Raw genomic sequence first — 57,671 nt, 5'->3', positions numbered from 1 at the left:
AAGGACCTCCAGGGCAAGGCCGCGCTGGCGAACGCGCGACTCGCGTACGTGGCCTATCAGCAGGCGTTCGAGGTGGGCTCACGGTTCCACGATCTCGTTGGGTCCGGCGCTCGCCCGCAGCGTCCACTGTGGGCGTCGACCGGGGTCAAGAATCCGGCATACCCGGACACCTTGTACGTCACCGATCTGGTCTCCCCCAACACCGTGAACACGATGCCGGAAAAGACCATGGATGCGGTCGCCGATCATGGTGAGGTCACCGGTGACACTATTTCCGGTAAGGGCCCCGAATCCCAGGAAGTGTTCGACAAGCTTTCCGCTATCGGGATCGATATCTCGGACGTGTTCCTCACCCTTGAGAACGAAGGCGTCGAAAAGTTCGAGGCATCGTGGAACGAACTGCTCGAAGCCACCGGTGAGCAGCTTCGCCAAGCGGGCCAGAAGAGCTGATACGTGGCCACCGCAGACACTGACCCGAAGAGCAATGCGGAGTGGCACAACCCACTTCGTGACCCTCGCGACAAACGCCTTCCGCGTATCGCCGGCCCGTGCAGCCTGGTGATATTCGGCGTCACAGGCGATCTCGCTCGAAAGAAGCTCATGCCTGCGGTGTACGACCTGGCGAACCGGGGGCTACTCCCTCCCGGTTTCGCCTTGGTCGGATTCGCTCGTCGCGAGTGGGGCAACGAAGATTTCGCGAAGATCGTGCACGATGCAGTCCGCGATCACGCACGAACGCCCTTCAGCGAAGAAGTGTGGAACACACTCGCCGAAGGATTCCGGTTCGTACAGGGGTCCTTCGACGACGACGCCGCGTTCGACGAATTGGCCCGCACGCTGGGCGAATTGGACGCAACACGTGGAACCGCCGGTAACCACGCCTTCTACCTTTCGGTACCTCCCAGCGCATTTCCGGTAGTGCTCGAACAACTCTCGCGATCCGGGCTGGCGCAGAGCACCGACGACAATTGGCGTCGCGTCGTCATCGAGAAGCCTTTCGGCCACGACCTGGCGAGCGCCAAGGAACTGAACGCCGTCGTGAACCGAGTGTTTCCCGAGGACACCGTTTTCCGCATCGACCACTATCTCGGCAAGGAAACCGTTCAGAACATTTTGGCGCTCCGGTTCGCGAACCAGTTGTTCGATCCGATCTGGAACGCGCACTATGTCGATCACGTCCAGATCACCATGGCCGAAGATATCGGTCTAGGTGGGCGGGCCGGCTACTACGACGGCATCGGTGCAGCGCGTGACGTGATTCAGAATCACCTGCTGCAACTGTTGGCCATCACTGCCATGGAGGAGCCGGTCAGTTTCAGTCCCACCGAATTGCAGTCGGAGAAGATCAAAGTTCTCTCGGCAACGAAGTTGGCGGAACCACTGGCCCAGACTTCCGCGCGCGGTCAATACAGCGCGGGATGGCAGGGCAGTCAAAAGGTGAAGGGGCTGAAGGAAGAAGAAGGTTTCGACACCGACTCCAACACCGAGACCTACGCCGCCATCACGCTCGAGGTCGACACACGTCGATGGGGTGGAGTCCCGTTCTACCTCAGGACAGGTAAGGCACTCGGTCGCCGGGTCACCGAAATTGCGATGGTGTTCAAACGTGCGCCGCATCTTCCTTTCGACGAAACGATGACAGAAGAACTCGGCCAGAATGCACTCGTTATCAGAGTTCAACCCGACGAGGGTGTGACGATGCGTTTCGGGTCCAAGGTGCCTGGCTCGAGCATGCAGGTTCGAGACGTCAGCATGGACTTCAGCTATGGCCAGGCGTTTACGGAGTCTTCACCGGAGGCCTACGAGCGGCTCATCCTCGATGTGCTGCTCGGTGAGCCGTCACTGTTCCCGGTCAACGCCGAGGTCGAGCTTTCGTGGCAGATTCTGGATCCGATTCTCGACTTCTGGGCTGCGGGTGGAACGGCAGAGCCGTACGAGGCGGGTACGTGGGGTCCGACATCGGGCGACGAAATGATGCACCGCACCGGACGCGAATGGAGAAGGCCGTGATTGTCGATATCCCCGCCACGACGACAAGGGCGGTGGGCAAGAAGCTGATCGAGCTTCGTGAATCCGGTGGCGCTGTCACCATCGGACGGGTGCTCACGCTCATCGTCGCCAGCCGTGACGGCGAGCAAGCCGAGACTGCGATCGAGGCTGCCAACGAAGCGAGCCGAGAGCATCCATGCCGCGTTATCGTCCTCATTCGAGGAGACCGCTCTGCCGAATCCGGGCTGGATGCCCAGATCCGGGTGGGCGGCGATGCGGGAGCATCCGAGGTAGTGGTGCTCAGACTGCACGGTGAACTTGCCGAGCACGAGCACAGTGTGGTCATTCCTTTTCTGCTGCCGGACACCCCGATCGTAGTCTGGTGGCCGAACGAAGCACCCAAGGTCCCCGCGCAAGATCCGTTGGGCAAGTTGGCAATTCGGAGAATTACCGATGCAACGAAGTCTCCGGATCCGACGTCGACGATCAAGTCACGGCTCGACAGTTACTCCCACGGCGACTCGGATCTGTCGTGGAGTCGAGTCACCTACTGGCGTGGGTTGCTCGCCACCGCGCTGGATCAGGCTCCACACGAGAAGGTCGTGGACGTCACTGTTTCCGGCCTCGCGGAAGAGCCTGCGCTCGACATCCTCGCCGGGTGGCTCGCGGTGAAGCTCGAGGTACCGGTGCACCGTAGGACCGGTGAACTGAAAGTCGAACTGAAGCGCGAAAACAGCGCGATCAGCATCGTTCGACCCCAGACCGGAAAGACGGCAACGCTGTCGAGGACAGGTCAACCCGACGCCGAGGTCGCACTCGCGCGGCGTGAGACTCGTGAGTGCCTTGCCGAAGAATTACGCCGACTCGATACCGATGAAATCTATGAACTCGCATTGAAAGGGCTGTCTAAGGTGAGCTATGAGTGAGACGTCGGTTCTGCACTTCCTGGACGCGCAAGCACTGGTCGACGCTGCGCGATCCCGGTTCGTCGAAGTGGTTGTCGCCGCCCAGGCCGATCGTGGTTCTGCCTCGGTCGTACTCACGGGGGGCGGCACCGGAATCGCGTTGCTCGAAGCCCTGCGAGAGGACTCCGGCGCAATCGACTGGTCACAAGTGGACGTCTACTTCGGTGACGAACGCTTCCTTCCGTCGGGCGATCCAGAACGGAACGAAGTACAAGCCAGGGACGCTCTGCTCGACCACGTCCCGATTCACCCGGACCGTGTGTTCCCGATGGCCGCGTCCGACGGACCGCACGGGAGCGATGCGCGACTCGCCGCCGTGACCTATGCGCAGATTCTGGGGTCGCATTCGGAGGGTAACCACACTCCGGCGTTCGACATCCATCTGCTCGGTATGGGCGGTGAGGGCCACGTCAATTCGCTCTTCCCGCATACCGATGCAGTGCGCGAGAAGACTCACTACGTCGTTGCAGTCGAGGACTCCCCTAAGCCACCAGCGGTTCGAATCACGTTGACACTACCGGCAATTCAACGCGCCAAGCATGTGTGGTTGCTGGTGTCCGGTGTCGCGAAGGCCGAAGCGGTATCCGCTGCCGTAGGTGGCGCCGACCCAGTCGACATTCCGTCTGCCGGCGCGCTGGGTTCTACCTCGACCGTATGGTTCCTCGACGCGGATGCAGCGTCGGGACTTGCCACCGACTGAGGACACAGTAGACGGCGCCGATTCTTGTCGAATCAGACAGGCTCGGCGCCGTGTGTGTCCGATTCGAGAGCTTGCTCGGCGTCGACCGGGGTCTGCCTGACCGGCAGCTGGACTCGACGCGCCCCGTGCCCGACCGTGCGGTAAGCCCTTCCGTCGCGCCATGATTCGATGCTTTCTCTGCATTGCGACATGTCTGCCTCCTTGGTCCGCGGTCCCGTCCCCTACCTCTTATGACGCGCCGACAACGGGACCGGTTCCACCGACGTCCCAATTCGTTCGATCGTGCCGAGCCGCTCGTTGCCCGGGACCGATCGAGCCCGGGCGAACGCAAACTCAGCCGCTGTTGCGAAGTGCGGTCGCGAGACCGTTCATCGTCAACAGAATTCCGCGTTTGACGCGTTCATCCGTATCGCCTGCGCGGAACCGGCGCAACATTTCCACCTGCATCTGGTTCAACGGTTCGAGATACGGGAACCTGTTGTGAACCGACCGCTCCAATGCCGGGTTGTCCTCGAGCAGTCGAGTGTGACCGGTGATCCGCAGATACATACGCACCGTCTTCGCGTGCTCGACCTCGATCATTCCGAAGATCCGTCCGCGTAGCTCCCGATCCGGGACGAGCTCTGCGTAACGCGCGGCAATACCCAAGTCCGACTTGGCCATTACCTGGGCAAGATTGGACAACACGGTCTGGAAGAACGGCCATGTCCGATACAGATCGGTGAGAGCGGCAAATTTGTTCTCGTCCCCGCCGACCCACTCTTCTATCGCAGTTCCTGTTCCGTACCAGCCCGGAAGCATGACTCGACACTGACTCCACGACATGACCCACGGGATCGCGCGTAGGTCGCTCACCGAGTTGGTCGGCTTACGGGAGGCGGGACGGCTTCCGATGTTCAACTCACCGACCTCTGCTACTGGCGTCGCCATCCGGAAGTACTCCACAAATCCAGGCTCTTCATGGACCAGTCGGCCGTATGCCGCACGCGCTCGCTCGGCTAGATCGTCGAGGACCGCGTAGGCAGGCTCCGCATCGTCGCCTAGGCCTTCGACATCCAACAACGTCGACTCGAGTGTTCCAGCGACGAGCGACTCCAGATTCCGACGAGCCCTGGAAGGCTCGGCATACTTAGCGGCGATGATCTCGCCCTGCTCGGTCAATCGAAGTGAACCCTGCACGACCCCGGGCGGCTGCGCCAGTATCGCATCGTAGCTCGGGCCACCACCGCGGCCGATAGTGCCTCCTCGACCGTGGAAGAGCCGCAACCTGATCCCGGTCTTGCGCGAAGCTTCGAGCAGGTCGAGTTCAGCTCGATACAGCGCCCAGTTGGCCGCCAGATATCCGCCGTCTTTGTTGGAGTCCGAGTACCCCAGCATGACTTCTTGGTTCATGCCGCGACCAGCGATCAGCGCTCGATACACCGGCACTTCGAGAGTGGCGATCAGCGTTGCCGCGCCCTGTTGCAGATCCTCGATAGTCTCGAACAGCGGTACGACGCCCACGGACGACGTCGGTGCCGACCCGTCGACTCCGGGGTCGAAAATCCCCGCTTCCTTGAGCAACAAGGCTGCCTCGAGCATGTCGCTGACGGACTCGCACATGCTGATGATGTAGTTCTGGATCGTCTCGGGACCCAGATGATCGATGGCTTCCTTGGCAGCTCGAACGATGCCCAGTTCCTTCGTCGCGAGCTCGCTGAGCTCGGCGGTCGGACCGATCAATGGGCGCCGGGTCGTCAGCTCACGAGAGAGTACTGTCACCCGGTCCGCCTCGTCGAGTGACAGGTAGTCCTGATGGACGCCTGCCCACGCGAGAAGCTCGGCGACCACAACTTCGTGTGTCTCGGAATTCTGTCGCATGTCCAACGCTTGCAGGTGAAAGCCGAATGTCTCGACAGACTGCCGCAACTTTCGAAGTCGATCATCGGCAATCAGTGCGTCACCGTCTGCACGCAAGGCTCGATCGACCGTGTCCAAATCGTCGAGAACCTCCTGTGGCCCATAGTACGGCGCCGACCCGCGGTCGAGCGCCGAGACCGGTACCGAGTCGAGTACCGCAGCGGCCGTGGCCGACAGTCGTGCTCGAATACCGGCTATCGCAACACGATACGGCTCATCGGACCGACGATCATCCGGCTCGTCCGAGGCGGAAGCGAGGGTGAGCAGGTCCTCGCTGACGGCCACCAGCCTGGCAGACATCGACAGTTCTTTCTCGAGCGAGACCAATTCGTCCAAGTAGTATGCAAAGGCGACGTACCCGGCTTGGTGTGTGGCGGAATGCACCACCTCAGCGGTCACGTTCGGATTTCCGTCGCGATCTCCACCGATCCAGGAACCTGGACGCAGAATGGGTCGTGCAAGCAGACTGCTGTCCGGCCACCGGAGCCGCAGTGCGGTCCTCACATCGGCGTTCAGCTCCGGAATGACATCGAACAACGAAGATTCGAAATAGCGAAGACCGACCTCGATCTCATCTTGAATACGCAAGCGCGACAAACGAATCAGGGCTGTTTCCCACAAAGTCAGTACTTGACGCCGGATCTGGGTGTCGATGGACGTCAATTCCTGCGCGGAACTAGAGGCCTTGGCCGTCGAGACGACCTGGCGCCGTCGCATCAGGTCGGTGATTTTCGCCTGGACGTCGAATACGGTGCGCCGACGGGTCTCGGTGGGATGCGCCGTGATCACCGGCGAGACCAGCGCGTCCGCCAGCGCTGCAGTCACCTGCGATGTGGTGAGGCCCGCTGCATCGAGCGCGAGCCACGTTGCATCGAGACTACTGGCCTGCGGCGGATCGTTTCTGTCGACGTGGATGGCACGACGTCGCTCGCGGTGTAGGTCCTCCGCAAGATTCGCAAGGAGGGAGAAGTGGCTGAACGCTCGAATCAATGGAATCGCTTGGGCCACATCGGCATCGGCATAAAAGCCGGCAGAATCTTCGCGCTCCACCTCGGATCGGCGAACAGCGAAAGATTCTAATCGCGCGCGTTCGACGAGATCGAACACGTCAGGACCTTCGTGTTCACGAATGATGTCGCCGAGGATTCCACCGAGATAGCGGATGTCCTCGCGGAGGGGCTCGGTCAACTCACGGCCCTGAGTGGTGGGTACGACGAATGCAGGTGACCCGACCGACTCGTAAGAGGATTCGCTCATCCCCCCAGTATCGCCGAGTCGAGCCGCGTGCGCAGCCCAAGACCGGATCGATACTGCGGTCAGCCGAATATCAGGAGTACTTGATTTCCAGACCGATTCCGAGGATTGCGATAAGCCACACCACTCCGGTGAAAATCGTCAAACGATCGAGGTTCTTCTCGACCACAGTCGAGCTGGACAAGCTCGACTGGACGCCACCACCGAACAGACTGGACAGACCGCCGCCCTTGCCGCGATGCAGCAGGATCAACAAAATCAGCGCCAGACTGGTGATAACCAGCAGGATATCCAGAAACAGATCCATGTCCACCTCAAAATCGATTGGATGCCTTTGGCAGCTTACCTGCCCTACGAACAGGTTCGGACACCGTGCCCGAGGAGCACGGTGTCCGAACCGTTCGAATCTGTCACGATCGCGTCAACTGCCCGACGACCCTTCGTACTCTCGTGCCTGAAAACCGAGAATCGAAACGAAAAACTCCGGATCAGGGAAGAGGCCCACCGGCGGCGATAGCCGACAGTGTGGCAAATTCGTCCGCCTTGAGGGATGCGCCTCCGACGAGCGCCCCGTCGACATCGACCTGTCCGACGATCTCGCCGACGTTCTTGGCGTTGACCGAACCTCCGTAGAGAACTCGAACCACTGCGGCAACTTCGTCGGAAGCCAGGGTCTTCAGTTCCTCACGGATCGCGCCGCACACTTCTTGAGCATCGGACGCGCTGGCCACTCGACCTGTACCGATGGCCCAGACCGGCTCGTAGGCGATGACAACCTTCGAGATGTCCTCGGCCGACAATCCACTCAGCGAGCCGCGCAGCTGCTTGATGTTGTACGACACGTGCTCACCGGCCTCCCTGATGTTCAAGCCCTCACCGATGCAAACGATCGGGGTGAGCCCGTTCTTCAGAGCCGCCTTGGTCTTGGCCGACACCGTCGCGTCGTCCTCGCTGTGTAGCGTGCGACGCTCGGAATGGCCGACGACCACGAATGTGACACCCAGCTTCGCCAGCATCGAGCCGCTGATTTCGCCTGTAAACGCACCCGAATCGTGCGCCGACACGTCCTGCGCTCCGAAGGTGAGCAGAAGCTTGTCACCCTCGATGAGGGTTTGCACGCTGCGGATGTCGGTGAACGGCGGGATAACCGTCACGTCGACCTTGTCGAAGTACTTTGCCGGGAGCGAGAACGCGATCTTCTGCACCAGCGAAATCGCTTCGAGGTGGTTCAGATTCATTTTCCAGTTGCCTGCAATGAGCGGCTTGCGTGACACGAGTCAGACCTCCAAGGCTGCGAGTCCGGGAAGGTGCTTGCCCTCGAGGTACTCGAGGGACGCGCCACCCCCGGTCGAGATGTGCGAGAAGCCGTCGTCCGGCAACCCGAGGGCACGTACGGCTGCAGCGGAATCACCACCACCGACGACACTGAACGCACCGTGGGCCGTAGCCGATCCGATCGCTTCGGCCAAGCCCTTGGTCCCGGCCGCAAACTTCTCGAACTCGAACACGCCCATCGGTCCGTTCCAGAACACTGTCTTGGCCGCGCGTAGGACCGCTCCGAAGCGCTCCACCGACTCAGGTCCGATATCGAGCCCCATCCAGCCGTCCGGAATCTCGTAGGACTGAACAATCTTCGATTCGGCAGAAGCAGAGAACGAATCGGCGACGACGACATCCTTGGGGAGATGAATGACATCTCCGAAACGCTCTAGCAGATCCTTGCAGGTGTCGATCATGTCCTCCTGCAGAAGCGAGGTACCCACCGAAACACCCTGAGCAGCGAGGAATGTGAAGCACATGCCGCCGCCGATCACGAGGGTGTCGACCTTCGGTGCAAGGGCCTCGATCACCGCGAGCTTGTCCGTCACCTTCGAACCACCCAGGACCACTGCGTACGGTCGTTTCGGGGTCTCGGTGAGTGTCTTCAAGACCTCTACCTCGGTGGCCACGAGATTCCCCGCGTACGACGGCAGGAGTGCGGCAACGTCGAAAACCGACGCTTGCTTACGATGAACCACCCCGAACCCGTCGGATACGAAAGCGCCCTCGCCATCGGTCAATGCAACGAGTTCCGCAGCCAAGCTCGCGCGCTCGGCGTCGTCCTTGCTGGTCTCCCGCGGGTCGAAGCGGATGTTCTCCAGCAGGAGTACATCGCCGTCCGTCAGACCCTCGGCGCGTGCCTGTGCGTCCTGACCGACGACGTCGCCTGCGAGCTGAACATGGCGCCCGAGCAGCTCACCCAGCTTCGCCGCGACCGGAGCCAGCGAGTACTTTGCCTCCGGTTTGCCGTCGGGACGGCCGAGGTGCGCTGTGATGATCAGCTTCGCATCGGCGTCGAGCAGCGCTTTCAGTGTGGGCAGCGACGCAACGATCCGACCGGGATCGGTGATGACACCGTTCTCGATCGGAACGTTGAAGTCGGCGCGCACGAGCACTGCGCGGCCGGACACGCCGGCCGATAGCAGATCCTGCAGTGTCTTCACGGCCATAGTGATCAGAGAGACTTTCCGACGAGTCCGATGAGGTCCACGAGGCGGTTGGAGTAGCCCCACTCGTTGTCGTACCAGGAGACGATCTTGACCTGGTCGTCGATGACCTTCGTCAGCGGTGCGTCGAAGACGCTCGAGTGCGGGTCGGTGACGATGTCCGAGGAGACGATCGGGTCGGTGTTGTACTTCAGGATGCCCTTGAGCGGTCCCTCTGCTGCGATCCGCATTGCCTCGTTGATCTCCTCGACACTCGCCTTCTTCGCGAGGTGGGCGGTCAGGTCGGTGACGGAGCCGGTTGGGATCGGAACCCGAAGTGCGTAGCCGTCGAGCTTGCCGAGCAGCTGCGGGAGAACCAGGCCGATGGCCTTCGCTGCGCCGGTGCCGGTCGGAACGACGTTCAGAGCGGCCGCGCGTGCGCGACGAAGGTCCGAATGCGGACCGTCCTGCAGGTTCTGGTCCTGGGTGTACGCATGGATGGTCGTCATGAGGCCCTTGACGATGCCGAAGTTGTCGTCGAGAACCTTCGCGATGGGGCCGAGGCAGTTGGTGGTGCACGACGCGTTGGAGATGATGTTCTGGCTGCCGTCGTACTTGTCGTCGTTGACGCCCATGACGATCGTGATGTCCTCGCCCTTGGCGGGAGCGGAGATGATGACCTTCTTCGCGCCTGCGTCGAGGTGTCCCTTTGCCTTGGCAGCGTCGGTGAAGATACCGGTGGACTCCACGACCACGTCGACACCCAGATCGCCCCATGGGAGCGCCGAAGGTCCCTCGCGCAGCGAAAGAACCTTGATCTTCTGGTTTCCGACAACGATCGTGTCGTCACCCTCCAGGCTCACCTCGTGGGGCAGGCGCCCGAGGATGGAGTCGTACTTCAGGAGGTGAGCGAGGCTCGCGTTGTCCGTAAGGTCATTGACGGCGACGATCTCGATATCGGTTGTGCCCAAAGCCTTCTGCGCATCTACCGCCCTGAAGAAGTTACGTCCGATACGGCCGAAACCGTTAACGCCTACCCGGATCGTCACTATTCGCTCCTAAGTTGTTGAATCGATGTCGTTGCACCGATGTTGTCGAACGATGTTGTCGAACGATGTTGTCGAACGATGTCTTCGAACCGGTGCTGTTGAACCGGTTCTTCGTGGTCTGCGCATGCGAACTTCCGCGCGCGCAGATTCCACCCTAGTGTGCGGGCACCGGTCGCGCGCGCGACACCCAGGACCGGACCGTTCAGGCCTCGTCGAGTAATTCCGCCGTGACGGCCGACTCGGTGTCCGGAATGCCGGTGTCCTTGGCTTTACGATCCGCCATCGACAACAGTCGACGGATTCTTCCGGCGACGGCGTCCTTCGTCATCGGTGGATCAGCGAGCTGACCGAGTTCTTCCAGCGACGCCTGGCGATGCTGTACGCGGAGAGCACCGGCGTCTGCCAGATGGTCCGGTACCTCGTCCCCGAGAATGTTCAAGGCTCGCTCCACCCGCGCCGCAGCCGCGACGGCAGCTCGAGCCGATCTCCGGAGGTTGGCGTCGTCGAAGTTCGCGAGGCGGTTTGCGGTGGCACGCACTTCCCTGCGCATCCGACGCTCTTCCCACACCAACCGGGTGTCCTGAGCGCCCATCCGGGTCAAGAGTGCGCCGATCGCTTCACCGTCACGAACGACGACTCGGTCGGTACCGCGAACTTCGCGTGCCTTTGCTGCGACACCGAGGCGCCTTGCAGCGCCGACCAAGGCCAACGCCGCTTCGGGTCCTGGGCAGCTGATCTCGAGCGCCGACGAGCGACCTGGCTCGGTGAGTGATCCATGGGCGAGGAATGCACCCCGCCAGGCAGCTTCTGCATCGCCGATCGTTCCGCCGACGACCTGCGCCGGGAGACCTCGGACAGGACGGCCACGCATGTCGAGCAGTCCAGTTTGTCTGGCCAACGCCTCTCCGTCCTTGGCGACTCGGACGACGTAGCGCGAGGTCTTACGTAGCCCGCCGGCACTCAGGACGTGGACGTCGGACGAATAGCCGTAGAGTTCGAAAATTTCGCGTCGCAGACGCCGAGCGATCGATCCGAGATCGACCTCCGCTTCCACGACGACTCTTCCTGCAACGATGTGAAGCCCACCGGCGAATCGCAGCAGAGCCGATACTTCGGCTCGCCTGCAGCTCACCTGGGTAATCGCGAGCCTGCTCAGCTCGTCCTTCACCTCCGCTGTCATGGCCACGAAGTGTTCCCCTCTCTGCGTGCGGAACCCATCGGTGCCTCGTCCCGCGACGAGACGATGTTACCGAGGGCAGCAGCCAACTTGCCGAAATGATGCGCGTGAGTTCCTGATTCGGCGACGTCCACGTAGACGACGTCGGCCCCGAGCCGTGCAGCAGCTCGGGCCACATGGTCGCGTTCCGCGCCGTCCGGGACGAAGGCGGAATCCACCACGACGTAGTCCACGGAGAAATCAGGTGCGTGTTGGGAGAGTACGTGCAGATGACGCTCCGCAGAGAATCCTGTGGTCTCGCCGAGCTCCGGTGCAAGGTTCAGTACCAGAACCTTCTGCGCGGCTGTCGTCTCGAGCGCCGTGAGTAGATCCGGAACCAAGACATGCGGAATGACGCTCGAGAACCACGAACCCGGCCCGAGTACGACAAGGTCGGCCGCCTCGATTGCCGCTACCGCCTCGGGCGTCGCCGGCGGACCGGGTGGCGTCAGTCGCACCCTTCTCACTTTGCCGGGAGTGGTGGCGACAGCGACCTGACCACGAATGACTCTGCTCACACGAGGATCGTCCTCGAGGCCAGACACGTCGGCTTCTATGTCGAGAGGTACCAGTGCCATCGGCACCACTTGTCCCTCGATGCCGAGCAGAGATCCGATCTCTTCCAGTGCCGATACCGGATCACCGAGAACTTCGGTGAGCCCGGCGAGGATCAGGTTTCCAACCGAGTGTCCCGCCAGCGCGCCGGAACCACCGAACCGGTGCTGGAGGACTTCCGCCCATCGCTGCGTTCGCGGATCCTCGGCAGCCAGAGCAGTGAGCGCCATGCGTAGATCACCCGGCGGCAGTACACCCAGTTCGGCGCGGAGTCGACCGGAAGATCCGCCGTCATCTGCCACGGTGACCACCGCGGTCACATCCGACGCCAGTCTGCGTGCGGCACTGAGCGTCGCGTACAGGCCATGTCCCCCACCGAGAGCCACGATCTTCAGCGAAGATCCGACAGCGCCGCCGTCTTTCGCAGTCATTCGCGGCCTGCATCGCGATGCTGAACCCGCACCGACAGATCATCGTGCCGGCCAAGAAGTATCGCCAAAGCCTCCGACATCGCCACGCTCCGATGTTTGCCGCCCGTGCAACCCACCGCCACCGTCATGTACTGCTTACCCTCTCGCCGATAGCCGTTCACCGTCAGCTGCAACAGGTGATGGAACGTCTGCAGATAGTCCTGCGCGCCGTCCTGACTCAGGACGTACTCGCTCACTGCGGGGTTACGACCGGTGTGCTCTCGCAATTCTGGAATCCAATGTGGATTGGGAAGGAACCGTACGTCGCAGACCACATCAGCGTCCATGGGGAGTCCGTACTTGAACCCGAACGACTGAACGGTCACACCGATCAGATCTGCGTCGACACCGCTGAAGGCCGTCTCGATCTTCCGCCGTAGTTGATGCACGGACAGTGAAGTGGTGTCGATGGTGACGTCGGCGGCAGCTTTCACCTGCGCCAACCGAATCCGCTCCGCCGCGATGCCCTCGGTGAGCGTGCCGTCCTGACCGTCGTTCTGCAGCGGATGACTGCGACGATTCGATTCGAATCGTTGAATCAGGGCGGCATCGGTGGCGTCGAGGAACAGCACACGATTGCGGACGCCCTTGGAATCGAGTTCTCGTACCACCCAGTCGAGGTCTCCCGTGAACAATCGACTTCGAACATCCATCACCAACGCAAGACGATCGATCCGCGGTTCCGACTCGAGACCGAGATCGACCATCTGTGATATCAGCTCGGGTGGAAGATTGTCGGCGACGTACCAACCGAGATCTTCGAGAACTTTTGCAGCCGTCCGAAGCCCTGCGCCGGACAACCCGGTGACGAGCGCCACTTCGATGCCGTCACCTAGACCGACCTGCCCGTCCGGCTGGTCGGTGGCATGCTGGATATCGGGTTCGTTCACGTCATGCCTGCCCTGTCGAAGTTGCTTCCTGCCGACCTCGTTCGCCCCCATCGAACGTGCCGCCACCGGGGACATCATCCCCCACCTCGACGCCGGGCGCGCCGGAAGCCGCTTCGCCGCTGAGTGCAGTGAGCACAGCTTTGGCGGTCATCTCACCGATACCGGGCACCTCGACGATGTCGGCAACGGTCGCTTCTTTGAGTTTCGCGACCGAACCGAAGTGCCCGACGAGTGCATTTCGCCGACTCTCCCCCAGCCCTTTGACCGAGTCGAGAGCCGATGCGGTCATGCGTCTGGATCGTTTGCTGCGGTGGAACGTGATCGCAAAACGGTGCGCCTCGTCTCGTACACGTTGCAGCAGATACAAAGATTCGCTGGTACGCGGCAGGATGACAGGGTCTGCCTCGCCCGGCACCCACACTTCTTCGAGTCGTTTCGCCAAGCCGACGACAGCCACATCGGTGATGCCCAGCTCATCGAGAACCTCGGCCGCTGCTGCTACCTGAGGAGCGCCGCCGTCCACCACGAAAAGATTGGGAGGGTACGCAAACCTCCGTGGCCGTCCGGTCTGCGGGTCCAGCGCCGCTTCCGGCGCGAGATCTCCACCGGAACCGGCTCCGCTCGCATCGGAACTGTGACGCAGGAACCTACGACGCGTCACCTCCGCAATACTTGCCACGTCGTCGGAGTGCCCGTCTCCGGCCGCTTCCTTGATGGAATAGTGCCGGTAGTCGCTCTTGCGTGGAAGCCCGTCCTCGAACACCACCAACGACGCGACTACATCGGTCCCTTGCACGTGGGAGATATCGATGCATTCGATACGAAGCGGCGCCGAATCCAGATCCAGCGCTTCCTGAATGCCTTGCAACGCTGCAGATCTCGAGGTGAAATCTCCCGCTCGCTTGAGCTTATGTTGCGCAAGTGCTTCCTTTGCGTTGCGCTCCACCGTCTCGGCGAGGGCCTTTTTATCCCCACGTTGCGGCACTCGCAGCGTCACATTGGATCCGCGAAGCGAGCTGAGCCACAGCTGCACTTCGGCTGCGTTGGCAGGCAACACGGGTACGAGAACCTCACGCGGAACCGCGTTGGCACTGCCGTCGTCGTTCTGTCTGTCCCGATTGCCCGGCACCTGTGACGACAGCGCAGCCTGCTCACCGTAGAACTGGGTGAGAAATTGCTCGACCAATGCCGGGAGATCGGATTGATCGGCCGCCTGCTGCTCGATCACCTCACCTGCCTTCTCGACGACCCAGCCGCGCTGGCCTCGCACACGTCCGCCTCTAACATGAAATACCTGCACCGCGGCCTCGAGCGCATCGGTGGCGAAGGCGACGAGATCGGCATCGGTGCCGTCACCGAGCACTACCGCCTGCTTCTCGAGCGCGCGACGCAGTGCGCCGACGTCGTCGCGCAATCGGGCAGCGGTTTCGAAGTCCAGATCATCCGACGCCGTCTGCATCTGCTTCTCGATCTGGCGAACCAGTCTGTCGGTCTTACCGGACAGAAAGTCGCAGAAGTCCTCGACAATCGTGCGATGCTCGTCGGCCGAGACACGACCCACGCACGGCGCCGAGCACTTGTCGATGTACCCGAGCAGGCAAGGTCGACCGATCTGCTTGTGCCTCTTGAACACTCCGGCCGAACAGGTACGTGCTGGAAAGACCCGTAACAGCAGATCGAGGGTTTCCCGGATAGCCCAGGCATGTGCGTACGGACCGAAATAACGCACACCCTTGCGTCGTGGGCCCCGGTAGACGAACAGTCGTGGATACTCTTCGTTCATCGTGACCGCGAGCATCGGATAGCTCTTGTCGTCCCGATAGCGAACATTGAACCGAGGATCGAACTCTTTGATCCAGTTGTATTCGAGCTGGAGTGCCTCGACCTCGGTCGTCACGACGGTCCACTCGACCGAGGCCGCGGTGGTCACCATCTGTCTGGTACGGGGGTGAAGAGAGGCGACGTCGGCGAAATACGAGTTCAGGCGGCTGCGAAGGCTTTTTGCTTTTCCGACATAGATGACCCGTCCATGCGGATCACGAAATTTGTACACACCGGGCTCGACCGGAATAGTTCCGGTTGCAGGGCGGTACGTAGCTGGATCGGACACGTATCCCAGGCTAGTCGCAGCTACCGACGAACCAGGCCCAGCGCTGCTCGCTCACTCTTCTCGTAACCTGTCGGCGCCCGTATACTTCGCTTCGAGCGAACGGAATGCCCGCACAGCGTCGACGGCGTGGCCGCGATCATTGGACTGAATTGCCATCACCGGGATGAACTCGTCGTCGGGGATGTCCACTCGAGCCCACATGGCGCCGTCGGGAAACGACAGCCCGCGCACCAAGTCCCATTCGATCAGGCGCTCGGACAGAATGTTGCGAACGGCAACGCCTTCTCTACCGACACGCACCCGCGGTCGAGTAAGCAACAACGCTATCCCGGCGAGCAGGACACCGATTCCGGCGAGGGCAAGCTGATCCGCAGTGCGGAAGTAAACCCCGGTCGGGGACACGCGCAGAAGGATCGCCACGGTGGTGTGCGACACCAGCAGCACGACCGCCGCCGCTATCGCGAACCGAGCGGACTTGATCGAACGAACCTCCAGTTCCCAACGAGCTTCGTCGGTCATCGGAACGCCTCGTCGGTCCACGGCTGACGTAGGTGCTTGAGTGTCAGCGCGGTGTCGACAGCAGCTGCCACCGCTTGCGCACCCTTGTCCTCTTTCGATTCCGGAAGACCGGCCCGATCGAGTGCCTGTGCTTCGTCGTCAGTCGTGAGCACTCCGTTGGTGACGGGCGTGCTTTCGTCGAGCGAAACCCGAGTCAGACCGGCCGTGACTGCATCGCAGACGTATTCGAAGTGCGGAGTACCGCCACGGATGACCACCCCGAGTGCAACCACTGCGTCATGCGATTTGGCCAGAGCCTGGGCAACTACCGGAAGTTCGATCGCACCGGCGACACGCACCACGGTGACGTCGGTGATGCCGACTTCCTCGGCCTTCCGCTTGGCACCTGCCAGCAGCGCCTCGGAAATCGTCTTGTGCCACTGGCCTGCGACGATAGCCAGCTTCAGGTCACCTGCACCGGAGAGCTGCAGTTCGGGTTCGCCCTCACCGCTCATCGGTTGGTCCCTGCTTCATACTCGTCCAAACCGACGAGGTCGTGACCCATTCGGTCTCGTTTGGTGCGAAGGTATGTCAGATTCTCGGCATTCGCGCGGAGCGGCATGGGCACCCGCTCTGTCACGTGGAGTCCGTATCCGTCCAACCCCACTCGCTTCGCCGGATTGTTGGTGAGCAGCCGCATGGACGAGATTCCGAGGTCCACAAGAATTTGGGCACCGATCCCGTAATCCCTGGAATCGGCGGGGAGCCCAAGCTGCAGGTTTGCATCGACGGTGTCCGAACCCGCGTCTTGAAGCTGGTAGGCCTGCAGCTTGTGCAGCAAACCGATCCCGCGGCCCTCATGACCGCGCATGTAGAGCACGACGCCCCTGCCCTCTTCCGCAATCATGTCCATCGCCGCATCCAGCTGGGGTCCGCAATCGCACCGGAGCGATCCGAACACGTCGCCGGTGAGGCACTCCGAGTGGACGCGAACGAGAACGTCGCTTCCATCGCCATCCGGGCCTGCGATGTCGCCACGGACGAGCGCGACGTGTTCGACCTCGTCGTACACGCTCTGATAGCCGACAGCACGGAACGTCCCGTGCTTGGTCGGGATGCGTGCATCGGCGACGCGGACCACATGCTTCTCGTGCTTACGACGCCACGCGATGAGGTCGGCGATAGAGATCAGAGCCAGGTTGTGTTCGTCTGCAAAGACCCGCAGTTCGTCGGTTTGGGCCATCGCGCCCTCGTCCTTCTGGCTGACGATTTCGCAGATGACGCCCGCCGGCCGCAAATCGGCCATGCGTGCGAGGTCGACGGCGGCTTCGGTGTGTCCGGGTCGACGAAGAACGCCGCCTTCCTTCGCACGAAGCGGTACTACATGACCCGGTCGTGTGAAATCGTTCGCACCGGTGTCCGGGTCCGCCAACAACCGCATGGTCGCTGCACGATCAGACGCGGAAATGCCAGTGCCGATGCCCTCGCGCGCATCGACGGTCACAGTGTATGCGGTACCGTGTTTGTCCTGGTTGGTGGCGAACATGGGCGGCAGCCCGAGTCGATCACAGTCGTCACCGGCGAGCGGCACACACAGATATCCGGATGTATACCGCACCATGAACGCGACGAGTTCGGGCGTTGCCTTTTCGGCGGCGAAGATGAGATCGCCTTCGTTCTCGCGATCCTCGTCATCGACTACCACCACTGCTTTGCCCGCGGCGATGTCAGCGACCGCGCGCTCGATACTGTCGAACCTTGTCACGTCCTGCGCTCCATACTCGTAATACCCCATCATGCATCCGAGGGTGCGGGTGCACCTTCGAGCGTACTTTCTAGGCGCCTACGGTCTGCAGGCGCTCCACATACTTGGCGATGACATCCACCTCGAGGTTTACGGGCGCGCCGACCTCGGCACTTCCCAACGTCGTCAAGTCGAGAGTGGTCGGGATCAGCGAGATCTCGAACCAGTGCTCGCCGCCCTCTTCCTTACCGAGCGCCGACACGGTCAACGACACACCGTCGACTGTGATCGAGCCCTTTTCCACGACGTACCGAGCGACCGACGTCGGCATCGATACGCGCACGACGGTCCAGTTCTCCGAGGGCGAGCGATGAACGACGGTTCCGGTCCCGTCGACGTGCCCCTGCACCAGGTGCCCACCGAGGCGACTACCCATCGCCATGGCGCGTTCCAAATTGACCCGGCTGCCTACCTCGAGCCGCTGCAAAGACGATCTGTCGAGTGTCTCCTGCATGACATCAGCGGTGAATGCGCCTTCTGCCAGCACGTCCACGACGGTCAGGCACACCCCGTTCACTGCAATGGAGTCGCCATGACCTGCGTCGGAGGTCACGATCGGCCCCTTGACCGTGAAGCGGGCCGCGTCGACAAGGTCTTCCCTGCCGATGATCTCGCCGAGTTCCTCGACGATTCCGGTGAACACTTGGTACTCACTCCTGTCCGGTCGATCTCTTGTCGTCTCCGCTACTTCAGCGGATGGTGGGTGCGCGTGCAGTTCAGGCGCGTCAGGTCGGAACGGCGCTGAGAAGTATGTCGGCTCCGATCGGCTGGACACTCTCGATAGAAAACCTCAAGGCGTCGGTGATTGTTCCGACACCTGCATTCTCCACCGCCGCCGCGCCGGAACCCAGCACGACCGGAGCGATATAGGCCACGATTCTGTCGACCAGCCCCGCGGCCAGAAACGCACCGGCCAGTGTCGGTCCACCTTCGATCAGAACATCGGTGTGCTCGGCCAGCGCATGCATCACATCGGCCGGCTCGCGACTGCGCACGAACAATGTCGGAGCGTCGGAACTCCGGACCTGCGAAGCCGGGGATATCTCCCGAAGTCCCACGACTACTCGAGTGGGCTGATGTGGAGAGTCGCTGTCGTCGGGCAACCGAGCGGTCAGTCTCGGATCGTCGGCAATTACCGTGCCGGTCCCGACGACGATGGCGTCGAGTTTGGACCGTTGCTCGTGAACGTGTGCACGCGCTGCCGGTCCCGTGATCCACTGACTGGAGCCGTCGGCCGCAGCGCTTCGGCCGTCCAGACTTGCGGCGTACTTCAGGGTCACATGAGGACGGCCGGTCCGCTGCTTGTGCAACCATGCACGCAGTGGCCCCTTCAGGACGCTGTCGGCACCCGTCCCCGACTCGACCAGTACGCCTGCTTCGATCAGCGTGCGGGCGCCACCCTGTGCCAAAGGAGTGGGATCGGCCACGGCGAACACCACCTTGGCGATCCCAGCTTCGACGAGTGCCTGCGAGCACGGACCAGTTCTGCCCGTGTGATTGCACGGTTCCAACGTGACCACCGCAGTGCCTCCGCGCGCCTTCTCGCCTGCCTCCCGCAACGCCATTACCTCGGCATGTGGACCACCTGGCGGGTGGGTCGACCCCACGCCTACGACCACCCCGTCGACATCGAGAATGACCGCACCCACCGGCGGATTCGGGCTCGTTCTCCCTCTGGCTGCGTCGGCCTCGTCGACGGCCAACTGCATCGCCTCGTCAATGGCGGTGGAACCGCCACCAGCCATCCGGGCGACGCTCATCCGTGCAACAGATGCTTCGAGGCCCGGGCTGCTTGCGCACGTAGTCCACGGACCGCTCCTGCCGGATCCGAAGTGCCATAGACTGCCGAACCCGCCACGAAACAATCGATTCCTGCCTCCGCGGCCTGCTCGATCGTGTCGACGTTGATGCCTCCGTCGATTTCGACGATCAGCTTCAGCTCACCCGAATCGACGAGCGATCGGACGATCACGGCCTTGCTCAGCACCTCGGGCATGAACGATTGCCCGCCGAATCCTGGCTCCACGCTCATGACGAGAAGCGTGTCGAAAGCGCGCAGGATCTCGAGGTACGGCTCGATGGGTGTGCCAGGTTTGACGGCCAACCCGGCCTTCCCACCCGCTGCGCGAATACTTTTGGCCACCGCAATCGGATCATCGGTCGCCTCGGCATGGAACGTGACGTTGTAGGCCCCTGCCTCGGCGTACGGCGGTGCCCAGCGAGCTGGATCCTCGATCATCAGATGGCAGTCCAACGGAATGTCGGTTGCCTTCAGCAACGACTGAACTACCGGTAGCCCCAACGTCAGATTGGGTACGAAATGGGCGTCCATGACATCGACGTGCAACCAGTCGGAGCCCTCGACTGCATCGGCTTCTTCACCCAAACGAGCGAAATCGGCGGAAAGGATGGACGGTGCGATCATCGGAGCTGCCACACCACTGATCCTAGTCGGTACCGTCGTACTGCTTTCTCACAGTCGGGGTTGCCTTGTCTCGCCACGCCGCGACGATCATCTCCCGCAGTTCGTCGCGGTCGACCAGGTCGAGATCGACGATGATGTAGCCGTACCCGTCGTAGTGCGGGGTCGTATAGAACGCGGGACTCCCGCCGGAGAGAAGCGCTTGTTTCTCGTCCAGGCGGCACACCAGAAGCAGCCCACCTTCTGCCTCGGCACGCAGCCTGGCGAACAGCTTTCCGGCAACCTTCAATGCAGGCGTCCCATACGACGTCGACAACGCCACTTTCGGCAGCGTCTGCGCGAATTCGACGACGCTCCTCCACGTGGAACTGTCTGCGCCGACGCCTTCCGTATCGATGCTCATGATTCGAAAGTCTCCTCCGCTCATCGCAGTGGCGCTTGGACGAATGAGTACCGACCCGGTCCTTCGAGTCAGAGAGGTTTACGGAGCGCAGCCATGAACATCGCGTCGGTACCGTGCCGGTGTGGCCATAGCTGCACCGAGGGTCCGTCGCCGATCAGCGGAACTTCCGGCAGCAACTCCCTCGTGTCCAGTTGTTCGACGCCATAGCGTCGGACAGCGTCGGCGACGACAGCGGTCGTTTCCGACAGATGCGGCGAACACGTGGAGTAGACGACGACGCCGCCCGGCCGCACGAGCGAGATGGCCGAAGCGAGAAGTTCCTTCTGCAGAGTGACCAGTGCCGCGACATCCTTGGGTGAGCGACGCCACCGCGCTTCCGGACGTCGACGCAGCGCGCCGAGTCCGGTGCAGGGGGCGTCGACGAGAACACGATCGAATCCGGGGTCGAGGCCGGAGTCTCGGCCGTCGACGACGTGGACGGTGACAGGCAATGATGCGGTGGTCTTTCGGACCAGCTCGGCGCGGTGAGGCGTCGGTTCCACTGCGTCGATCTGTGCACCGTCGATTTCGGCGAGCGCACCGAGGAGCGCGGCCTTGCCTCCCGGCCCAGCACACAGGTCGAGCCATCGACCGCCGTCCGGACCTTCGAGCGGCGCCAGCGTCAGCGCCCTGGCAACAAGTTGACTGCCCTCGTCCTGGACTCCTGCGAGACCCTCGCGAACTGCGTCGAGCTTGCCCGGATCCCCGCCGTCGAGGTGCACTGCATACGGCGAATACGGACCTTCTTCGCCACCGGTGACGAGAGCCAGTTCCTCCGCCGAGATCTCACCCGGACGCGCCACGAGATGCACGGACGGACGGGCATCGTCTGCTGCCAGAACGTCCGCGAGTTCACCGGCGTCGGCTCCGAGCGCATCGGCGAACGCTTGGGCGATCCACTTGGGGTGTGCATATTCGAAGGCCAGGTGTCCGACAGGGTCCTGTTCTGCGGATGGACCGAGCTCCTCCACCCATTGCTCCTCGGTCTTCTCCGAGACTCGTCGCAGCACGGCGTTGACGAAGCCGGCCTTGCCGCTGCCGAACTCCGCTCGGGCAAAATCGACGGACGTAGCTACCGCAGCGTGCGGTGCAACTCTGGTGCGGAGTAGTTGATACGCCCCGAGCCGCAGAATATCGAGCAATCCGCCGTCGATATCGGCGATGGACCGGCCCGAGCCACTCTCGATGACGGCGTCGAGCAGCCCACGAGCACGGGACGCTCCGTATGCGAGTTCGGTTGCCAGGGCTGCGTCTCGAGTATCGAGTTTGCGCTCGCGTAGCAGGCCGGGCAGGACCAAGTTGGCGTAGGCGTCGCGCACCCGAACAGCTTTGAGAACGTCGCGAGCCGCCAGACGGGCCGCATCGACCGCACCGGCAGCGGCGGGGCCGTTACCCCGCGGCGGCCGGTTGGTGCCCGTGCCGCGCGATGTCCCCTGCGGACGTCGAGACGCACCTTTGGTGCCGGACGACTCCGTAGATGCCGGCCGACGCTTTCCTGGGCGGCCACCTTGCTCGTGTCGGCCGCCTCCCGCATTGCTGCGACTGGGCTTGTCTTCCGAACTCATTGTGCCACTGCCGTTTCCGTAAGTCGGGCTCCGCGAGCCCAGTCGAGTGCCTTCATCGGCTTCTTGCCCTGCGGCACTATGTCACCGAGGACGACTGCTGTGCTTGCCGTACCTACGTACACACCGTCCTTTCGCACAACGATGTGTCCAGGTTCCATGCTCTCGGTCGATACGGTCACCGGGAGGACCTTCATGCGAATATCGCCTACCTTCGTCCACGCGCCGGGATTGGGTGTGACTGCACGGATCTGGCGGTCGACTGCTGCTGCCGAACGCATCCAGTCGATGCGTGCAGCGTCGACGGTCACCTTCTTGGCGTATGAGACTCCGTCCGCGCTTTGTGTAACTGCGGACGCCTCCCCTGCATCGATGGCATCCAGGGTGGCTTCCAACAGCTCGGCGCCACTGATTGCGAGCCTGGACAGCAGCTCGCCTGCGGTGTCCGACGGCCGAACGACTTCGGTTACGACGCCGAGTATCGGCCCCGTGTCCATCCCTTCCTCGAGCAGAAAGGTCGACGCACCTGTGACGTCGTCACCGGCGGCGATAGCTGCCTGCACGGGGGCGGCGCCGCGCCACGCAGGCAGCAGTGAGAAGTGAAGGTTGATCCAACCGAACCGGGGAATGTTCAACACCGGCCGAGGCAGTAAGGCGCCGTAGGCCACGACGGGGCAAACGTCGGGCTCCAATACCGCCAATGCTTCGAGAAACTCGGGATCTGAGGGCCTTGCAGGCGTCAGCACTGGGATGCCGTGTGAGTCGGCCAGAACACCGATCGGCGAGCGAACCTGTTTGCGTCCACGGCCCGCCGCTGCATCGGGTCGGGTGACTATCGCTATCACCTCATGCTTGTCCGAAGCTATTAGACGTTCCAGCGACGGAACCGCCGGTTCAGGCGTCCCTGCAAACACAACACGCACCAGTGGGCTCCCACGAATAGGCAATACGACTCTTACGACGAACTCCCTATTCTAGGGACCATCTGCTCACGTCCTGACAAACCGCCGCTCCTGCGGGGTCCTGGCACGTGTCGGTCTTGCATCGCTATCGCGCGGTACTGCACGTACTCGGCATCAATCGGCCCGAGCAGAGATGTCGCCGGCGATCACCCGCTAACCTGGTCGGGCACGCGAGCGTCGACCCGACCATCTCGATGTCGCGCTGGTCTCGCGCGCACTGGCTGCGCGTCGAACCGACGGGTCCGTCGAACCACCACGCGGGGCAACTCGAGCCCGGTCGGACCTGGCAGGTTCGAACCAGCCGACAAGATCGACACACGAGTACCACCCAGCCGATACGCACCACCGCCTCGTCCGATAAATTTGCGCGTACGAGAGGAGGGAGTTTGTCCATCGCAAGCCCCTCGGCCGCAGCAGAGTCCGAATACTCGGTGGGTCGACGGACTGCAGCATGCCTCGGTGTCGTTGCCGTCGTAGTCGGCATCGTCTCGACCGGGATACTGCCGAAACAGCTCTCCGTCGTTCTGGACGACCTCGCGCAGCTTATCTGTGGCGTCGCTGCCGCGTCGATCTGTTGGTACACGGCCAGGCATCGCACCGGATCCGAGCGAAGGTGGCGGGTTCTGATGGCTGTAGGTATGGCCTGCTGGTCGGCAGGCATGCTGACCTGGGCTCTGTACCGTTCGGTTCTCCACACCGCGTTGCCGTCCCCTTCGTATGCAGACATCGGCTTCTTTCTGCTTCCGATCTTCTCCGTCTCGGCATTGCTCGCCGTCGTCGGAAAGTCGCCGCGCCGCACCGAGGTCGGCTCCACTCACGCTTGGATCACCTCGGTTCTCGACGGCATGGTGATCGTCGGCTCACTGTTCGTACTGTCGTGGTCCACCGCGCTGGGACATGTCGTGCGATCCGAGGAGACGAGTTCTTTGCGGTTCCTCGTCGCATTGATGTACCCGATCACCGACCTGGTACTTGTCATTATGGTCGGCCTACTCGCCGTCATCGCTGACGTCCCCCGCCGTTATCGCGCACAACTTTCTCTACTCGGCGCCGGACTCGTGTGCGTGGCCACCTCGGACAGTCTGTACGCCTATCTCGTCGCCATCGGCGCCGAGGAGATGCCGTTGGTTGCCGACGCAGGCTTCATCGCGGGACCCGTTCTGGTTGCTCTCGCCGCGTCCGTACCTACCGGTCGACCCGCTGACAATGTCGGTCGGACCGAAGGTTCGACCGGGGCACCGAGTACTCGGTCCACCTCGCCCCGGCTGTCGCCTGTTTGCCCCCCGCCTTTTTCCCCCCGGCCTTTTTCCCCCCGGCCTTCGCTCGTTTCGGTGGCCGGTGATCGCACCCAACTGTTGATCCCCTACGCATTGATAGCGCTGATCGGCACGTTCCTCTGCGTGCAATGGGCAGTTCACGGTTCCGTCGATACCGTGGTGCTCGCACTGTTCTTCGCCGTGGTGGTGCTTTCGCTGGCCCGTCAGGTAATGACATTGCTGCAAAACGACACACTCCTCCGAAGGCTGTCCGAGGCGCAGGCAGAGCTCAGCTACCGAGCACACCACGACGGATTGACCGGCCTGCTCAACCGATCCGCATTCGATGATCACCTGAGCACAGCGATCGACCTCCACAACACGACCGGACGACCGGGTGTGTTGCTGTTGATCGACCTGGACAACTTCAAGGCAATCAACGATCGGCTCGGCCACGGCGCCGGAGACCGCTTGCTCGAGATCCTCTCGAAACGGTTGGCGGACACTGTCGATGGCGGCGAACATGGGGGCGTCGTCGCCCGATTCGGTGGCGACGAATTCACCGTACTGATCCCCGCGGGCATCGACGCCGGTCGCAGGGCCGCAAAAGAGATAGTCGACGCACTTCGTGAGCCTCGAGAAATCGAGGGCCACCTGGTATCGATCGGCGCAAGCGTGGGAGTGGTCGAATTGAACGTTTTCGACGGCGACGTGACGGCAGATGCCCTAGTTCGTAGTGCGGACCGGGCCATGTACGAGGCAAAGAAGAGCGGTAAGGCTGGAGTGTTCACCTACGATTGCGACGGCGCACTGCGGATGGTGTACAACCTGGACGATAAGGCTGCGGCATTCGACTGGTGGCCAAACCACCGCAACCGGGAAATCCAGCGGATTCCGATCGGTTCAGGTAATCAAGGAAGCCTGGGGATCAGTCCGAATATCGTTGCGGGCGAACCCGACCCGGCTCGGTTGATCGGACCACCGACCAAAACATAGGCCCCCGTGGTGGGCAACGAACCCAGGTTGGTGAGATTTTCCAAACTGATTCTGCGTCGGTCGTAAAGTTCGACCGACACCGGATAGGTCTCGTCGTTGCCGAGATCGGGACCGAACGTGTCGGTTCCCAACGCTCCTCGATCAGCAAGTCTGCCCGTAGCGATGAGCCATTGTGCCGCGTTCACAGAGAAACCTGGCTGATGGCTCACGCCCTCTGCATCGGCGTTGGCGTACGTATCCGAACCCCACCGCTCATCCCACCCCGTCCATAACAAGACTGCTGCGCCCGACGGGATACGGCCGTTGACAGTCTCCCATTCCTGCAGGTCCGCGACCGTGACCGCATAATCTGCATTCGCGGCTGACTTCTCACGAACATCTATTTTCACTGCAGGCAGGAACAGATCTTCCGGCGCGAGTTGGTCGGCGGTGAGCCCGCCCTCCTGGAAGTGAGCCGGCGCTCCCCAATGTGAGCCCGTGTGCTCGCCTTCCCTGACATTCTGGATGTAGAAACCATCTTCGGCTACGGTGGCGGCAGTCTCCAGAACGAACTCTGGATCACCCGGGAATATTGGTGTCGTGGCCGGGTCGTTGACGTGGGAAAGCGACACGATCTTCAGCAAGCGATCCAAGGGGATCCCGATCCCAGGAAGATCTGCCGAACCCGTTCCCGGCGCCGCCTGCGCAAGTGTGGGCCCCGCCAAACGCGCGCCCGCAACCACTGCTAAACCTGTTGCCACGCGTCGAATAAGCTGTCGTCTTTTCATCGAATGAACCTTCGCTTATCCCAGGGCCCGAACTGCACCCTTGCTCAGTGTCGTAAGAACTTGACCCAATGCCGTCGGAAACAGACTCTATGCGCTCGAAGTCGCACTCCCCCACCGACTACTCAACCGATTCTGATGGGATCGATCTGGACTCGAATCGAAGACGTACTTTTCCTCGCACTCCTGGCAGCCTGCGCATCTGCGAGTGAACGGGCAAGAGCCCCACCGGCGTTACGAGGCACCCGAAGCAAAAGTCGTTGGACATCGCCCGGCAGGACCTCTTCTCCCCCGCCTGCTGGAGCACGCTGACCATCAGGGAGATCTACCGGCCCGAGTATCTCCACCTCGTCCGAGAGCCCAGCCGCTTCGACGAGCGCGGTAATAGATGCCGTCGTCCCATCGATTGCCGCAACATGGACCGCCGGCGGGAATCGCACCTCTATTCGCTCCTCCAGCTGACTTCGCGCGTGCCCGACCGGATCCCAACGCACGAGTGCCTGCACCGTCGGAATCTCCGATTCGGCCACCACGACCACTCGGCCGTTCTCGGTACCGGGCCGTACCAAGGCTGCGGCCGTCATCCATCGGCGAAGTGTCTCCTCTGCTGCACGCAAATCGGCGCGGCCGAGCAATGCCCACCCGTCGAGCAGCAGGGCAGCACCGAACCCACCGGGCGCCGTCGGTTCGGCTCCCACAGTGGATATGACCAGTCTCGGTCCGGAAGCAACGGAGTCGAGCACCGATGCTCCCCCGGAGGTGTGGACCGGAACTCCAGGAAAGGCGCGGCCCAGCTCTTCTGCTGTTCGATGTGCACCGATGACAACTGCCCGCAGGGTTCGAGACCCGCAGACGGTGCAGCGATGGTTGGTATCGGCGACGCCGCACCAACTGCAGGTAGGACTGCCTGCGCCATCCGCTCCCGGAGCAGACGGCAATGACAACGGTCCGTTGCAGCGACGGCATCTCGCAGGATTTCGACACTTGCCGCAGGCCAGCGACGGAACGTATCCACCGCGTGGAACCTGAACCAGCACAGCAAGATTCGCGGCCAATGCTGTTCGTGCCGCATCGAATGCGATGGCAGGCAAGCGCGCTGCACGTGCCCCCGGATCTCGGGCCAACGCATGATCACTGTCCGCCAGCGCGACAACGTGTGGTTGCCGCGCCCGGACCACTTCCCGGGGCGCGAGAAGATCGTGTGCCCAACCGGAATCCACGAGCGCCTCGGCTTCGGCAGTTCTGGCATGCCCAGCCAAAACGACCGCACATCCGCATTCGTGCGCCCGCAACAACGCCACTTCACGCGCATGTGGATAAGGCGATCGAGGTTCGGCATAACCGTCGTCACCGTCATCCCACATGAGCAGCAAACCCAAGTTTCGTGCGGGGGCGAACACCGCGCTCCTGGTACCGACGACGATCGAAACATCACGTCGTAGTGCCGCCAACCAGCGCCGGTAGCGTTTGGCAGGTCCGAGGCCTGCGGACAATGCGATCACCGCGTCCGAGCCGGCGACCGCCTCGCAGGCGGACGCAACACGATCCAAGTCGCGTTGATCCGGCACCACCACGACGACGCTTCGCCCATTCGCCACTGTGACGCAGGCGAGTTCGGCGATGCGGTGAGCCCAATCCTCACCCGGAAGTGCTTGCCAGACCGCACGCGGACTCCTCGACGCCCTCAGTGCATCGAGAAAGGCCTCGCCGTGAATGTACGACGACCACGCACTCGAATCGATCGTGGGAGCAACAACGACCGGCATGTCGCCAGAAGGCTCCCCTTCGACCTTGGCGTGGCGCGGCGGAACAGCAAGACGCAGGACATCGGCTCTCGTCCCGGCATATCTCGCGGCGACGGCAGTGACCAGCGCGCTGATCTCGGGCGTCAGGACCCTCTCGGAAGAGACGACGCGGTCGAGCCAGCCGAGCTTTCCTGTGTGGTCGCTGGATTCGACACGCTCGACGACGTATCCGTCGACAAGCCTGCCGGCGAACCGTATTCGAACCCGCACCCCTGGTTGAGCACTATCGGCGAATTCGGCCGGTACGAGATAGTCGAATTCCCGGTCGAGGTGAGCGAGCGGCAGCAGCGGCAACACCCGCGCAATGGGATGCACCTCGGCTGCTGTTCTCGCTGCGCCGCTCACCTCACTCCGTTCGTGAACTTCTTTCCCGCGAGGTACCCGAAACCGATATCAGAGACCGGCGGCAGCGCGCAGCTTGTCGGCACGATCGGTGGACTCCCACGGAAGCGAAATGTCCGTTCGGCCGAAGTGTCCGTAAGCGGCGGTCGGAGCATAGATCGGACGAAGCAGATCGAGGTCACGAATGATCGCACCGGGGCGTAGATCGAACACCTCGGCGATCGCAGCCTGAATCCGCACTGGATCGGTCTTTTCGGTTCCGAAGGTCTCGACGAACAGACCGACCGGCGCTGATTTACCGATCGCGTATGCAACTTGAACCTCGATGCGATCGGCCAGGCCCGCCGCCACCGCATTCTTTGCAACCCACCGCATCGCGTAGGCGGCGCTACGGTCGACTTTGGACGGGTCCTTACCGGAGAAAGCACCGCCACCATGACGGGCCATGCCGCCGTAGGTGTCGACGATGATCTTGCGTCCGGTCAGTCCGGCATCGCCCATCGGTCCACCGAGGACGAACTTGCCGGTGGGATTGACGAGCAATCTGATGTTGGAAGTGTCGAGCGTGGGGATGTCCAGATCTGCGAGCACCGCGCCGAGGACCTTGTCGCGAATATCCGGCGTCAACAGATTGTCCAGGTCGATATCGGCCGCGTGCTGGGTGGAGACGACGACCGTATCCAGTCGCACTGCCTGATCACCGTCGTATTCGATGGTGACCTGGGTCTTGCCGTCCGGACGCAGATACGGCAGGGTGCCGTTCTTGCGCACCTCGGTCAATCGACGTGCGAGACGGTGCGCTAATGCGATCGGCAGCGGCATCAGTTCAGGGGTATCGGTATTGGCGTACCCGAACATCAGCCCCTGGTCGCCTGCACCCTGACGGTCGATCTCGTCCTCGGAGAGTCCTTCGACACGCGATTCGTGTGAATTATCCACTCCCTGGGCGATTTCCGGAGACTGAGCACCGATCGCAACGTTCACGCCACACGAATTGCCGTCGAACCCTTTGGCAGAAGAGTCGTAGCCGATCTCGAGGACCTTCTCGCGGACGATTTTTGGGATGTCGGCATAGGCGGTGGTGTTCACTTCACCGGCGACATGGACCTGACCGGTCGTGACCAACGTCTCCACGGCCACGCGTGCACGAGGATCCTCGGTGAGGAGTGCATCGAGGATCGAGTCGCTGATCGCATCACAAATTTTGTCTGGGTGACCCTCTGTCACAGACTCACTGGTGAAGAGCCGACTGCCGGACTTGCTCACGGATTTCCTCTCGACGCGTACTTGCGGCCGGCCAGGAGCGTTACTCCCTGTCGGCCATCACTTTCATTCGATTCGAGCACCTAACTGGTGAAGCACTCTGAACTACATTTCGTTCTGAACTACAACTATGAGTTCGACGCCCCGAGCCAGTTTCCGACACGAAGCGCCCGTCACTTTAGTCGGGCGGACGGGTGCTGTGCACCCTTCGGATCACCGGTGATCCGAAGGCTGGATCGCGAGCATGCCGACAACTGCGTCGACGACGCGGCTCGCAAGAAGAGCTTTCGAACCCTCTCCGAGCGCTGATTCCGAACCATCGGATCCCAACAGCCACCCGTCGTTGTCGTCGACCTCGAACGCTTTTCCCTCACCTACCGCGTTGACGACGAGCAGATCGCAGCCCTTGCGTTCGAGCTTCGCGCGCGCATAGGTGAGTACGTCTCCCTGCTCGTCACCGGTCTCGGCCGCAAAACCTACTATCACGGTGGCTTGGGCAATGTCCCCGTTACGACGCGACTCGACCAATCCTGCCAAGATGTCGTCGTTTCGAACCAGCGGGATCGAATCCGGCTCGTCGGCACCCTTCTTGATCTTGCTCGCGGCGATGGTTGCCGGACGGAAGTCGGCGACAGCTGCCGCCATCACGATCACGTCGGAATCGGGGGCGAACTTGCGCACCGCCTCCTGCATCTGCCGCGCCGTCTTCACATGCACCACGTCCACAGCTGCGGGATCTGGAAGTTCGGTGGTGAAACCAGCGATGAGGGTGACGTCGGCGCCGCGTTGAGCAGCCACCCGAGCCAACGCGTATCCCTGCTTGCCGGAACTACGGTTGCCCAAGAATCGGACCGGGTCCAACGGTTCGCGGGTTCCGCCGGCGGTCACGACGACTCGCCGACCGGACAGATCTTGCGGGAGTGCATCCGATCGCTCGGCCAGCAGCATCGCAAGCGCAAATATCTCGGAGGGTTCCGGAAGGCGACCCGCTCCGGTATCGCTGCCCGTCAGACGACCGGACGCAGGTTCGACGACGGTGACACCGCGACCACGCACGGTGACGACGTTGGCAACCGTCGCCGGGTGCTCCCACATCTCGGTGTGCATTGCCGGAGCGAGGACGACCGGGCATCGCGCGGTGAGAAGTGTGGCGGTCAGGAGATCGTCCGCACGTCCGCCTGCGATCCGGGCCAGCAGGTCTGCCGTGGCGGGCGCGACGACCACGAGGTCGGCTTCCTGCCCCAGCCGAACGTGTGGAACCTCGGGCACGTCGGAGAAGACTCCGGTGTGGACCGGGTTACCGGACAGCGCTTCGAACGTTGCCCGCCCCACGAACTCGAGCGCCGACTCCGTGGGGATCACCCGAACATGATGTCCACCCTCGGTGAAGCTGCGAATGAGGGAACAGCTCTTGTAGGCGGCGATCCCGCCACCTACTCCGATGACTACGCGCAACGGCTGCTTCCTTACCAGCGGTTCTTATTCGCCTTCGGAATGCTCGAGGAGATCGGCATGAATCTCTCGGAGTGCGATCGAGAGCGGCTTCTCCTGCAGACCCGGCTCGACCAAGGGGCCGACGTACTCGAGGATGCCGTCGCCGAGCTGGTTGTAGTAATCGTTGATCTGACGGGCCCGCTTGGCCGCATAGATCACGAGGGCGTACTTCGACGACGTACGCGCCAGAAGTTCGTCGATGGGGGGATTCGTGATGCCGAGCGGCGTGTCGTAGGCCGGAAGAACGCTGGATCCGTCGAAATCGGACACGGCCGCTGAAGTGCTGCTCACTATTGATCTCCTGAAAGTGCATCGGTACTGCTGCGAAAAATGCTGGTGCTGTCTGCTGGTCGGAGCCACACTGCTGGTAATACAAGACTGCTGAAGCTGGCGAAAATCGGCTCTACATCGCCCGGAGTACGCCGGAATCAACCGACCGAAGACCTACCGACCAACAAGGATACCAACTCATCGCACGAATGGTCGACATCGGCATTGACAATGATCGTGTCGAACTCGTTCTGTGCCGCCAATTCGATCCGTGCAGTCTGAAGTCGCCGCTCGGTAGCATCCGATTCCTCGGTAGCCCTGGACGTGAGGCGCTGCACCAGATCTTCCCAGGTAGGTGGTGCCATGAATACCAACAGAGCTTCGGGCTTGGACACTCGGACGGCACGTGCACCCGCGAGATCGAGTTCGAGCAGCACCGGATGTCCTCGCTCCAAGGCTTGCTCTACCGGGGCCGCCGGCGTGCCGGAGCGGTGCAGACCACCGTGCACACTCGCCCACTCGAGCAATTCGTCTGCCTCGACCATGCGATCGAACTCGTCGGCAGTCACGAAGTGATAGTCCTCGCCGTCGACCTCACCGGGGCGTGGCGCCCGGGTGGTCACGGAAACGCTGAACCACAGCTCGGGCAGGGTCCGTCGTACAACTCGAACGACGCTGGACTTACCGACGCCGGAGGGACCGGACAACACGATGAGCCGACCTCTCCCACTCGGTGACGCGTCACTGTCGGTCACGGTCGATACCTCCGCCACTAGTCGAACCTCTCAGGCTTCGAAATCGAATTTCGTCAACAACGCCTTGCGCTGTCGGTCACCGAGCCCACGTAGACGACGAGTCGGTGCAATCTCCAACTCGGTCATCAGTTCCTGGGCCTTGACTTTGCCGACCTTGGGAAGTGCTTCCAAAAGTGCCGACACCTTCATCTTGCCGAGAATCTCGTCGGTTTCGGCATCCTTCAACACTTGCTGTAGGTCGGTGCCGCCACGCTTGAGACGCTCTTTGAGCTCGGCTCTCGTTTTACGGGCGAAGGCCGCCTTCTCCAAAGCGGCTGCTCGCTGCTCTGCGGTCAACTGGGGAAGGGCCACGTTTCCTCCGTCACATCGAAAGGTGAACAGTGCACGGGTATTGCTTGCACTTTCGCTGCGGTATACCAGCGGTAACCTGCAACGACAGCGACGGTACCCACGCTCGACGGAGTTCGCGAACCCACCCCCACCGCCGAGCGCTTTCGGCCGGTGAGCTAGGCCAATGCAGTCTCGATCTCGTCGCGCAGCGTTCGAGCGGCGTCTTGGAGGGCGCCGACCGTTGGCCCGGCGGCGAGCACTCCACGGGACGAACTGGGCAGCAGCAGGTCCTGGCAGTCCCCGAAGATGTGCCGCAAGTCGCCGACCTCGGCGCCCTGGGCACCGAGACCCGGTGCAAGAATCGGTCCACCGAAACCTGCCAGGTCCAGACCGTGATCTCGGGTGGCACCGACCACCAGGCCTACCGTGCCGAGACCGTCACGACCGACAGTTCGTGCTCCGTCGACGATCGCTTGTGCAACCGATCGATCGTTGCTTTCGGCCAACTGCACCGAAGAACCTTCGGGATTCGACGTCCGAGCGAGAACAAAGACGCCTCGCCCGTGAGCCGAAGCCACGTCGAACGTCTCGGCCAAGGAGTCGAATCCCAGATACGGCGACACCGTTACCGCATCCGAGGACAACGGGCTCTCCTCCCCCAGCCACGTCTGCGCATACGCGCGCATGGTGGTGCCGATATCTCCACGCTTCGCGTCGGCGATCACCATCGTGCCGGCATCCCGCAACACCGTGATCGTGCGTTCCAACACAGCAAAGCCTGCGCTGCCGTAGGCCTCGAAGAAAGCGACTTGAGGCTTCACCACGGCGATCTCGCCGACGAAGGCCTCGACGCATATCTCCGCGAATGCCTCCAGCCCGTCGGCCGTCCTGGGCAGACCCCACGCGTCGAGCAGTGCCGGATGCGGGTCGATGCCGACACAGAGGCGCCCCTGCGAGGCGGTCGCGGTGCGGAGCCGATCCAACCATCCGCCGACGGTCATGCCTGACCGCGTCCAGCCATCGCGGCATGCAGATCCTGAAGCGAGCGAACTCCGATGCCGCCTGCGATGGAGGCTTCGATACCTTGCACGGCCGCCGAAGCACCCTGAACCGTCGTGATGCACGGGATGTTCTGTGCCACGGCCGCGCTCCGAATTTCGTACCCGTCGACGCGCGGACCCGAATTGCCGTAGGGCGTGTTGATCACCATCGCGATGTCTCCGGCGAGTATGCGTGCGACGATCGTCGTTTTTCCTTCCGGGACTTCCTCGCCGGACTGCTTGTACACCTGCTCGCAGGTGATCCCGTTCCGCCGCAGGACCTCTGCGGTTCCCTCGGTGGCGAGAATTGTGAAGCCCAGATCGGCAAGGCGTTTGACGGGAAAGATCAGGGAACGCTTGTCCTTGTTGGCGACCGATACGAACACAGCGCCGGAGAGTGGAAGCGATCCGTACGCCGCTGTCTGACTCTTGGCGAACGCAGTGCCGAAATCGGCGTCGATTCCCATCACCTCGCCGGTCGACTTCATCTCCGGACTCAGCAGAGTGTCGACGCCGGTGCCGTCGGCGCGACGGAATCGGTTGAACGGCAACACCGCTTCCTTGACGGCGATAGGTGCATCGAGCGGTGTGGTCCCGCCGTCACCGACCGCAGGAAGCATGCCGCTGACGCGTAGATCGGCAATCGACTCGCCCATCATGACCCGAGCACATGCTTTCGCGAGCTGGACTGCCGTCGCCTTCGAGACGAACGGCACCGTGCGACTGGCACGCGGATTCGCTTCCAGGACATACAGAATGTCGTCTTTGAGGGCGTACTGAACGTTGAGAAGGCCCTTGACGCCGATCCCCTTCGCGAGGAGTTCGGTCGAGCGACGAACGTTCTCGATATCGGCTCGGCCGAGCGTGATCGGTGGAAGCGCACAGGCCGAGTCGCCCGAGTGGATACCAGCTTCTTCTATATGTTCCATTACTCCACCGAGGTATACCTCGGTGCCGTCGCACAGCGCATCGACATCAATTTCGACGGCATCTTCGAGGAAGCGGTCGACGAGCACGGGCCTGTCGTGCGAGATCTCGGTTGCTCGGTCGATGTACCCGGCCAATGACGGCTCGTCGTACACGATTTCCATCCCGCGCCCACCGAGAACGTACGAGGGACGTACGAGCACGGGATATCCGATGCGAGCAGCAATGTCGCGCGCGCCGTCGAAGGTCGTTGCAGTACCGAATTTAGGTGCGGGCAAACCGGCTTCGTTCAGGACCCGGCCGAATTCACCGCGGTCCTCCGCGAGGTCGATTGCTTCCGGGCTGGTGCCGACGATCGGAACGCCCGCTGCCTTCAGCCGCTTCGCCAGGCCGAGTGGAGTCTGGCCACCGAGCTGAACGATGACGCCCGCTACCGTTCCCGACTGTGACTCGGCTCGGTAGACCTCGAGTACGTCCTCGAACGTGAGGGGTTCGAAGTACAGGCGGTCGGCCGTGTCGTAGTCGGTGGAGACGGTTTCGGGGTTGCAGTTGATCATGACCGTCTCGTACCCGGCTTCGGACAGTGTCTGCGCCGCATGGACACACGAGTAGTCGAATTCGATTCCCTGGCCGATGCGGTTGGGTCCCGATCCGAGGATGAGGACCTTGTCGCGTTCGCGTTGCTCGGTGACCTCGGACTCGGCTTCGGGATCGAGTTCGTAGGTGCCGTAGTGATAGGGCGTCTTCGCTTCGAATTCAGCGGCGCAGGTATCGACCGTCTTGTAGACCGGGTGGACTCCGAGTTCGCCTCGTAGAGCCCGGACACCGTCTTCGTCCCCGAGTTCGGGTCGGAGCGCGGCGATCTGACGATCGGAGAGTCCGTGGTACTTCGCCTGACGCAGAAGGGCTTCGTCGAACTCTGCCGCACCGCGGATGTCGTTGCCGAGCTCGTGGATCAGCTGGAATTGATCGAGGAACCACGGATCGATCTTGGTGGACTCGAACAATTGCTCGACCGTTGCGCCGAGAGCGAATGCCTTCTCGATGCCATACATGCGACCGTCCTGTGGAACGGCCAGATCAGCGAGCAGTCCCTCCAGATCCTCCGCCGGATCGCCTTCGGCGTCGCTCGGCCAGGTCACTTCGGGGCCGGTCCAGTAACCCGCGCGCTTGGTTTCGAGCGAGCGCATGACCTTGCCGAACGCCTCGGTGAAGTTGCGTCCGATCGACATCGCCTCACCGACGGACTTCATCGTGGTGGTGAGGGTGCCGTCCGCGCCCGGGAACTTCTCGAATGCGAACCTCGGCGCCTTGACCACGACGTAGTCGAGAGTGGGCTCGAAGCACGCAGGCGTTTCCCTGGTGATGTCGTTGACGATCTCGTCGAGCGTGTACCCGATGGCGAGCTTGGCGGCCATCTTGGCGATCGGATATCCCGTCGCCTTCGATGCCAGCGCCGAAGACCGGGACACCCGCGGATTCATTTCGATGACCACGAGCCGGCCATCGGCAGGGTCCATCGCAAACTGAATGTTGCAGCCACCGGTATCGACGCCCACCTCGCGCAGAATGTCGATGGAGAGGTCGCGCATGGCCTGGTATTCGCGGTCGGTGAGTGTCATCGCCGGGGCAACGGTCACCGAGTCACCGGTGTGCACACCGACCGGATCGACGTTCTCGATGGAGCAGACGATCACGACGTTGTCGCGACTGTCGCGCATGAGTTCGAGTTCGTACTCTTTCCAGCCGAGGATCGACTCCTCGATGAGGACGTTCGCGGTCGGCGAGGCGGAAAGACCTCCACCGGCGATACGCGTCAGATCGGTGTCGTTGTATGCCATTCCGGAACCGAGCCCGCCCATGGTGAACGACGGGCGCACCACGACGGGAAAACCGAGTTCTTCGACGGCCGCTCGCGCCTCGTCCATCGTGTAGCAGACAGCCGACTTCGCGGACTCGCCGCCGACTTTGGCGACGATGTCCTTGAACTTCTGTCGATCTTCGCCGCGCTGGATGGCGTCGAAATCGGCGCCGATCAGCTCGACACCGTACTTGGTCAGAATTCCCTGCTCGTGCAACGCGACGGCCGCGTTGAGGGCGGTCTGACCGCCGAGAGTCGCGAGAACAGCTTCGATCGGGTGACCTTGTTCGGCCTCGCGGGCGAAGATCTTTTCGATGAACTCGGCGGTGATCGGCTCGACGTAGGTCGCGTCGGCGAATTCCGGGTCGGTCATGATCGTCGCCGGGTTGGAGTTGACCAGGCTGACTCGCAGGCCCTCTTCGCGCAGTACGCGACAAGCCTGCGTTCCCGAATAGTCGAACTCGCAGGCCTGACCGATCACGATCGGGCCCGATCCGATGACCAGTACATGGCTCAGGTCTGTGCGGCGTGGCATTACTTCTTCTCCTGAAGGACGCTGGTGAAACGATCGAAGAGGTATGCGGCGTCGTGTGGACCTGCCGCGGCCTCGGGGTGGTACTGGACGGAGAACGCCCGCCCGCTCAACAGTTCGACGCCTTCGACGGTGCCGTCGTTGGCGCACGTGTGACTGACGCGCGCTCGACCGAAGTCGGTGTCGAATTCTTCGCCGGCCTCGCCTTCGAGCGCGAAACCGTGGTTCTGCGCAGTGATGGCGATCCGGCCGGTGGTGTGTTCGACCACCGGGATGTTCATTCCGCGATGGCCGAACTTCATCTTGTAGGTAGAGCGCCCGAGGGCACGACCGAAGATCTGGTTGCCGAAGCAGATGCCGAAGAGTGGCAGATCCTGCTCGAGAACGCTACGGGTGAGGGCAACACTGGAGTCCGCGGTCGCTGGGTCCCCGGGTCCGTTCGAGAGAAAGACGCCGTCGGGATTCAATTCCAGAATCTGCTCGATGCTCGTCGTCGAGGGCACCACGTGCACTCGGACACCGCGCTCGGCAAACATCCGAGGAGTGTTCGTCTTGATACCGAGATCCACTGCGACGACGCTGAATCGGCTCTCGCCAGCAGGCTCGATCGTGTAGCTCGAAGTCGTGGTCACTTCGCCGGCGAGGTCGGCTCCCAGCATCGATGGCTGACCGAGTACCTGCTCGAGCATCTCGTCTGTGCTTCCGAGTGCATCTCCGGAGAACACGCCTGCACGCATGGATCCGCGGGTGCGGAGGTGACGTACCAGCGCGCGGGTGTCGATTCCGGCGATGCCGACGACGTTCTGTTTCTCGAGCTCGTCCTGCAGCGTTCCGGTCGAACGCCAGCTCGACGGACGGCGCGCTGGATCGCGTACGACATACCCTGCCACCCAAATCTTGTTGGGGTCACTTGCGCTGGAGGCTTCACCGTCCTCTTGGTTCCAGCCCGTGTTGCCGATTTGGGGAGCGGTGGCCACCACGATCTGGCGGTGGTAACTGGGATCGGTGAGAGTTTCCTGATAGCCGGTCATTCCGGTGCAGAACACTGCTTCGCCGAAAGTTCGACCTTCGGCCCCGAAAGTTGTGCCGCGAAACGTCCGGCCGTCCTCCAGAACAAGAACTGCGCTGCTCACGCGGGTGTCTCCTTCGAATCATCTGTACCGGCACTCGAGCCGGAATCAGTAGTTGTATCTGTGTCGACCCACGCCGGGTAGACAAATTTGTCGTCGGCGCGAAATCCGGTATCAATCTCGGTGCCCGTGGGCAATTCCCAACGGATCACCAGAAGCCCGTCCTTGCTCATGACCTTGCCTGCGAGCCCACGCTCGGTTCGAATCGCGCGAATGGACTCCTCAGGAATCCAGATGGTGGATTCGCCGGTTCGGACCAACAAGATGCCGTGCTGGTGCCGGGAGAGCTCGGCAGTGGCCCGATGGCCGATGTCTCCGACCGCGATTCGGTCCTGCCAGCTCGGCGCTATGGTGCTGCCGACATACAGGCCAGTCGACGGCTCGAGCACAGTGCTACCGATATCCGACGGCACCTCCGGGAAAGTGCCGATTCGATCTGCCTGTCGTTTCTGCCGCCCGCGCCAGCCCCAGAAGATCAATGCGATCATCAGGACCCAGAACACGACGAACGCGACGACGATGAGAACTCTGTCCATGTGCCTTACGCTCCTGTCGGCGTTCGGATCACACCGTCGCGTGCGGTGATGCGCCCGCGTAGCAGCGTGGTGGTCACTTTTGCCGAGAACGTCATCGATTCGAACGGTGTGTTGTCAGCGGCACTCGCCAAATTCTTTCCCGTGACGGTCCAGCTTGCTTTCGGATCCACGACGGTGAGATTCGCGATCTCACCGACCTCGATAGGCCTGCCCTGATCCGGCAGTCCCACGATCTCCGCCGGCCGCTCGCTCATGACGCGGGCAACTCCTCGCCAGTCGAGTAGTCCCGGCTCGACCATCGTCCGCACGACAATCGACAGTGCGGTCTCCAACCCGAGCATCCCAGGCTTCGCCTGCGCGAACTCGCAGCACTTGTCCTGTTCGGCGTGAGGCGCGTGGTCGGTCGCGACGCAGTCGATCGTGCCGTCGGCCAGACCGCGCCGGAGCGCCTCGACGTCCGATGTCTCACGCAAAGGCGGGTTCACCCTGTTGATCGCGTCGTACGTTTCGAGCCGTGAGTCGTCGAGAAGCAAGTGATGCGGTGTCACCTCGGCGGTGATGGAAATGCCCTGACCGCGGGCCCACGCGAGTAGGGCGACGGTTCCCGCAGTCGATGCGTGGCAAATGTGCACTCTCGCACCGGCGTCTCGCGCGAGAAGAGCGTCGCGGGCGACGATCGACTCTTCCGCTGCTCGCGGCCAACCTGCCAGTCCCAATCGCGCGGCCGTCGGGCCTTCGTGAGCGATGGACCCGACCGTCAGCCGAGGCTCCTCGGCATGTTGTGCAATCAGGACTCCGAGCGAACTCGAATACTCGAGGGCGCGCCGCATGATCAACGGATCGTCGACGCAATGCCCGTCGTCGGAGAACATGCGTACCTTGCCTACGCCCGCGGCCATGATCGCCATCTCGGCGAGTTGCTTTCCTTCGAGTCCGACGGTGACAGCACCTACCGGATGCACGTCCACGAGGCCGACCTCTTGACCGCGTCGCCACACATAATCGGTAACCACTACCGAGTCGGCGACCGGGGACGTGTTCGCCATCGCGAACACTGCGGTGTAGCCGCCGAGGGCGGCAGCAGCCGAACCGGATTCGATGGTCTCGGTGTCTTCGCGGCCGGGTTCGCGCAGGTGCGTATGCAGGTCGACGAAACCGGGCAGCACAATCTGTCCGCGCGCATCGACGACTTCGGCGTCACCGACATCGAGATCTGTCCCGATCGCCACGATCTGACCGTCGTCGATCAGTATGTCTGTTTCCGGGCTCTCGCCGTAGACGAGTACACCGGTGAGTACAACGCTCATTCCGCTCCTCCGTCCGAACCGACGAGCAACCGAAACAGCACAGCCATGCGCACGTGAACTCCATTCGTAACCTGTTGCAGCACAGCAGTTCTCGGAGAATCAGCCACCGAAGACGCGATCTCCATGCCACGAAGCATCGGACCGGGATGCAATACGATCGCGTGCTCTGGCAGCAAATCCATACGCTTCTGCGACAACCCGTACGTGATCGAGTATTCGCGAGCCGAGGGAAAGAACCCCCCGTTCATTCGTTCTGCCTGCACTCGAAGCATCAGCACGGCATCGAGCCCAGGCAGCTCGGCATCGATATTGTGCGATACCCGAACCGGCCAGCTCGACGCTCCGACCGGCATGAGCGTCGGAGGTGCGATCAGCACCACTTCGGCTCCGAGCATCGACAGCAGGAGCGCGTTGGACCTTGCGACTCGACTGTGCAGGATGTCACCGACGATGGCGACTCGTTTGCCTGCGATGGTCCCGAGACGCTGCCTCAGTGTCAACGCGTCGAGAAGCGCCTGGGTGGGATGCTCATGCGTGCCGTCTCCCGCGTTGATCACCGCCGGGCCAGCGCCTTCACCCTGCCCTGCCGTCCACGACGCGATCTGGTGTGCGGCGCCCGATGCCGGGTGTCGCACTATCAACGCGTCGGCTCCTGCGGCACGCAGCGTCATCGCCGTATCGCGAAGTGATTCACCTTTGGAAACCGATGAGCTGCTTGCACTGACGTTGATGACATCGGCGCTCATCCACTTTCCGGCGACCTCGAACGAGACGCGGGTCCTGGTCGAGTTCTCGAAGAACACCGTCATGATGGTGCGGCCGCGAAGGGTTGGAAGCTTTTTGACCTCACGGCCGAGCAACGCCTGCTCGAAACGATCGGCCTCGTCCAACAGCTGTGTTGCAGACTCGACGGTCAGGTCGGCCACGGACAGAAGATGCTTCATCAGGCCGAGCTCCCGTCGGACAAAGTGACGCCATCTCGACCATCGCGTTCGGTGAACAGAACTTTCACGTCCTCCGATCGCGCCGTCGGGACGTTCTTGCCTACGTAGTCGGCGCGCAGCGGCAACTCGCGGTGCCCACGGTCGATCAGGACTGCGAGTTGGACGGCACGCGGACGTCCGAGGTCGCGAAGAGCATCCAACGCTGACCGGACCGTGCGACCGGAGAACAGGACGTCGTCGACGAGGACCACCAGGGCATCGTCGATGCCCCCGGCGGGAACGGACGTGCGTTCGAGTGGCCGGTGCGGCTTGTTTCGGAGATCGTCGCGATACAGGGTGATGTCGAGCGAACCCAGCGGCGGACGGACACCCGAGAACGCCTCGATACGATCGGCGAGCCGATCCGCAAGGATGGTGCCGCGGGTCGGGATGCCGAGCAACACGACCCGCGGGGCATCGGCGGAATCGACTGCTGTCTTTTCGATGATCTGATGAGCAATTCGCGCAATGGTCCTGCCGACGTCGGCAGCGGACAACAATTCTCGCGTGGACTCCGACGGTTCGGGCGGAGGTAACGGGCTTTCGGGCGCAGGCAAACTACGACCTCCTTCTCCGCCTCTCTGGACGGATCGTTAAAGGATGTCTGACAATTGGACAGCCTAGCAATGCACCACCCCCTCGAGCACTGCCGGGGCAGCCTGGCGTGACGGACATTACTCGTCGGAAGCGGGCTTTCGGTTTTCGACCGATGCGGTGTCTTCGCCAGTGTCGTCCGGCTGAGAACTGGGAGTTGCAACGCGCGAAGACACCGCCGCTGCCGCCGCGCGAACCTGCGGCGCGACGAGGACGATTTGGCCGAGTACGCCGTTGACGAACGACGGTGAATCATCGGTGGACAGCTGCTTGGCGAGTTCGACTGCTTCGTCCACCGCAACGACGGGGGGAACGTCGATAGCGTGGAACAACTCCCATACCGCAACGCGAAGAATTGCACGATCCACCGCGGGCAGCCTCTTGAGTGTCCAGTCGTTGAGATGATCGGAGATCACTCCGTCGAGCCGATCCAGGTTCTCGGCCACACCGACCACCAACGTCTCGGTGTACTCGCTCACGGGGGCGATCGAATCGTCCGCGCGAGCAAGCTCTATGCGTTCTTTGGCGAGGTTCACCGGATCGGTGTCTCGTGCCTCCGCCTCGAACAGGAAATCTACAGCGCGCTTGCGGGCCTTGTGGCGCGCACCGAGCTTCTTCACGGGCTCGGTGCGCGCTGCTGCCTTCTTGGACGACACGTTAGGAATTCACACGCCCAAGGTAGTTTCCGTCGCGCGAATCGACCTTCAGCTTGTCACCGGTGTTGATGAACAGCGGCACCGAGATCTCGGCGCCGGTCTCCAAAGTGGCAGGCTTCGTGCCTCCGGTCGAGCGGTCGCCCTGCAGGCCCGGGTCGGTGTGCTTGACCTCGAGTTCGACCGTCACCGGTAGCTCCACATAGAGCGGTGAGCCCTCGTGCATCGCGATCTGAACCCGAAGGTTCTCTAGCAGGAATCGAGCGCCGTCGCCGACCGTTGCCTCCGGGATGGCGAGCTGGTCGAAGGTGTCCGCGTCCATGAAGACATAGTCGGTGCCGTCGTGGTACAGGTACGTCATGTCACGACGATCGACCGTAGCCGTCTCGACCTTGACTCCGGCATTGAACGTCTTGTCGACGACTTTGCCGGACAGGACGTTCTTGAGTTTGGTGCGCACGAACGCGGGGCCCTTACCCGGCTTCACATGCTGGAATTCGGTGATCGTCCACAACTGGTTATCGATGCTGAGGACGAGACCATTCTTGAAATCGCTGGTGGAAGCCACTGGCTTTTATGTCTCCTCGTGTTCGCGTGTTCTTATCTCGCAGTGACCGTGATGTCACACGAGAGTGAGTTGCTTGCTGGTGATGGTGAGAAGCTCAGGACCGCCGGGGCGGACGATGAGTGTGTCTTCGATCCGAACGCCTCCGCGCCCTGAGAAGTACACACCCGGTTCTACAGTCACAGCAGCACCGCACTGCAGTGTACCGGTGCTCGTGCGTGCGATTCCCGGCGCTTCGTGGATCTCCAATCCGACTCCATGGCCGAGTCCGTGCAGAAACAGTTCGCCATACCCGGCTTCCTCGATGACGGACCGCGCCGCAGCGTCCACCGATGCAGTGCTCACACCAGGGACGAGCGCATTCCTGCCTGCTGCCTGAGCACGCAGAACCAGCTCGTACACATCTCGCTGCCAATCCTCTGGGTTTCCGATCACCACCGTTCGGGTCATATCCGAGTGATATCCGCCGACCAGTGCGCCGAAATCGAACTTTACGAAGTCGCCCGATTCCAGGATTGCCGCAGTAGGTCGGTGATGCGGCACTGCGGAATGCGGGCCCGCCGCCACGATCGTCTCGAAGGAAATCCCGTCCGCGCCGTGTTCGACCATCAGCGACTCCAGTTCACGTGCCACGGCAAGCTCGGTACGCCCAGGCCTGATCGAACCTCGCTCGACGAGCACGGCAAAAGCGTCGTCTGCCGCGCGGCAGGCCTCGCGTAGCAAGCCGACTTCGTACTCGTCCTTCACCATTCGAAGTTCCTCGACGAGACCGGGACTGCACACCAGATCGAGCGAGGCATGTGCCTCACTCCATCCGCGATGCTGATCGACGGTCACGACATGGCTCTCGAATCCGATTGAGCCGCCGGCCGGCGCATATTCGCTCGCCAGCAAATGTGATGCAGAAGACCGGTCGATCACGGCACGAAGATCGGGGACTTGCTCGGCGACTTGACTGAGATATCGGCCGTCCGTACAGATCACGGTTCTGCTTTCATTCGGTGACGAATCACCGGTTCCGACGATCAACGCTGCGTTCGATCCGGTGAACCCGGTGAGATACCGAATGTTCAGCAGGTCTGTGACCAGCAGAGAGTCGAGTTCGTTCGCGATCAGGGAGTGTCGGAGAGCCGAGCGGCGGGCAGCAAAATCTGCGGACATTCCTACAACGTACCGCCGTCGCGAGTTCGATCCCTGGGCGACGCAAAGGCGCCGTTTGTGTGGGGCCCGCCACAGTGCGGACCCAAAACGGATACGCTGTCCCCCATGACAGGGTGGGTGGTACGCGGAATCGGAATGGGACTGATCAACGTCGGAGTGCGAATTCTGCTGGGTTTGGCAGTTGCACAGTGGCCGTTGCACGGTTCGCAGCTTCGATGGTTGGGCTTGGCTGTGGTCTTGCTCGCAGTCATCGTATGGGCCGGCATCGACGGTATTCGTGACCGTCGCGCAAACCCGGACCCGGATTACGGCGCCGACCTGACGATGCTGTGGCTAAAGGCGGCAGTCCTCGGCGGTCTGCTCGCCGGACTGCTCGCATGGCTGCTCGGGCTGATAGTGGACTTCAGTCTCGGCCAGAACTCATTGTTCTTCGAAATGACCTCCGGTGCAGCGTTCACCATTCTTCTGATCTTCATCCCGGCGACCATCTCGGTGTTCCTGGGCCGCCTGCTCGTCGGACGCGAGGCGAAGAAGAAGCTCGCCGCATCCGATGCAGTCCACGAACAGGAACGCCACGATCGCCATCTGGTCGGCGCCGGGACTACCGCCTCGAACCAGGGTTCGGCGGCAGACCAAAGTTCGGTAGCGGACCAGAATCGATGGGCCGACGACAATGCGGACACCGAGGTATTCCGGGCTGTGCAGCCCGACGCCGAGGACCCGAAGGGTACTTCACACGGCGAGCATCGTTCCGAACACTGACTCTCGAACGCAAGAAATCCCCCCTGCAACTTCGGCCTCGGGCCCAAGAAGCAGGGGGGATTTTCCATTCGGATCGTGCCTCGATCAGAGCAGAATTCCCGAGCTACCCGGTCCCGGGGACTCCTTGGCGACTACCGAATATGCAGCGACGAGGAGAGCCGGATCAGGCCCTTCGAGCCTCCCCGGTTTCGCCAGTCCGTCGAGCACGACGAATCTGAGCATCCCGGCGCGATTCTTCTTGTCGGTTTGCATCCCCTTGAGAAGATCACCGAATGCGTCACCGTCGTATCCGACGGGGAGACCGACCGACTGGAGAATACTGCGGTGGCGGTCAGCAGTCGCGTCGTCGAGCCGGCCCGCAAGACGTCCCAACTCGGCCGCGAACACCAGACCGACCGACACAGCTGCACCATGACGCCAGCGGTACCGCTCGCGTCGCTCGATGGCATGGGCGAGGGTGTGGCCGTAGTTGAGTATCTCCCGAAGATCGGACTCACGTAGATCAGCGGCAACAACTCGGGCCTTGACTTCGACGGACCGGCGAATGAGCTCGGGTAGCACCGATCCAGTCGGGTCCATCGCTGCTTCGGGATCGGCTTCGATCAAGTCGAGAATGACCGGGTCCTCGATGAAACCGGTCTTGATGACCTCTGCGAGGCCGGAGACGATCTCGTACTTCGGGACTGTCTCCAACGTCGCGAGATCGATCAACACTGCCGAAGGCTCGTGGAACGAACCCACGAGGTTCTTTCCCGCCTCGGTGTTGATGCCGGTCTTGCCACCGACTGCCGCGTCGACCATCGCCAACAGCGTCGTCGGCACGTGGACCACCTTGACGCCACGCATCCACGTCGCGGCAACAAAGCCTGCGAGGTCGGTAGCTGCTCCCCCACCGATACTCACCACGGCATCGCTTCGGGTCAGTCCGATTCTGCCGAGAACCTCCCAGCAGAAACCGGCGACCGCGAGTTCCTTGCCGTCCTCGGCGTCCGGTATCTCGATGCGGTGTGCATCGATTCCCTTCGCCGCCAGCACCTCTCGGACAGCCTCGGCCGTCTCGGCAAGCGGCGGCTGATGGAAGATCGCAACAGTCTTCGTACCGACGAGTTGATCGACCAGGTCGGTCAGCAATCCTCTGCCGATAATCACCGGATACGGCGCTGCAGTCTTGACCATTACGCGTACGGGGTCGGTCATCCGTTCACCTTCATCCACTCGACGACTCGTTGTGCACTGTTGATGGCGTAGTGCCTTCCTGGGCATGATGTTGCTTCAGCTTCGCCACGACCTGTCCGACCACTCGGGCCGGACTTCGCCCGTCCGTGCGAACGCGAATGGTCGCGACCGCTCGATAGAGGGGACGCCGTGTGCGCATCAAAGCCTGATATGTGGCGCGTGCATCCGGACCGGCCAACAGCGGGCGGGATGTGTTGGCCCCGGTACGACGCAACCCCTCCGCGACACTGATTTCGAGGTAGACCACTGTCTGCGACGCCAGGGATGCGCGTGTGCGATCGGAGAGAATCGATCCGCCTCCGAGCGAGACGATGCCCGCGTGGGTGGCAAGCGCGTCGGCAACAACCTGCTCCTCGATCACCCGAAACGCTCGCTCACCGTCCTGCGCGAAGATCTCTGGAATCGTACGACCGGTGCGGCGCTCGATCGCTGCGTCCGTGTCGAGCAGCTCCAACTCGAGCGCCTGCGACACGCGCCTACCGATGGTGGACTTCCCTGCGCCAGGAGGTCCCACCAGCACCGCGTAGGGAGTCATCGTGGTGGTCGGGCGGCGTTGCCCTTCAGGTAATGCGCGACGTTGTTCGTCGTCTCCGCCAACGAATCGCCACCGAACTTCTCGAGCACCGCCTGCGCCACAACGAGAGCCACCATCGTCTCGGCTACGACGCCCGCAGCGGGTACCGCACATACATCGGAGCGTTGATGGATCGCGACGGCTTCTTCGCCGGTCGACATATCAACCGTTGCGAGCGCGCGAGGAACAGTCGAGATCGGCTTCATCGCTGCCCGGACGCGAAGAGGCTCACCGTTGGTCATGCCACCTTCGATACCACCTGCGCGATTGGTCGATCGCAGGATCCCGTCGGGGCCCGGGGTGATCTCGTCGTGCGCGGCACTGCCTCGACGACGGGCCGTTTCGAAGCCGTCACCTACCTCGACGCCCTTGATCGCCTGAATTCCCATGAGCGCTGCAGCAAGTCGTGCATCGAGCTTACGATCTCCACTGACGAACGAGCCGAGGCCGACAGGAAGCCCATGTACGACGACCTCGACAACGCCGCCGAGGGTGTCGCCGTCTCGCTTCGCAGCCTCGATCTCGGTGATCATCGACTCACCCGAAGCGGCATCGAAGGCCCGCACCGGGCTCGCATCGATCGCGTCGAGATCGTCACCGGACGGTGGTGGACCGACATAGGGGTCCGACGCACCGATGGAAATGACGTGGGACACGACATCGACACCGAGTGCCTGTTTCAAGAAGCTGCGCGCAACAGTGCCGATCGCCACCCGCGCGGCAGTCTCACGGGCACTCGCCCGCTCTAGAACCGGCCTGGCGTCGTCGAATCCGTATTTCAACATTCCCGAATAATCGGCATGCCCAGGACGGGGCCTGGTCAACGGAGCGTTCCGCGCCAACGCGTCGAGAACCGACGGGTCCACCGGGTTCGCGGACATGACCTGTTCCCATTTGGGCCATTCGGTGTTGCCGACTTCGATGGCGATCGGGCCGCCGATGGTCCGACCATGACGGACACCACCGGTAATCGTCACCTTGTCGGCCTCGAACTTCATCCGGGCGCCGCGTCCGTAGCCCAGTCGGCGGCGAGCCAACTGATCGGCAATGTCGTCCGAGGTCACCTCGACACCCGCGACCATTCCTTCGAGGATGGACACGAGGGCAGGGCCGTGAGATTCTCCGGCAGTTATCCAGCGCAGCACGGCGTCATCTTTTCATGTCGGTGCAGCCGCGAGTGCCAGCAGGGTCGACAGGCACATGGATGGGCCATGGGGAACGGTGCAGTCTCTGCGGCCGAACACCGCCATCGTCACCCCTACCAGCCCGGTCAGCAGCGGCGGAAGTATCGCAACCAACGCCCACGTGTCGAGACCCGCCATCGCCGCGACACCACCGAGTGGCCACGCCATCTTCACGTCACCAGCACCGAATGCCATGGGCAGACACACATGAACGAGGAGATAGCTGCCGAACAGACCCGCCGCACCGACGAACATGGGCGCGATGTCGCCGGAGAATGCTCCGAACATCAGGACAACGAACGCTCCTGCACCTGTCAACGGATTCGGCAATCGCCTGCACCCGATGTCGATGCACGCCAACACCGAACACCACCAACCCAACAGTCCGAGCGCGATCCCGCAACCGAGCAGCGATCCCGCCGACCACACCACGCCCAGCACCAACGGAAGTCCGAAGGCCTTCCAGGACGGTGCCAGCCCTCTCACAGTTCGCTCGGTGACGAGTCCTACTCCCCATCCGATCGAGCCGAACGCGAGTGCCCATCCCAAAGATGATGTGGTCATGCGGCAAGTGTGGAACTACTCCCGACCCACGCCGCGTCGGATTCCCAGGTGGACAACTGCCCTGTGTATCGGCGACCCACCTGTGGATGAACCCGTCAGTAGGCTTCGATCACTGCCATCATCGCCGCGCGCGGCGCGGATAGACCTGTGAATTGCTCGACCTGCCCGAAAGCTTGATTGAGCAACATCGACAGGCCCGAGACGATGATGCCACCAGCCGATTCCACCGCGGTCGCCAACGGCGTCGGCCATGGATCGTAAATTGCGTCGAGAACGATCGGCGCATGTGCAAGGGCCGCCGACACCGGTGCAGCGCCCTCTGCGGGCACGGTACTGACCACGACGGCCGCCGCGGCGGCCACGTCGGCCAGCGATCCGTCGGACATACCGAGGAACGTGGTCCTCAAGCCTGCCGCTTCGCCGCAGGCGAGGGTCTCGCGGGCTCGATCTGCTGATCGTGCAACAACTGTCGCCGATCGTGCCCCCATTTCGGCAAGCGCAACGAGCGCCGGCCTCGATGTTCCGCCGGCTCCGAAGACCATGACGGCCCGACCGGCAAGATCGACGACACCGGCCTCGCGCAGCGCCCCCATCACCCCATCGACATCTGTGCAGTCGGCTCGCCATCCGGTCTTGGTACGCAGCAGGGTGTTCGCCGAGCCTGCAAGAACCGCACGATCGGTTCTCGTGTCGGCGAACTCCAACGCCGCGACCTTGTTCGGCATCGTCACCGACAGGCCGACCCAGTCCGGACCAAGACAACCCACGAGTCCTGGCAGTTGATCGGCAGAACACTCGATGCGTTCGTAGGTCCAATCGCTCAGACCCAAGGCACGGTAGGCAGCGAGATGTAACTGGGGCGATTTCGAATGGATGACCGGATTACCCAGAACGGCGGCACGCACGGTTTCTACCGTCCGCTGTCGAGGAATCCGTCCTCGACCTTTCCGATATTCGCGAGGTGCTCGTCGTAGTCGCGCGTGAACAACGTCTCACCTACTTGGTTGATAGTCACGAAGTACAACCAATCGCCGTCTGCGGGAGCCTCGACCGCTTCGACGGCCCCGATGCTCGGCGCCGCGATCGGGGTCGCCGGGAGTCCCTCCATGGCGTAGGTGTTCCACGGCGTCACCGTCGCTCGGTCCTCGTCGGTGGTCGCGACCTCTGTTGTGTCGAGGGAGTAGTTCACCGTCGAGTCGAACTCGAGCTTCTGCGGTGCCGCCAACCGATTGATGATGACGCGCGCTACCTTGCTGAAATCCGGCGGAAGCGATTCACGCTCGACGAGAGACGCTGCCACCAATGTCTGATATGGGCCGAGACCCGAGCTGGCGCCTGCGGTCAGGATCCCCGTATTCTCGTAGGTCGCCGCGCTTTCCTCCACGAGCTGTCGGAGAATGTCACCCGGTGCTGCGGTCGGATCGAAGTCCCACGTGCCGGCAGCAATGAGGCCTTCCAGTTGGCGGTCTCGATCGGGCACCACACTCACCTCGGAGCGCGCCCATTCCGGAACACCCAACGCCGTCGGCTCGGCGAGACTACCTGCGGTGTTGAAGTCGGCGTAGGGAATACATGTCGGCGTGCCTGCACCTGTCGTGTCGATGCAGCTTGCTTCCGACAAGAGCGTGTAGATGCCCTTTTTGACAGCATCGGTATTGACGTCGCGTGAGTCGTGCAGTTGACGGCCCTCGGAAATCACGACGTTGCCGACCCGAGCGGATGGATCGACGAGTGCCGTCACTGCATCCTCGGCAGGTATGTGGCTCTCGAGCAGGTAGTAGCCGGGCTGCACCGACGACATTGCCGGATTGACGACGGCGGCTTCCATGAAAGCACCCGAACTCGCCACGACGCCCTTCTCGGTCGCCTCGACACCGATCTGATCTGCAGTGTCACCCGGCTGCACTCGTAACACCACCGATGGCCCCGAACTACCTGCCGTGAAGTCCTCGGGGGCCACCGGGCCACCGGAAATCCGGTCGTACACGAGGAAACCTCCCACTGCGATCACGATCACGAGGATCATCCCCAGCGCCAGCCCGACTTTGCGGCCGCGTCGCTTGCGCTTTCGGGCCGACCGGTCGTGCCGAACCTCTGCTCGTGAACGTCCCACTTCCTGCGGACCGCCACGAGTTACAGCGTGATGAAATTCGCTGCCTTCGTCGACCTGATACCCGATCGGATCGGTCAGCGCTTCGTCGTCGTACTCGTACTTCCCCCGGTCCGTGGACCTTTGGTTGTTCACTCGACCTCCGGCGTTGGATCGGTCTCTGCCGATTTCAGTCGCGCGGACCGCTCATCCAGCCACCCCTGCAGGATTGCGACCGCAGCAGCTTGATCGATGACCGAGCGCTGTGATTTCCCCCGCACACCACTGTCTCGAAGTGCACGCGTCGCAGTTACCGTAGTCAATCGCTCGTCCGACATCCGAATCGGCACGCCGGGCAGTCGCCTCGACAATATTCGCGCAAAACCCTCAGCTGCCTTGACCGCGGATCCACTCTCGCCTCGCAGAGTGCGTGGGAGTCCGATGATCACCTCGACCGCCTCGTACTCAGTGACGATTTCGACGACACGCGCGACGTCGGATGCGTCGGAACCTTTGGGCTTGGACCGCACGACAGTCTCCACCGGGGTCGCAAGTATGCACCGTGGATCGCTGACGGCGACACCGATACGGACACTTCCGACGTCGATTCCGATGCGACGACCGAGGCCAGGGTCGTCCGCGCCTGGACGGTCCGGTAGCCCGGGAGGTCGACGAGAAGAATCCGGCACGATCAGGCGCCGACGAGTTCTGCGATCCGGGCACGCACGGCGGCCAATCCATCGGCTATGCCGCTTGGATTCGATCCGGATCCCTGTGCGGATTCCGCTTTACCACCGCCGCGACCACCGATGGCCGGGCCGAAGCTGGCCACCAGTTCGCCTGCTTTCACACCGGCTTCCTGTGCTCCGGCGTTTGCGGTCACCACGAAGGGAACCTTCCCATCGACGTCGCCGATAAGGACCACGACCGCAGGCTCGGACCCGAGACGGCCGCGGACGTCGGCCGCGAGTCCGCGGAGATCGTTGCCGCCCACACCATCGGGGGCGCGCGCTATGACTGCTCGAATGGCCCCCAGCCGTTCGGCACCTGCAGCGAGGCCACCTGCCGAAGCGAGCACGGAGGCTGCCTTTACTGCCTCTAGTTCCTTCTCCGCCACTCGCAGCTTTTCCACCAGTGTTTCGATCCGGCCCGGCACTTCCTCGGTCGGAACCTTGAGCGAGGACGCGATCCCGGCAAGCAGGGCACGTTCTTTCGCCAGGTAGCGGTATGAATCCAGGCCGACGAATGCTTCGACTCGGCGAACACCGGAACCCACCGAGGACTCGCCGAGCAAGGTGACCGGCCCGATCTGCGAGGTGTGTTGTACGTGCGTTCCTCCGCACAGTTCCATGCTGAACGGTCCACCGATGTCGACGACGCGAACCTCGTCCCCGTAGTTTTCGCCGAACAGCGCCATCGCACCCATGGCCTTGGCGCTGTCGAGATCGGTAATCAAGGTGTTGACAGCGAGGTCGGCACCGATCGCGTCGTTCGTGACAGCTTCGATGTCGTGTCGCTGCGCCTCGGACAGTGCGCCCTGCCAGGAGAAGTCGAATCTGAGGTACCCGGGCTTGTTCAGCGATCCAGCCTGCGTCGCATTGGGGCCGAGCACCTGCCGCAGTGCCGCGTGCACCATGTGGGTTCCAGAGTGACCCTGCGTTGCACCCTTACGCCACGACTGATCCACATCGACCCGCACGATGTCGCCTTCGGTGATCTGACCCGATCGAACCGTGACCTTGTGCGTCCAGACCTTCTTCGCGATCTTTTGGACGTCTTCCACGTCTGCGCTGAAACCCGGGCCACTGATCGTTCCGATATCGGCGATCTGTCCACCCGATTCCGCGTACAACGGGCTGCGATCGAGAATGACCTCGACGGACTCCCCCGCTATCGCCGTTGGGACGCGAACTCCACCCGAGATCAGGGCAAGCACATTCGCCTCCGAGGACAACTCCTCGAAGCCGGTGAACTCCGTTGCCCCGAGGTCGACGAACTCCTTGTAGACGGACAGGTCGGCGTGGGCATGCTTACGTGAACGTGCGTCTTCCTTCGCGCGCTGACGCTGTTCGGCCATCAGCGACCGGAACCCGTCCTCGTCTACGTTCAGACCCGCCTCCGACGCCATTTCGAGCGTCAGATCGATCGGGAATCCGTAGGTGTCGTGCAACGCGAACGCCTCGGCGCCACCGATTGTCTTTTTCCCTGACGACTTCACCGACTCCGCAGCTGTGTCGAACAGCTTGGAACCGGAAGTGAGGGTCTTGAGGAACGCCGACTCCTCGCCGACCGATACGTTGAGGATGCGATCGAATCCGGTGACGAGCTCCGGGTACGACTGAGCCATGGTGTCGCGGACGACGGTGATGAGCTGGCCCATGGTCCGGTCCGGCGCACCGAGCAGACGAGCCGAGCGCACGATCCTGCGCAACAGACGACGCAGCACGTATCCGCGCCCGTCGTTGCCCGGGTTGACGCCGTCGGAGATGAGCAGCGCGGCGGTGCGCGCGTGATCTGCGATGACACGGAACCGGATGTCGTCCTCGTGGTACTTGCCGTACGCCCGGCCGCTCAGTTCCTCGGCTTTGGCTATGACCGGACGAACGAGGTCGGTCTCATAGACGTTGTCGACCCCCTGAAGCAGGAAAGCCACGCGCTCGACGCCCATGCCGGTATCGATGTTCTGCTTCGGCAGCGGCCCCAGGATCTCGAAATCATCCTTGCTGATTCCCTGACCGCGCTCGTTCTGCATGAAGACGAGATTCCAGATCTCGATATAACGATCCTCGTCGACTTCCGGCCCACCATCGACACCGTATTCGGGCCCGCGGTCGTAGTAGATCTCCGAGCATGGCCCACACGGACCGGGAATTCCCATCGACCAGTAATTGTCGGCCATCCCTCGGCGCTGAATCCGCTCGTCGGGAATCCCAGCAAGTTCTTTCCACAGCGAAATGGCCTCGTCGTCATCCAGATACACCGTCACCCAGATCCGCTCCGGATCGAATCCGTATCCGCCGTCGGCCACACTGCCAGTCAGAAGCGTCCAGGCATAGTGGATCGCTTCACGTTTGAAGTAGTCCCCGAACGAGAAGTTTCCAGCCATCTGAAAGAACGTGTTGTGCCGCGTGGTGATGCCGACGTTCTCGATATCGAGTGTGCGGACACACTTCTGAACACTCGTCGCCGTGGCGAACGGAGGTGTCTGCTGGCCCAGGAAGTAAGGAACGAACTGCACCATTCCTGCATTGACGAATAACAGGTTGGGATCGTCGAGCACCAACGAGGCACTGGCCACCTCGATGTGGCCTGCCTTTACGAAGTGGTCGAGGAAACGCCTGCGAATGTCGTGGGTTTGCACCGGTACAGGTTAACGCGCCGCCGGTGTACCCCGTGTCATCACCACCACTTGCACGTCAAAGGCTTGTACGTCAACGGCCACGCACGATCCGGCGTAGCTTGCCCACACGAGTCGCGATCTCACGCTCAACACCGTGATCAGTGGGTACGTAGTAGTCCACACCCACCAATTCGTCCGGTGGGTATTGCTGCCGGAGAACACCGCCTGAATCGCTGTGCGGATACTTGTAACCCACCGCACTGCCGAGCGCTTGCGCCCCTTTGTAGTGTCCGTCCCTCAGATGGGCGGGCACCGGACCTGACTTGCCTGCTGCCACGTCGGCCATCGCCGCACCCAGCGCAGCGATGACGGCGCCGGACTTTGGCGCTGTCGCTAGATGAATTGTGGCCTGCGCCAACGCTAATCGCGCCTCCGGCATACCGATGAGCTGCACCGCGGTCGCAGCAGCCATCGCCGTCTGCAATGCGGTGGGATCCGCCATTCCGACGTCCTCGCTCGCATGTACTACAAGTCTGCGTGCGATGAATCTCGGATCCTCTCCTGCTGTGATCATCCGCGCCAAGTAGTGCAATGCGGCATCGACATCGGATCCCCTGATCGATTTGATGAACGCACTGATGACGTCGTAATGCTGGTCGCCGTCACGGTCGTACCGCACCGCCGCCTTGTCGACACTAGCTTCGACGGTGGCGAGGTCGAGTGTCGGTCCGGTAGCTGCCCCAGCGGCCGCCTCGAGCGCGGTCAATGCTCGACGTGCATCTCCTGCTGCCAAACGAACCAGATGAGCCATGGCATCGGCGTCGATCGAGACGGCTCCGTCCAGTCCCCGCGGATCGTCGGCGGCGCGAGTGAGCAACAGTTCGATGTCTGCAGAACTCAACGGGTGCAGTTGGAGCACGAGGGAGCGGGACAGCAACGGTGAGACTACGGAGAACGACGGATTCTCCGTAGTCGCGGCCACCAGAAGAACGATTCGGTTTTCCACCGCAGCCAGCAAGGCATCCTGCTGCGTCTTGGAAAACCGGTGAACCTCGTCGATGAACAGGACGGTCTGCTCACCCGCAGTCAACCGGCGGCGAGCCAGATCGATGACTACCCGAACCTCTTTGACGCCGGCAGACAACGCCGACAACGCCTCGAACCTGCGACCTGTCGCTCCGGAGATGAGCGAAGCCAACGTGGTCTTGCCGGTGCCGGGTGGACCGTACAACATGACCGAAGATGCCCCTGAACCTTCGACCAGACGTCGCAACGGGGCGCCCGGTGCGAGGAGGTGCCCCTGTCCGACTACCTCGTCCAGATTTTTGGGGCGCATCCGCACAGCCAAAGGAGCGTCCGGTCGGGCGTAGGACCGGCTCGGACGCGGCACTTCGCCTGCGTCGATGGTCGCCGGATCCAGCTCACCGGGGTCAGGTTCATCGGCGTCCAAGGTCTCGAACAGACCGCTTTCTTCACCCTCGTCGAATCCAGCTCCGAAACCGATACTCACCAGTCGAACGCTACCGAACTTCGGGCGAGGTTCAGCGGTCCCACTTCGACCTCAGAGACGCCAGAACTCTCTCGGCGAAATCGGCCACATCGTGGTCACCGGTACGTTGCGCCTGTTCGAAGAGGATCCGCCAACGCGATACGAGTGCCTCGGACCGTGGAACGGAGAGGTGATGCCTTCGCGCGGCGGCGATCCGGGTGTGGTCGTCGGGCAAAAACCAGTAAGTCGACATCCAGACCCAGATGAGCTGAGCATCGAGAATTTTCGACGCGAGGACCCGGTCGTCGGCCAGCTGCGGCCAGATTCCGACCACCTCGGCTCGCCATGCGTCGACCATGGCTTGTGCACGCTCGGTCGAGAGGTCGAAATGGCACAGGCACCCTGGCGAGGACGCCAACGCGTAGGTGATGTCGAGGGTCGCGTCTCGAAAGCCGCCCCATTCGTAATCGAGGAAGCGCACGCCCTCCCCATTGACGATTATGTTGTCCGGGCACAGGTCGGACGGGCTGAAGGCACGAAGCGCGCCGTGCGCGAACAACCGCCCGCTACGCTCCACCCGGTCCAGGACCCGCTGCGGGGTGTCCGTCATGCCGAGTTCTTTGACGAGCATCTTCGGCACGGCAACAAGCGCATCCGGTATCTGCTCCGAAATACCATCGGACGAGTGCGTCAGCCCTACACGTCTGAGCAGCGCCGCGAAGTCGTCCTCTCGGCCGGCGGTGGCGGCATGCATACGTCCGAGTGCTTGCGCCATGGCCATCAACGAGTTGGTGACCGATGCCGAGTCGGAATGTTTGAGAAGCGCAGTGATCGAACTGGCGTCGCCAAGATCACTGAGAACAAGCAGCCTTGCCCCCAGGTCGTAGGCGAGTAGGGCCGGCCCTGGCCGACTGTCGGTCGCGAGTGCCGTAGTGAATTGATACGACGCCGCCTCACGGAGAAAGGCCGAGCTACCGCCGACCGTCTCCGCTTCGCTGTGGAGTTCGGTGTCGGTTGCGGTGTCTCGGACCTGCTTGATCACCAGGGTTCGTGGCAACTGAAAAAGATTCCCCGAAACTCGAACGCGAAGAACAATTGCCTGGCCACTGCCTCCGAGGTCGACGGGATCGACCAGGGTGACGTGTGCACCGGTACGTCGGGTGAGCAACTGCTGCGCAGCTGCTACCACCTCTGAGACAGGATCTGCCAATGTTGCGGTCATCGCATACCAAGGTACCCGGTCTGTATGACAAACTATGGCGGCTCCGATGCGTCGAATCGGCTTGTTTCGGACTGACCTGGGGAATCGCCGATACCAATTTCATCACGACGAGCATCGAACCGGACAGAACGCAAACAAGGGTATCGCCACTGGTGGAACTTCCCGCGGTAGTAGCTCCGTCTTCGTAAAGTGCGATTCGATTCGACACGTGCACAGCACGTCGCCACCTCAGGCTTGACACATCCGAGCCGGTGGGGTTCGCTCACCCTGAAATTGCGTCAGTACGCGACGGCGCGTTCAGGATGGACAACGATAAGAAGGGGATATTTCGTGACCAACCCGCCCAATGATCCGCAGTACGGCGGCGTAGACCCGAATCAGCCGCAGTATCCGCAGAATCCGGGCAACAACTGTCCACCGCCCGGCAACTACCCACCGCCCGGCAACTACCCACCATCGGGTAACTACCCGCCACCCGGCAGTTACCCACCGCCGCCCGCCTCTGGTAATGCTGGGTACGGCCTCGGATCTCAGTTGCCAGGAGGCGGCCGGCCAGGAGGCTTGGGAGCGCGGTTCGCTGCTCGCTTCATCGACGGCATCATCGTGGCCGTAGTGGCGCTCGTCGTCTATGCAATCTCGCCGGACGGGTTCGTCGGGCAGTTCATTCTCGGCCTCGTCACCGCGGTTCTGGGTTTCGCCTACTTCACGCTTCTCGAGTCGAGCCGTGGGCAAACGCTGGGCAAACAACTGCTGGGTCTTCGCACCCTCGGCGCTGCAGGCGGCAACCCCACGCAAGCCGAAGCTGCGAAGCGAAATGCGTTTCTGCTGCTGAACATCGTCCCGGTTCTCGGCGGCTTGCTCGTTTTCGTCGCGTACATCGTCATTGCTGTGACGATCAACTCGAGCCCCATCAAGCAGGGCAAGCACGACGAACTCGCCGGCGGCACTCAGGTGATCACGGTCAACTGAGCCTGGCCCGAGTACAGGGGGTGCAACAAGGCGGATCCATCGGAAGAGTCCCGATGGATCCGCTTTCAGCTTTCACCGACCGACGGATACGGATGCTCAGCCGACTCGGACGGCGCACAATGACCTGAAATCCCTGAAAAGGAGAAATACCGTGAGCGAGAACCCACCGAACGGCCCGCAGTACGGCAGCACTCCAGACCCCGACCGACCAGACCTGGGGAAGTCTTCGCAACCAGGAGAGGGCGGCTACCCGCCACCGGGCAACACCCCACCCGGCAATTACCCACCTCAGGGTGGATACCCACCCCCCGGAAACTACCCCCCGCCCGGTGGATACCCACCCCCTGGTGGATACCCGCCACCGTCCGGCAACTACCCACCTCCAGCGGGCAACTACCCACCCGGGCACTGCGCCCCACCCCCCGG

Annotated in this window: 53 protein-coding genes and 1 pseudogene (1 of these 54 running past the window's edge); 8 read left to right on the top strand and 46 right to left on the bottom strand. The window is 62.4% G+C overall.

What is annotated here, in order from left to right:
- The 4 genes in view from tal to pgl are tightly spaced (at most 3 nt apart) and all read left to right on the top strand, a layout consistent with a single transcriptional unit that may run on beyond the window.
- Positions 1–450: the final stretch of a transaldolase gene (tal, locus tag QMK32_RS17770; RefSeq protein ID WP_283476476.1), read on the top strand. The gene continues 675 nt to the left of window position 1, outside the view; only the last 450 of its 1,125 coding nucleotides appear in the window; the start codon falls outside the window, past its left edge; its stop codon occupies positions 448–450.
- A gap of 3 nt (positions 451–453) precedes the next feature.
- A complete protein-coding gene (gene zwf, locus QMK32_RS17765) occupies positions 454–2,010 on the top strand; it encodes a glucose-6-phosphate dehydrogenase (RefSeq protein ID WP_283476475.1) in 1,557 nt (518 codons plus the stop codon).
- Positions 2,007–2,915, top strand: coding sequence for a glucose-6-phosphate dehydrogenase assembly protein OpcA (gene opcA / locus QMK32_RS17760; protein WP_349307571.1), 909 nt, complete (start codon positions 2,007–2,009; stop codon positions 2,913–2,915). Before zwf ends, opcA begins: the two co-directional genes overlap by 4 nt.
- Positions 2,908–3,654, top strand: coding sequence for a 6-phosphogluconolactonase (gene pgl / locus QMK32_RS17755; protein WP_283476473.1), 747 nt, complete (start codon positions 2,908–2,910; stop codon positions 3,652–3,654). The genes opcA and pgl overlap by 8 nt, the downstream gene beginning before the upstream one ends.
- Positions 3,655–3,686: 32 nt before the next feature.
- Here the strand turns inward: pgl and QMK32_RS17750 are convergent, their stop codons facing one another.
- The 19 genes from QMK32_RS17750 to fmt form a co-directional block, all read right to left on the bottom strand.
- On the bottom strand, positions 3,687–3,845 hold the full coding sequence (locus tag QMK32_RS17750; protein ID WP_283476472.1) for a hypothetical protein: 159 nt from the start codon (positions 3,843–3,845) through the stop codon (positions 3,687–3,689).
- Between the two features lie 142 nt (positions 3,846–3,987).
- A complete protein-coding gene (ppc, locus tag QMK32_RS17745) occupies positions 3,988–6,810 on the bottom strand; it encodes a phosphoenolpyruvate carboxylase (RefSeq protein ID WP_283476471.1) in 2,823 nt (940 codons plus the stop codon).
- Positions 6,811–6,880: 70 nt separating this feature from the next.
- Positions 6,881–7,114: a preprotein translocase subunit SecG gene (gene secG / locus QMK32_RS17740; RefSeq protein ID WP_084348831.1), complete on the bottom strand. Its 234-nt coding sequence runs from the start codon at positions 7,112–7,114 to the stop codon at positions 6,881–6,883.
- A gap of 181 nt (positions 7,115–7,295) precedes the next feature.
- Positions 7,296–8,081 (bottom strand): triose-phosphate isomerase, encoded by a 786-nt coding sequence (tpiA, locus tag QMK32_RS17735; RefSeq protein WP_269305658.1) that lies wholly within the window; start codon positions 8,079–8,081, stop codon positions 7,296–7,298.
- A 3-nt stretch (positions 8,082–8,084) separates the two neighbouring features.
- Complete coding sequence (locus tag QMK32_RS17730) at positions 8,085–9,296, bottom strand: phosphoglycerate kinase (protein ID WP_269305656.1); 1,212 nt, start codon at positions 9,294–9,296, stop codon at positions 8,085–8,087.
- 5 nt (positions 9,297–9,301) lie between these two features.
- Positions 9,302–10,321 (bottom strand): type I glyceraldehyde-3-phosphate dehydrogenase, encoded by a 1,020-nt coding sequence (gene gap, locus QMK32_RS17725; RefSeq protein WP_269305654.1) that lies wholly within the window; start codon positions 10,319–10,321, stop codon positions 9,302–9,304.
- Positions 10,322–10,523: 202 nt separating this feature from the next.
- Positions 10,524–11,507: a DNA-binding protein WhiA gene (gene whiA, locus QMK32_RS17720; RefSeq protein ID WP_084348827.1), complete on the bottom strand. Its 984-nt coding sequence runs from the start codon at positions 11,505–11,507 to the stop codon at positions 10,524–10,526.
- On the bottom strand, positions 11,498–12,523 hold the full coding sequence (locus QMK32_RS17715; protein ID WP_283476469.1) for a gluconeogenesis factor YvcK family protein: 1,026 nt from the start codon (positions 12,521–12,523) through the stop codon (positions 11,498–11,500). The genes whiA and QMK32_RS17715 overlap by 10 nt, the downstream gene beginning before the upstream one ends.
- Positions 12,520–13,503 (bottom strand): RNase adapter RapZ, encoded by a 984-nt coding sequence (gene rapZ / locus QMK32_RS17710; protein ID WP_502943683.1) that lies wholly within the window; start codon positions 13,501–13,503, stop codon positions 12,520–12,522. The genes QMK32_RS17715 and rapZ overlap by 4 nt, the downstream gene beginning before the upstream one ends.
- Complete coding sequence (uvrC, locus tag QMK32_RS17705) at positions 13,454–15,562, bottom strand: excinuclease ABC subunit UvrC (RefSeq protein WP_269305650.1); 2,109 nt, start codon at positions 15,560–15,562, stop codon at positions 13,454–13,456. The genes rapZ and uvrC overlap by 50 nt, the downstream gene beginning before the upstream one ends.
- 51 nt (positions 15,563–15,613) lie before the next feature.
- The gene (locus QMK32_RS17700) at positions 15,614–16,081 is read right to left on the bottom strand and encodes a PH domain-containing protein (RefSeq protein WP_269305648.1); all 468 of its coding nucleotides are present in this window, start codon (positions 16,079–16,081) and stop codon (positions 15,614–15,616) included.
- Positions 16,078–16,575, bottom strand: a complete 498-nt coding sequence (gene ribH, locus QMK32_RS17695; protein WP_269305646.1) for a 6,7-dimethyl-8-ribityllumazine synthase — start codon at positions 16,573–16,575, stop codon at positions 16,078–16,080. Before ribH ends, QMK32_RS17700 begins: the two co-directional genes overlap by 4 nt.
- The gene (locus tag QMK32_RS17690) at positions 16,572–17,825 is read right to left on the bottom strand and encodes a bifunctional 3,4-dihydroxy-2-butanone-4-phosphate synthase/GTP cyclohydrolase II (protein ID WP_269305645.1); all 1,254 of its coding nucleotides are present in this window, start codon (positions 17,823–17,825) and stop codon (positions 16,572–16,574) included. The genes ribH and QMK32_RS17690 overlap by 4 nt, the downstream gene beginning before the upstream one ends.
- Before the next feature lie 70 nt (positions 17,826–17,895).
- Positions 17,896–18,507 carry a riboflavin synthase gene (locus tag QMK32_RS17685; RefSeq protein WP_283476466.1) on the bottom strand — a complete coding sequence of 204 codons (612 nt, stop codon included), beginning with the start codon at positions 18,505–18,507 and terminating at the stop codon, positions 17,896–17,898.
- 82 nt (positions 18,508–18,589) lie between these two features.
- Complete coding sequence (gene ribD, locus QMK32_RS17680) at positions 18,590–19,609, bottom strand: bifunctional diaminohydroxyphosphoribosylaminopyrimidine deaminase/5-amino-6-(5-phosphoribosylamino)uracil reductase RibD (RefSeq protein WP_283476464.1); 1,020 nt, start codon at positions 19,607–19,609, stop codon at positions 18,590–18,592.
- 11 nt (positions 19,610–19,620) lie between these two features.
- Positions 19,621–20,301 (bottom strand): ribulose-phosphate 3-epimerase, encoded by a 681-nt coding sequence (gene rpe / locus QMK32_RS17675; protein ID WP_283476463.1) that lies wholly within the window; start codon positions 20,299–20,301, stop codon positions 19,621–19,623.
- Between the two features lie 10 nt (positions 20,302–20,311).
- Entirely contained in the window at positions 20,312–20,689 is a 378-nt protein-coding gene (locus QMK32_RS17670) for an MmcQ/YjbR family DNA-binding protein (RefSeq protein WP_283476461.1), read from the bottom strand.
- A gap of 68 nt (positions 20,690–20,757) precedes the next feature.
- A complete protein-coding gene (locus tag QMK32_RS17665) occupies positions 20,758–22,293 on the bottom strand; it encodes an RsmB/NOP family class I SAM-dependent RNA methyltransferase (protein ID WP_283476460.1) in 1,536 nt (511 codons plus the stop codon).
- Entirely contained in the window at positions 22,290–23,213 is a 924-nt protein-coding gene (gene fmt, locus QMK32_RS17660) for a methionyl-tRNA formyltransferase (RefSeq protein ID WP_283476459.1), read from the bottom strand. Before fmt ends, QMK32_RS17665 begins: the two co-directional genes overlap by 4 nt.
- A gap of 425 nt (positions 23,214–23,638) precedes the next feature.
- On the opposite strand from fmt, the gene QMK32_RS17655 reads away from it, so the two are divergent.
- Complete coding sequence (locus QMK32_RS17655) at positions 23,639–25,504, top strand: GGDEF domain-containing protein (protein ID WP_283476458.1); 1,866 nt, start codon at positions 23,639–23,641, stop codon at positions 25,502–25,504.
- Here the strand turns inward: QMK32_RS17655 and QMK32_RS17650 are convergent.
- From QMK32_RS17650 to QMK32_RS17570, 17 genes are all read right to left on the bottom strand, one after another.
- Positions 25,420–26,271: a cyclase family protein gene (locus tag QMK32_RS17650; protein ID WP_283476457.1), complete on the bottom strand. Its 852-nt coding sequence runs from the start codon at positions 26,269–26,271 to the stop codon at positions 25,420–25,422. The genes QMK32_RS17655 and QMK32_RS17650 overlap by 85 nt on opposite strands.
- A gap of 122 nt (positions 26,272–26,393) precedes the next feature.
- A complete protein-coding gene (locus tag QMK32_RS17645) occupies positions 26,394–28,418 on the bottom strand; it encodes a primosomal protein N' (RefSeq protein WP_283476456.1) in 2,025 nt (674 codons plus the stop codon).
- Between the two features lie 48 nt (positions 28,419–28,466).
- A complete protein-coding gene (gene metK / locus QMK32_RS17640) occupies positions 28,467–29,681 on the bottom strand; it encodes a methionine adenosyltransferase (protein ID WP_269305630.1) in 1,215 nt (404 codons plus the stop codon).
- A 210-nt stretch (positions 29,682–29,891) separates the two neighbouring features.
- Positions 29,892–31,133 (bottom strand): bifunctional phosphopantothenoylcysteine decarboxylase/phosphopantothenate--cysteine ligase CoaBC, encoded by a 1,242-nt coding sequence (gene coaBC, locus QMK32_RS17635; RefSeq protein ID WP_283476455.1) that lies wholly within the window; start codon positions 31,131–31,133, stop codon positions 29,892–29,894.
- Between the two features lie 24 nt (positions 31,134–31,157).
- Positions 31,158–31,463, bottom strand: coding sequence for a DNA-directed RNA polymerase subunit omega (gene rpoZ, locus QMK32_RS17630; protein WP_084348816.1), 306 nt, complete (start codon positions 31,461–31,463; stop codon positions 31,158–31,160).
- A gap of 137 nt (positions 31,464–31,600) precedes the next feature.
- On the bottom strand, positions 31,601–32,197 hold the full coding sequence (gene gmk / locus QMK32_RS17625) for a guanylate kinase (RefSeq protein WP_283476454.1): 597 nt from the start codon (positions 32,195–32,197) through the stop codon (positions 31,601–31,603).
- Positions 32,198–32,227: 30 nt separating this feature from the next.
- Positions 32,228–32,548: an integration host factor, actinobacterial type gene (gene mihF, locus QMK32_RS17620; RefSeq protein ID WP_084348990.1), complete on the bottom strand. Its 321-nt coding sequence runs from the start codon at positions 32,546–32,548 to the stop codon at positions 32,228–32,230.
- 155 nt (positions 32,549–32,703) lie between these two features.
- On the bottom strand, positions 32,704–33,528 hold the full coding sequence (gene pyrF / locus QMK32_RS17615) for an orotidine-5'-phosphate decarboxylase (RefSeq protein ID WP_283476452.1): 825 nt from the start codon (positions 33,526–33,528) through the stop codon (positions 32,704–32,706).
- A complete protein-coding gene (gene carB / locus QMK32_RS17610; protein ID WP_283476451.1) occupies positions 33,525–36,890 on the bottom strand; it encodes a carbamoyl-phosphate synthase large subunit in 3,366 nt (1,121 codons plus the stop codon). Before carB ends, pyrF begins: the two co-directional genes overlap by 4 nt.
- Positions 36,890–38,020: a glutamine-hydrolyzing carbamoyl-phosphate synthase small subunit gene (gene carA / locus QMK32_RS17605; RefSeq protein WP_283476450.1), complete on the bottom strand. Its 1,131-nt coding sequence runs from the start codon at positions 38,018–38,020 to the stop codon at positions 36,890–36,892. The genes carB and carA overlap by 1 nt, the downstream gene beginning before the upstream one ends.
- The gene (locus QMK32_RS17600) at positions 38,017–38,553 is read right to left on the bottom strand and encodes a PH-like domain-containing protein (RefSeq protein ID WP_283476449.1); all 537 of its coding nucleotides are present in this window, start codon (positions 38,551–38,553) and stop codon (positions 38,017–38,019) included. Before QMK32_RS17600 ends, carA begins: the two co-directional genes overlap by 4 nt.
- Positions 38,554–38,558: 5 nt before the next feature.
- On the bottom strand, positions 38,559–39,860 hold the full coding sequence (locus tag QMK32_RS17595) for a dihydroorotase (RefSeq protein ID WP_283476448.1): 1,302 nt from the start codon (positions 39,858–39,860) through the stop codon (positions 38,559–38,561).
- Entirely contained in the window at positions 39,857–40,804 is a 948-nt protein-coding gene (locus QMK32_RS17590) for an aspartate carbamoyltransferase catalytic subunit (RefSeq protein ID WP_283476447.1), read from the bottom strand. Before QMK32_RS17590 ends, QMK32_RS17595 begins: the two co-directional genes overlap by 4 nt.
- On the bottom strand, positions 40,804–41,400 hold the full coding sequence (gene pyrR, locus QMK32_RS17585; protein ID WP_283476445.1) for a bifunctional pyr operon transcriptional regulator/uracil phosphoribosyltransferase PyrR: 597 nt from the start codon (positions 41,398–41,400) through the stop codon (positions 40,804–40,806). The genes QMK32_RS17590 and pyrR overlap by 1 nt, the downstream gene beginning before the upstream one ends.
- 117 nt (positions 41,401–41,517) lie before the next feature.
- Complete coding sequence (nusB, locus tag QMK32_RS17580) at positions 41,518–42,093, bottom strand: transcription antitermination factor NusB (RefSeq protein ID WP_283476444.1); 576 nt, start codon at positions 42,091–42,093, stop codon at positions 41,518–41,520.
- A gap of 1 nt (position 42,094) precedes the next feature.
- Positions 42,095–42,658: an elongation factor P gene (gene efp / locus QMK32_RS17575; RefSeq protein WP_269305607.1), complete on the bottom strand. Its 564-nt coding sequence runs from the start codon at positions 42,656–42,658 to the stop codon at positions 42,095–42,097.
- 54 nt (positions 42,659–42,712) lie between these two features.
- The gene (locus tag QMK32_RS17570; RefSeq protein ID WP_283476443.1) at positions 42,713–43,816 is read right to left on the bottom strand and encodes a M24 family metallopeptidase; all 1,104 of its coding nucleotides are present in this window, start codon (positions 43,814–43,816) and stop codon (positions 42,713–42,715) included.
- A gap of 105 nt (positions 43,817–43,921) precedes the next feature.
- Between QMK32_RS17570 and QMK32_RS17565 the strand changes: the two genes are divergently transcribed.
- Positions 43,922–44,578 carry a B-4DMT family transporter gene (locus QMK32_RS17565; protein ID WP_283476441.1) on the top strand — a complete coding sequence of 219 codons (657 nt, stop codon included), beginning with the start codon at positions 43,922–43,924 and terminating at the stop codon, positions 44,576–44,578.
- Between the two features lie 84 nt (positions 44,579–44,662).
- Here the strand turns inward: QMK32_RS17565 and aroB are convergent, their stop codons facing one another.
- The 10 genes from aroB to QMK32_RS17515 form a co-directional block, all read right to left on the bottom strand.
- Positions 44,663–45,775, bottom strand: a complete 1,113-nt coding sequence (aroB, locus tag QMK32_RS17560) for a 3-dehydroquinate synthase (RefSeq protein ID WP_269305602.1) — start codon at positions 45,773–45,775, stop codon at positions 44,663–44,665.
- Between the two features lie 10 nt (positions 45,776–45,785).
- A complete protein-coding gene (locus QMK32_RS17555) occupies positions 45,786–46,349 on the bottom strand; it encodes a shikimate kinase (RefSeq protein WP_269305600.1) in 564 nt (187 codons plus the stop codon).
- The gene (aroC, locus tag QMK32_RS17550) at positions 46,346–47,533 is read right to left on the bottom strand and encodes a chorismate synthase (protein WP_269305598.1); all 1,188 of its coding nucleotides are present in this window, start codon (positions 47,531–47,533) and stop codon (positions 46,346–46,348) included. The genes QMK32_RS17555 and aroC overlap by 4 nt, the downstream gene beginning before the upstream one ends.
- Positions 47,534–47,545: 12 nt before the next feature.
- Positions 47,546–48,136: a prepilin peptidase gene (locus QMK32_RS17545; RefSeq protein WP_283476439.1), complete on the bottom strand. Its 591-nt coding sequence runs from the start codon at positions 48,134–48,136 to the stop codon at positions 47,546–47,548.
- A 95-nt stretch (positions 48,137–48,231) separates the two neighbouring features.
- Positions 48,232–49,041: a shikimate dehydrogenase gene (locus QMK32_RS17540; RefSeq protein ID WP_283476438.1), complete on the bottom strand. Its 810-nt coding sequence runs from the start codon at positions 49,039–49,041 to the stop codon at positions 48,232–48,234.
- A 5-nt stretch (positions 49,042–49,046) separates the two neighbouring features.
- A complete protein-coding gene (locus tag QMK32_RS17535; RefSeq protein ID WP_283476437.1) occupies positions 49,047–50,381 on the bottom strand; it encodes an endolytic transglycosylase MltG in 1,335 nt (444 codons plus the stop codon).
- Positions 50,378–50,914 carry a Holliday junction resolvase RuvX gene (gene ruvX, locus QMK32_RS17530; RefSeq protein ID WP_283476436.1) on the bottom strand — a complete coding sequence of 179 codons (537 nt, stop codon included), beginning with the start codon at positions 50,912–50,914 and terminating at the stop codon, positions 50,378–50,380. The genes QMK32_RS17535 and ruvX overlap by 4 nt, the downstream gene beginning before the upstream one ends.
- A gap of 2 nt (positions 50,915–50,916) precedes the next feature.
- Positions 50,917–53,586 (bottom strand): alanine--tRNA ligase, encoded by a 2,670-nt coding sequence (alaS, locus tag QMK32_RS17525; RefSeq protein WP_283476435.1) that lies wholly within the window; start codon positions 53,584–53,586, stop codon positions 50,917–50,919.
- A 70-nt stretch (positions 53,587–53,656) separates the two neighbouring features.
- Positions 53,657–55,075 carry a replication-associated recombination protein A gene (locus QMK32_RS17520; RefSeq protein ID WP_283476434.1) on the bottom strand — a complete coding sequence of 473 codons (1,419 nt, stop codon included), beginning with the start codon at positions 55,073–55,075 and terminating at the stop codon, positions 53,657–53,659.
- Positions 55,076–55,106: 31 nt separating this feature from the next.
- Entirely contained in the window at positions 55,107–56,276 is a 1,170-nt protein-coding gene (locus tag QMK32_RS17515; RefSeq protein ID WP_283476433.1) for a protein kinase family protein, read from the bottom strand.
- Between the two features lie 330 nt (positions 56,277–56,606).
- Between QMK32_RS17515 and QMK32_RS17510 the strand changes: the two genes are divergently transcribed.
- Both QMK32_RS17510 and QMK32_RS17505 read left to right on the top strand, forming a co-directional pair.
- The gene (locus QMK32_RS17510) at positions 56,607–57,245 is read left to right on the top strand and encodes an RDD family protein (protein ID WP_283476432.1); all 639 of its coding nucleotides are present in this window, start codon (positions 56,607–56,609) and stop codon (positions 57,243–57,245) included.
- Positions 57,246–57,396: 151 nt separating this feature from the next.
- Positions 57,397–57,671 (top strand): annotated as a pseudogene (locus tag QMK32_RS17505) (hypothetical protein); the annotation flags it as partial.

Source organism: Rhodococcus sp. H29-C3 (genome assembly GCF_030063405.1).
Lineage (GTDB): Bacteria > Actinomycetota > Actinomycetes > Mycobacteriales > Mycobacteriaceae > Rhodococcoides.
The sequence above is the reverse complement of the archived record's forward strand: the minus strand, read 5'-3'. Positions and strand labels throughout refer to the sequence as shown.

Excerpts from the sequence above, each read along its gene's own strand:
- QMK32_RS17590 (WP_283476447.1), bottom strand. The coding sequence starts at position 40,804 with ATGAAGCATCTTCTGTCCGTGGCCGACCTGACCGTCGAGTCTGCAACA.
- carB (WP_283476451.1), bottom strand. The coding sequence starts at position 36,890 with ATGCCACGCCGCACAGACCTGAGCCATGTACTGGTCATCGGATCGGGC.
- QMK32_RS17700 (WP_269305648.1), bottom strand. The coding sequence starts at position 16,081 with ATGACCGACGAAGCTCGTTGGGAACTGGAGGTTCGTTCGATCAAGTCC.
- QMK32_RS17555 (WP_269305600.1), bottom strand. The coding sequence starts at position 46,349 with ATGACTCCCTACGCGGTGCTGGTGGGACCTCCTGGCGCAGGGAAGTCC.
- aroB (WP_269305602.1), bottom strand. The coding sequence starts at position 45,775 with ATGACCGACCCCGTACGCGTAATGGTCAAGACTGCAGCGCCGTATCCG.
- QMK32_RS17565 (WP_283476441.1), top strand. The coding sequence starts at position 43,922 with ATGACAGGGTGGGTGGTACGCGGAATCGGAATGGGACTGATCAACGTC.
- ribH (WP_269305646.1), bottom strand. The coding sequence starts at position 16,575 with ATGAGCGGTGAGGGCGAACCCGAACTGCAGCTCTCCGGTGCAGGTGAC.
- pgl (WP_283476473.1), top strand. The coding sequence starts at position 2,908 with ATGAGTGAGACGTCGGTTCTGCACTTCCTGGACGCGCAAGCACTGGTC.
- ribD (WP_283476464.1), bottom strand. The coding sequence starts at position 19,609 with ATGGCTGGTGGCGGTTCCACCGCCATTGACGAGGCGATGCAGTTGGCC.
- QMK32_RS17650 (WP_283476457.1), bottom strand. The coding sequence starts at position 26,271 with ATGAAAAGACGACAGCTTATTCGACGCGTGGCAACAGGTTTAGCAGTG.
- QMK32_RS17545 (WP_283476439.1), bottom strand. The coding sequence starts at position 48,136 with ATGACCACATCATCTTTGGGATGGGCACTCGCGTTCGGCTCGATCGGA.
- rapZ (WP_502943683.1), bottom strand. The coding sequence starts at position 13,503 with ATGGGGGCGAACGAGGTCGGCAGGAAGCAACTTCGACAGGGCAGGCAT.
- QMK32_RS17570 (WP_283476443.1), bottom strand. The coding sequence starts at position 43,816 with ATGTCCGCAGATTTTGCTGCCCGCCGCTCGGCTCTCCGACACTCCCTG.
- QMK32_RS17595 (WP_283476448.1), bottom strand. The coding sequence starts at position 39,860 with ATGAGCGTTGTACTCACCGGTGTACTCGTCTACGGCGAGAGCCCGGAA.
- pyrF (WP_283476452.1), bottom strand. The coding sequence starts at position 33,528 with ATGACCGTCGGCGGATGGTTGGATCGGCTCCGCACCGCGACCGCCTCG.
- QMK32_RS17750 (WP_283476472.1), bottom strand. The coding sequence starts at position 3,845 with ATGTCGCAATGCAGAGAAAGCATCGAATCATGGCGCGACGGAAGGGCT.
- QMK32_RS17715 (WP_283476469.1), bottom strand. The coding sequence starts at position 12,523 with ATGACTGCGAAAGACGGCGGCGCTGTCGGATCTTCGCTGAAGATCGTG.
- secG (WP_084348831.1), bottom strand. The coding sequence starts at position 7,114 with ATGGATCTGTTTCTGGATATCCTGCTGGTTATCACCAGTCTGGCGCTG.
- QMK32_RS17600 (WP_283476449.1), bottom strand. The coding sequence starts at position 38,553 with ATGGACAGAGTTCTCATCGTCGTCGCGTTCGTCGTGTTCTGGGTCCTG.
- ppc (WP_283476471.1), bottom strand. The coding sequence starts at position 6,810 with ATGAGCGAATCCTCTTACGAGTCGGTCGGGTCACCTGCATTCGTCGTA.
- QMK32_RS17515 (WP_283476433.1), bottom strand. The coding sequence starts at position 56,276 with ATGACCGCAACATTGGCAGATCCTGTCTCAGAGGTGGTAGCAGCTGCG.
- QMK32_RS17670 (WP_283476461.1), bottom strand. The coding sequence starts at position 20,689 with ATGAGCATCGATACGGAAGGCGTCGGCGCAGACAGTTCCACGTGGAGG.
- QMK32_RS17730 (WP_269305656.1), bottom strand. The coding sequence starts at position 9,296 with ATGGCCGTGAAGACACTGCAGGATCTGCTATCGGCCGGCGTGTCCGGC.
- QMK32_RS17665 (WP_283476460.1), bottom strand. The coding sequence starts at position 22,293 with ATGAGTTCGGAAGACAAGCCCAGTCGCAGCAATGCGGGAGGCGGCCGA.